Annotated in this window: 49 protein-coding genes and 1 riboswitch (2 of these 50 running past the window's edge); of the genes, 17 read left to right on the plus strand and 32 right to left on the minus strand. The window is 54.7% G+C overall.

The window, feature by feature from the left end; translation table 11 throughout:
• From gntK to F3J38_RS15515, 3 genes are all read right to left on the minus strand, one after another.
• On the minus strand, positions 1–126 hold the start of the coding sequence (gntK, locus tag F3J38_RS15505) for a gluconokinase (RefSeq protein ID WP_167139811.1). The gene continues 411 nt to the left of window position 1, outside the view; the window shows 126 of its 537 coding nt (coding positions 1–126); the start codon lies at positions 124–126; the stop codon falls past the left edge of the window.
• Between the two features lie 140 nt (positions 127–266).
• Positions 267–1,262, minus strand: a complete 996-nt coding sequence (gene gntR / locus F3J38_RS15510; RefSeq protein ID WP_167139813.1) for a gluconate operon transcriptional repressor GntR — start codon at positions 1,260–1,262, stop codon at positions 267–269.
• A gap of 147 nt (positions 1,263–1,409) precedes the next feature.
• Positions 1,410–2,105, minus strand: a complete 696-nt coding sequence (locus F3J38_RS15515; protein ID WP_167139815.1) for a pirin family protein — start codon at positions 2,103–2,105, stop codon at positions 1,410–1,412.
• A gap of 364 nt (positions 2,106–2,469) precedes the next feature.
• Between F3J38_RS15515 and F3J38_RS15520 the strand changes: the two genes are divergently transcribed.
• A complete protein-coding gene (locus tag F3J38_RS15520; RefSeq protein WP_167139817.1) occupies positions 2,470–2,961 on the plus strand; it encodes a GNAT family N-acetyltransferase in 492 nt (163 codons plus the stop codon).
• A gap of 287 nt (positions 2,962–3,248) precedes the next feature.
• On the opposite strand, the gene ggt is transcribed toward F3J38_RS15520, so the two are convergent.
• Positions 3,249–5,000 (minus strand): gamma-glutamyltransferase, encoded by a 1,752-nt coding sequence (ggt, locus tag F3J38_RS15525; protein ID WP_167139819.1) that lies wholly within the window; start codon positions 4,998–5,000, stop codon positions 3,249–3,251.
• Positions 5,001–5,202: 202 nt separating this feature from the next.
• Between ggt and F3J38_RS15530 the strand changes: the two genes are divergently transcribed.
• Complete coding sequence (locus F3J38_RS15530; RefSeq protein WP_167139821.1) at positions 5,203–5,481, plus strand: DUF2756 domain-containing protein; 279 nt, start codon at positions 5,203–5,205, stop codon at positions 5,479–5,481.
• Here the strand turns inward: F3J38_RS15530 and ugpQ are convergent.
• The 10 genes from ugpQ to F3J38_RS15580 form a co-directional block, all read right to left on the minus strand.
• Entirely contained in the window at positions 5,478–6,221 is a 744-nt protein-coding gene (gene ugpQ, locus F3J38_RS15535) for a glycerophosphodiester phosphodiesterase (protein ID WP_167139823.1), read from the minus strand. The two genes, F3J38_RS15530 and ugpQ, sit on opposite strands and share 4 nt — an antisense overlap.
• A complete protein-coding gene (locus F3J38_RS15540; RefSeq protein WP_167139825.1) occupies positions 6,218–7,291 on the minus strand; it encodes a sn-glycerol-3-phosphate import ATP-binding protein UgpC in 1,074 nt (357 codons plus the stop codon). The genes ugpQ and F3J38_RS15540 overlap by 4 nt, the downstream gene beginning before the upstream one ends.
• A complete protein-coding gene (ugpE, locus tag F3J38_RS15545; RefSeq protein ID WP_167139827.1) occupies positions 7,292–8,137 on the minus strand; it encodes a sn-glycerol-3-phosphate ABC transporter permease UgpE in 846 nt (281 codons plus the stop codon).
• Positions 8,134–9,021 (minus strand): sn-glycerol-3-phosphate ABC transporter permease UgpA, encoded by an 888-nt coding sequence (gene ugpA, locus F3J38_RS15550; RefSeq protein WP_034827026.1) that lies wholly within the window; start codon positions 9,019–9,021, stop codon positions 8,134–8,136. The genes ugpE and ugpA overlap by 4 nt, the downstream gene beginning before the upstream one ends.
• Before the next feature lie 61 nt (positions 9,022–9,082).
• A complete protein-coding gene (gene ugpB / locus F3J38_RS15555; protein WP_167139829.1) occupies positions 9,083–10,399 on the minus strand; it encodes a sn-glycerol-3-phosphate ABC transporter substrate-binding protein UgpB in 1,317 nt (438 codons plus the stop codon).
• Between the two features lie 224 nt (positions 10,400–10,623).
• The gene (gene livF, locus F3J38_RS15560; protein WP_167139831.1) at positions 10,624–11,337 is read right to left on the minus strand and encodes a high-affinity branched-chain amino acid ABC transporter ATP-binding protein LivF; all 714 of its coding nucleotides are present in this window, start codon (positions 11,335–11,337) and stop codon (positions 10,624–10,626) included.
• Between the two features lies 1 nt (position 11,338).
• The gene (gene livG, locus F3J38_RS15565) at positions 11,339–12,106 is read right to left on the minus strand and encodes a high-affinity branched-chain amino acid ABC transporter ATP-binding protein LivG (RefSeq protein ID WP_038643684.1); all 768 of its coding nucleotides are present in this window, start codon (positions 12,104–12,106) and stop codon (positions 11,339–11,341) included.
• Positions 12,103–13,374, minus strand: coding sequence for a high-affinity branched-chain amino acid ABC transporter permease LivM (locus tag F3J38_RS15570; RefSeq protein ID WP_167139833.1), 1,272 nt, complete (start codon positions 13,372–13,374; stop codon positions 12,103–12,105). Before F3J38_RS15570 ends, livG begins: the two co-directional genes overlap by 4 nt.
• Positions 13,371–14,297 (minus strand): high-affinity branched-chain amino acid ABC transporter permease LivH, encoded by a 927-nt coding sequence (gene livH, locus F3J38_RS15575; protein WP_167139835.1) that lies wholly within the window; start codon positions 14,295–14,297, stop codon positions 13,371–13,373. Before livH ends, F3J38_RS15570 begins: the two co-directional genes overlap by 4 nt.
• Positions 14,298–14,420: 123 nt before the next feature.
• A complete protein-coding gene (locus F3J38_RS15580; RefSeq protein WP_167139837.1) occupies positions 14,421–15,548 on the minus strand; it encodes a branched-chain amino acid ABC transporter substrate-binding protein in 1,128 nt (375 codons plus the stop codon).
• Positions 15,549–15,951: 403 nt separating this feature from the next.
• Here F3J38_RS15580 and panM point away from each other — a divergent pair, with 403 nt between their 5' ends.
• Complete coding sequence (gene panM / locus F3J38_RS15585; protein WP_167139839.1) at positions 15,952–16,338, plus strand: aspartate 1-decarboxylase autocleavage activator PanM; 387 nt, start codon at positions 15,952–15,954, stop codon at positions 16,336–16,338.
• A gap of 117 nt (positions 16,339–16,455) precedes the next feature.
• Here panM and rpoH read toward each other — a convergent pair whose 3' ends face one another.
• From rpoH to ftsY, 4 genes are all read right to left on the minus strand, one after another.
• On the minus strand, positions 16,456–17,313 hold the full coding sequence (rpoH, locus tag F3J38_RS15590) for an RNA polymerase sigma factor RpoH (protein WP_034827057.1): 858 nt from the start codon (positions 17,311–17,313) through the stop codon (positions 16,456–16,458).
• A 240-nt stretch (positions 17,314–17,553) separates the two neighbouring features.
• Positions 17,554–18,540 carry a permease-like cell division protein FtsX gene (gene ftsX, locus F3J38_RS15595; protein WP_167139955.1) on the minus strand — a complete coding sequence of 329 codons (987 nt, stop codon included), beginning with the start codon at positions 18,538–18,540 and terminating at the stop codon, positions 17,554–17,556.
• Positions 18,530–19,198: a cell division ATP-binding protein FtsE gene (gene ftsE / locus F3J38_RS15600; protein ID WP_039331726.1), complete on the minus strand. Its 669-nt coding sequence runs from the start codon at positions 19,196–19,198 to the stop codon at positions 18,530–18,532. The genes ftsX and ftsE overlap by 11 nt, the downstream gene beginning before the upstream one ends.
• Positions 19,199–19,203: 5 nt before the next feature.
• Positions 19,204–20,721, minus strand: a complete 1,518-nt coding sequence (gene ftsY / locus F3J38_RS15605; RefSeq protein ID WP_167139842.1) for a signal recognition particle-docking protein FtsY — start codon at positions 20,719–20,721, stop codon at positions 19,204–19,206.
• A gap of 230 nt (positions 20,722–20,951) precedes the next feature.
• Between ftsY and rsmD the strand changes: the two genes are divergently transcribed.
• Together rsmD and F3J38_RS15615 are read left to right on the plus strand one after the other, a co-directional pair.
• Positions 20,952–21,551 carry a 16S rRNA (guanine(966)-N(2))-methyltransferase gene (gene rsmD / locus F3J38_RS15610; RefSeq protein WP_167139844.1) on the plus strand — a complete coding sequence of 200 codons (600 nt, stop codon included), beginning with the start codon at positions 20,952–20,954 and terminating at the stop codon, positions 21,549–21,551.
• Positions 21,541–21,810: a DUF1145 family protein gene (locus F3J38_RS15615; protein WP_084938438.1), complete on the plus strand. Its 270-nt coding sequence runs from the start codon at positions 21,541–21,543 to the stop codon at positions 21,808–21,810. The genes rsmD and F3J38_RS15615 overlap by 11 nt, the downstream gene beginning before the upstream one ends.
• A 652-nt stretch (positions 21,811–22,462) precedes the next feature.
• On the opposite strand, the gene F3J38_RS15620 is transcribed toward F3J38_RS15615, so the two are convergent.
• Positions 22,463–22,822 (minus strand): DUF2500 domain-containing protein, encoded by a 360-nt coding sequence (locus tag F3J38_RS15620; RefSeq protein WP_167139846.1) that lies wholly within the window; start codon positions 22,820–22,822, stop codon positions 22,463–22,465.
• A gap of 162 nt (positions 22,823–22,984) precedes the next feature.
• Here F3J38_RS15620 and F3J38_RS15625 point away from each other — a divergent pair, with 162 nt between their 5' ends.
• Complete coding sequence (locus F3J38_RS15625) at positions 22,985–23,614, plus strand: lysoplasmalogenase (protein WP_167139848.1); 630 nt, start codon at positions 22,985–22,987, stop codon at positions 23,612–23,614.
• Between the two features lie 94 nt (positions 23,615–23,708).
• Positions 23,709–25,985 carry a zinc/cadmium/mercury/lead-transporting ATPase gene (locus F3J38_RS15630; RefSeq protein ID WP_167139850.1) on the plus strand — a complete coding sequence of 759 codons (2,277 nt, stop codon included), beginning with the start codon at positions 23,709–23,711 and terminating at the stop codon, positions 25,983–25,985.
• On the opposite strand, the gene tusA is transcribed toward F3J38_RS15630, so the two are convergent.
• Entirely contained in the window at positions 25,982–26,230 is a 249-nt protein-coding gene (gene tusA, locus F3J38_RS15635) for a sulfurtransferase TusA (protein WP_167139852.1), read from the minus strand. The genes F3J38_RS15630 and tusA overlap by 4 nt on opposite strands.
• A gap of 302 nt (positions 26,231–26,532) precedes the next feature.
• Here tusA and F3J38_RS15640 point away from each other — a divergent pair, with 302 nt between their 5' ends.
• Together F3J38_RS15640 and F3J38_RS15645 are read left to right on the plus strand one after the other, a co-directional pair.
• Entirely contained in the window at positions 26,533–27,198 is a 666-nt protein-coding gene (locus F3J38_RS15640) for a 7-cyano-7-deazaguanine/7-aminomethyl-7-deazaguanine transporter (protein ID WP_167139855.1), read from the plus strand.
• Between the two features lie 125 nt (positions 27,199–27,323).
• Positions 27,324–27,881 (plus strand): DcrB family lipoprotein, encoded by a 558-nt coding sequence (locus F3J38_RS15645; protein WP_167139857.1) that lies wholly within the window; start codon positions 27,324–27,326, stop codon positions 27,879–27,881.
• Between the two features lie 159 nt (positions 27,882–28,040).
• On the opposite strand, the gene glgP is transcribed toward F3J38_RS15645, so the two are convergent.
• From glgP to asd, 6 genes are all read right to left on the minus strand, one after another.
• Positions 28,041–30,488: a glycogen phosphorylase gene (gene glgP / locus F3J38_RS15650; protein ID WP_167139859.1), complete on the minus strand. Its 2,448-nt coding sequence runs from the start codon at positions 30,486–30,488 to the stop codon at positions 28,041–28,043.
• A 21-nt stretch (positions 30,489–30,509) separates the two neighbouring features.
• The gene (glgA, locus tag F3J38_RS15655; protein WP_167139860.1) at positions 30,510–31,943 is read right to left on the minus strand and encodes a glycogen synthase GlgA; all 1,434 of its coding nucleotides are present in this window, start codon (positions 31,941–31,943) and stop codon (positions 30,510–30,512) included.
• A 74-nt stretch (positions 31,944–32,017) separates the two neighbouring features.
• On the minus strand, positions 32,018–33,301 hold the full coding sequence (gene glgC / locus F3J38_RS15660) for a glucose-1-phosphate adenylyltransferase (protein ID WP_167139862.1): 1,284 nt from the start codon (positions 33,299–33,301) through the stop codon (positions 32,018–32,020).
• 10 nt (positions 33,302–33,311) lie between these two features.
• The gene (glgX, locus tag F3J38_RS15665; RefSeq protein WP_167139864.1) at positions 33,312–35,291 is read right to left on the minus strand and encodes a glycogen debranching protein GlgX; all 1,980 of its coding nucleotides are present in this window, start codon (positions 35,289–35,291) and stop codon (positions 33,312–33,314) included.
• Positions 35,291–37,477 carry a 1,4-alpha-glucan branching enzyme gene (gene glgB, locus F3J38_RS15670; protein ID WP_167139866.1) on the minus strand — a complete coding sequence of 729 codons (2,187 nt, stop codon included), beginning with the start codon at positions 37,475–37,477 and terminating at the stop codon, positions 35,291–35,293. The genes glgX and glgB overlap by 1 nt, the downstream gene beginning before the upstream one ends.
• Positions 37,478–37,834: 357 nt before the next feature.
• Positions 37,835–38,944 (minus strand): aspartate-semialdehyde dehydrogenase, encoded by a 1,110-nt coding sequence (gene asd, locus F3J38_RS15675; RefSeq protein ID WP_038643710.1) that lies wholly within the window; start codon positions 38,942–38,944, stop codon positions 37,835–37,837.
• A 207-nt stretch (positions 38,945–39,151) separates the two neighbouring features.
• Here asd and F3J38_RS15680 point away from each other — a divergent pair, with 207 nt between their 5' ends.
• Together F3J38_RS15680 and F3J38_RS15685 are read left to right on the plus strand one after the other, a co-directional pair.
• Positions 39,152–39,745 (plus strand): YhgN family NAAT transporter, encoded by a 594-nt coding sequence (locus F3J38_RS15680; RefSeq protein ID WP_167139868.1) that lies wholly within the window; start codon positions 39,152–39,154, stop codon positions 39,743–39,745.
• Positions 39,746–39,760: 15 nt separating this feature from the next.
• The gene (locus F3J38_RS15685) at positions 39,761–40,084 is read left to right on the plus strand and encodes a DUF805 domain-containing protein (protein ID WP_167139870.1); all 324 of its coding nucleotides are present in this window, start codon (positions 39,761–39,763) and stop codon (positions 40,082–40,084) included.
• A gap of 35 nt (positions 40,085–40,119) precedes the next feature.
• Here F3J38_RS15685 and panS read toward each other — a convergent pair whose 3' ends face one another.
• Positions 40,120–41,043: a ketopantoate/pantoate/pantothenate transporter PanS gene (panS, locus tag F3J38_RS15690; RefSeq protein WP_167139871.1), complete on the minus strand. Its 924-nt coding sequence runs from the start codon at positions 41,041–41,043 to the stop codon at positions 40,120–40,122.
• A 284-nt stretch (positions 41,044–41,327) separates the two neighbouring features.
• On the minus strand, positions 41,328–42,683 hold the full coding sequence (lysC, locus tag F3J38_RS15695; protein ID WP_034827106.1) for a lysine-sensitive aspartokinase 3: 1,356 nt from the start codon (positions 42,681–42,683) through the stop codon (positions 41,328–41,330).
• A 109-nt stretch (positions 42,684–42,792) separates the two neighbouring features.
• Positions 42,793–42,987: riboswitch (Lysine riboswitch) on the minus strand.
• A 394-nt stretch (positions 42,988–43,381) separates the two neighbouring features.
• On the opposite strand from lysC, the gene pgi reads away from it, so the two are divergent.
• The 5 genes from pgi (at position 43,382) to F3J38_RS15720 (ending at position 49,340) form a co-directional block, all read left to right on the plus strand.
• Positions 43,382–45,028, plus strand: a complete 1,647-nt coding sequence (gene pgi, locus F3J38_RS15700) for a glucose-6-phosphate isomerase (protein ID WP_167139873.1) — start codon at positions 43,382–43,384, stop codon at positions 45,026–45,028.
• 522 nt (positions 45,029–45,550) lie between these two features.
• The gene (yjbE, locus tag F3J38_RS15705) at positions 45,551–45,799 is read left to right on the plus strand and encodes an exopolysaccharide production protein YjbE (RefSeq protein ID WP_034827112.1); all 249 of its coding nucleotides are present in this window, start codon (positions 45,551–45,553) and stop codon (positions 45,797–45,799) included.
• A 78-nt stretch (positions 45,800–45,877) separates the two neighbouring features.
• Positions 45,878–46,525, plus strand: coding sequence for a YjbF family lipoprotein (locus F3J38_RS15710; protein ID WP_167139875.1), 648 nt, complete (start codon positions 45,878–45,880; stop codon positions 46,523–46,525).
• Positions 46,522–47,250 (plus strand): capsule biosynthesis GfcC family protein, encoded by a 729-nt coding sequence (locus F3J38_RS15715; RefSeq protein ID WP_167139877.1) that lies wholly within the window; start codon positions 46,522–46,524, stop codon positions 47,248–47,250. The genes F3J38_RS15710 and F3J38_RS15715 overlap by 4 nt, the downstream gene beginning before the upstream one ends.
• Entirely contained in the window at positions 47,250–49,340 is a 2,091-nt protein-coding gene (locus tag F3J38_RS15720) for a YjbH domain-containing protein (RefSeq protein ID WP_167139879.1), read from the plus strand. The genes F3J38_RS15715 and F3J38_RS15720 overlap by 1 nt, the downstream gene beginning before the upstream one ends.
• A gap of 83 nt (positions 49,341–49,423) precedes the next feature.
• Here F3J38_RS15720 and metH read toward each other — a convergent pair whose 3' ends face one another.
• Positions 49,424–53,107 (minus strand): methionine synthase, encoded by a 3,684-nt coding sequence (metH, locus tag F3J38_RS15725; RefSeq protein WP_167139881.1) that lies wholly within the window; start codon positions 53,105–53,107, stop codon positions 49,424–49,426.
• Between the two features lie 198 nt (positions 53,108–53,305).
• Here metH and iclR point away from each other — a divergent pair, with 198 nt between their 5' ends.
• A complete protein-coding gene (gene iclR / locus F3J38_RS15730; RefSeq protein ID WP_167139883.1) occupies positions 53,306–54,136 on the plus strand; it encodes a glyoxylate bypass operon transcriptional repressor IclR in 831 nt (276 codons plus the stop codon).
• Here the strand turns inward: iclR and aceK are convergent.
• The 3 genes from aceK to aceB all read right to left on the minus strand — a co-directional run.
• A complete protein-coding gene (gene aceK, locus F3J38_RS15735) occupies positions 54,133–55,866 on the minus strand; it encodes a bifunctional isocitrate dehydrogenase kinase/phosphatase (RefSeq protein ID WP_167139885.1) in 1,734 nt (577 codons plus the stop codon). The genes iclR and aceK overlap by 4 nt on opposite strands.
• A gap of 245 nt (positions 55,867–56,111) precedes the next feature.
• Complete coding sequence (aceA, locus tag F3J38_RS15740; protein WP_167139887.1) at positions 56,112–57,413, minus strand: isocitrate lyase; 1,302 nt, start codon at positions 57,411–57,413, stop codon at positions 56,112–56,114.
• Positions 57,414–57,429: 16 nt separating this feature from the next.
• Positions 57,430–57,671, minus strand: the 3' end of a protein-coding gene (gene aceB, locus F3J38_RS15745; RefSeq protein ID WP_167139889.1) for a malate synthase A. It continues 1,357 nt past the right edge of the window; only the last 242 of its 1,599 coding nucleotides appear in the window; its start codon lies off the right edge, out of view — the gene reads right to left on this strand; the stop codon is at positions 57,430–57,432.

Raw genomic sequence — 57,671 nt, forward strand, 5'->3', positions numbered from 1 at the left:
GAGGAAGTCGCCATCGAGAAAGGCGCTGCTCAACTGATGGGAAACCTGATTAGCGACGGCAGACTTTCCGCTGCCGGATACGCCCATCAGGATAAAGACGTGGTGCGATGGAGATGGCGTTGTCATTGTTTTGCGCTCCGGCAGTTCATCTGCCAATGTTACCGATAACAAATTTGATTGCCATTGTCGGAGCCAGTAAGAAGGCTGGCAACCCTTGTTAGCCGGAAAAGCACGAAAGTGTGAACTGACTCAAAAAATCGCCAAAATCAGATGCTGCCACCTTCGGCAATTTCGAACCCGACATCCAGCGGCTGGGTCACGCTATCATCGCCGCCAATCCGCGCCAGTAGCATTGCCGCCGATTCACGTCCCATGCGCTCACGGGGCGTTAACACCGTGGCCAGACGTGGCGTCACCACTTGGGTAATATCATGGCCATGGAAACCGGCAATCGCCATTTGCTCTGGCACGCTCAGTCCCTGACGCTGACACTCAAACATCGCACCGACCGCCAGGTCATCATTGGTACAGAACAGGCTGTCGGTCTCGGGATAGCGCTTTTGCGCCTCACGCAGCAGCTGTGCACCGGCACTGAATGACGAGGCATCTTCCATCATTACGCTATGCGGTATTAACCCTGCTTCACGCATCGCTTTCTCATACCCCTGCTGTTTTTGCAGAGTACGTTCATCAAGGCGCGCGCCAAGGTAAACGGTGTGACGATGACCCTTTTTCAGAATAGCATGCGTCATCTGACGTGCGGCTTCGACGTTATCGAAGCCCACTGCCATATCAAGGCACGGCGTGACGGAATCCATCATTTCAATCACCGGGATGCCCGCCACTTCCAGCATGCGTAACGTGCCCGGCGTGTGTGTACGTTCAGTAAGGATCACCCCATCGATATTCCAGCCCAACAGCGATCGCAACTGCAGCTCTTCTTTCTGTGCGTTGTAGCCGAAGTGCGCCACCAGCGTTTGATAACCGGCTTCATCGGTTACGGTTTCGATACCGCGTAATACGTCAGCGAAAACCTGGTTGGTGAGCGAGGGAAGCAAGACACCAATCGCGCGACTGGTGGCATTTGAGAGCATATCGGGGGCGCGGTTAGGGATATAGCCGAGTTCATCGAGTGCCACGGCGATTTTGTCGCGCAGCGCCACGGAGACCTGATCGGGATTACGCAGGTAGCGACTGACGGTCATTTTTGTGATGCCGACACGATCGGCAACGTCCTGTAGTACCGGCCTTTTCTTCTTCATCGTATGCGCCTTAGGTCAGAGATACGATGAGTCTATCATTTTTTTGTCATCATCAGGCTGTGCGGCGGTAAGCGCCAAAACTGCGCGATGCATTGCGCCGCAACCGATCGCATGGAATCGGTCGCGGCACCCTTTACAGCACAGAATTTACACCGGCGGCAGATCAAACAGCAGAATCTCTGCATCGCTGTCAGCGGTGATGGTCAGCGCACTCTCATCCCAGATCGCCAGCGCATCGCTGGTGCCAACCTGTTCGCCATTGACGCTCACCAGGCCTTTCACCACCTGAATCCACACACGACGACCCGCTTCAACAGTCACCGCGTCAGATTCGCCTTCGGCAAACACCCAGCGCGACAAAGTCATGTCCTGGAACACTTTCAGCGATCCTTCGCGCTCATCCGGTGACAGCACAAACTGGCGACCTTTCACATCCTCGAAGCGGCGCTGCGCATAGCGCGGCTCAATGCCTTTGCGCTCTGGAATGATCCAAATCTGATACAGATGCAGCGGATCTTTGTCACTGGCGTTGTATTCCGAATGGCGCACACCGGTACCGGCGCTCATGATCTGGAACTCGCCTGCTGGGATCTGCTCTTTGTTGCCCATGCTGTCCTGATGTTCCACGGTGCCAGACAGCACATAGGTCAGGATTTCCATGTCTTTATGCGGATGGGTACCAAAACCCTGGCCGCCATCAATCACATCTTCATTGATAACGCGCAACGCGGAGAAGCCCATAAAATTGGCATCGTAATAATCCGCGAAGGAAAAGGTGTGCCAGCTATCGAGCCAACCGTGATTGGCGTGACCGCGTTCTTCAGCTTTGCGTACGTAGATCATGTTCAATTCTCCTCAATGTTTTTTACAGTGTGGACCTGAGGTAGATCTATTGATAGCTGAAAAACTTCACGCCTCTGTTCAAAAATGCTGAATGTTTTAACGAGGATTGCACAGGAGAGATGAAGGAGGTAAATCGCAGGCAAAAAAAAAGCCAGCACCCGAGCTGGCTAAGAAACACTGGAAGCAATGTGAGCAATGTCGTGCTTACCCGGTATGTCAGGAGACGTTCCCGGTCCGCATGACAATAATAATCATTATCATTCGCGTCTGTAAACCCCTTTTGAGAATTATTTTCCATTGACGACTCGTGAGAATTCCTTGATGTTAAAGGGGATTTTATTCACTTTGCACAAGGAGTCGCTTTATGAGTCAGGTCACTGTTCGTCACGCCACGCCCGAAGATGCCGCTGCTCTCACCTATCTTTACAGCCAGCAAGAAACCCAGGCCGGCACGCTGCAGCTTCCTTATCAGTCTCCGGTTCTATGGCAGGAACGCCTCAAAGAAAACCGTCCAGGCCAATACCGTCTGGTGGCGTGCATTGATGAACAGGTCGTGGGTCAGTTATCGCTGGATGGCATTACGGTGGCACGCCGCCGCCATGCCGCATCGATTGGCATGGGCGTTGATCCCGCCTTTCACCGTCGCGGTGTAGGTTCAGCGCTAATGGCGGCGATGATTGACCTGTGTGACAACTGGCTACAGGTGACGCGCATTGAGCTAACAGTGTTTGCCGATAACCATAAAGCGATTGGCCTGTATCAAAAGTTTGGCTTTGAAATCGAAGGCACCGCGAAGCGTTTTGCGATGCGCGACGGCGAGATGATTGATACGCACTACATGGCGCGCTTGAAATAACCCTTAAGGTAAGGCCGTCCTGTTAAACAACGCACTGAAGCCAATGAGCAGGCTGGGGCCGCTCCGGGGCTGGCATTTCGCAGCGCTGAACAGAATGAGTCTGCCAGGAGAGCCCGCAGGACGCGGGCGAAAGGCGGGGCGGCACACGATGTGCCATCCCCGCCGGTCCGTCAGGCAGATGAATGGCGTGAAGGAACCGCGTCAGCGGCGCGAGGACCGCCTGCCCCGGAGCGGCTCCAGACTGCGTTATCACCAATACAAGCATTGCGCCCCGTTAAGCGCGCTGGTTAATACCCGGCACTCAAATCATCCACCGAACGCGGATCCGAAGCACCGTAGCGCATGCCATCCGGCCCAATCATGATGCTCTGGGTGCTGCCCATCGCGGGCATCACTTTCACATGCTGCCCCTTGGCTTCCAGCAAACGCAACGTATCCGGGCTGAAGCCTTTCTCCACGCGCAGCTGATCCGGCAACCACTGATGGTGGAAACGCGGGGCGTTGGTGGCTTCGGCTACGTTCATGCCAAAATCGATGCTGTTCACCACCATTTGCAGCACGGTGGTGATAATACGGCTGCCGCCTGGGCTGCCTGTCACCAGCCAGGTTTTGCCGTCTTTGGCGATAATGGTCGGAGACATCGATGACAACGGACGCTTGGCCGGCTGCACCGCATTCGCTTCCCCCCCCACTAAACCATACACATTCGGCGTGCCCGGTTTAGCAGAGAAATCATCCATTTCGTTATTCATCAGGATACCGCTCTGCCCAGCCACAATACCGCTACCAAAATAGGTGTTCAGCGTGTAAGTCACCGCTACGGCGTTGCCGTCTTTATCCACCACCGAGAAATGGGTGGTTTGATTACTTTCGTACGGCTCCAGCTTGCCCGGTTTAATCTCGCTGGAAGGACGCGCTTTGTTGACGTCAATCTGCTGCGCCAGGGTTTTGGCGTAGGCTTTGCTGGTCAACGCCTGCTGCGGCACTTTAACGAAATCCGGGTCGCCCAGGTATTCCGAGCGGTCGGCATAGGCGTATTTTTCTGCTTCCGCCATCACCTGCATCGCATCGGCGCTACCAAAGCCCCACTTCGCCAGATCGAAGTTTTCGAGGATATTCAGGATCTGCACGATGTGAATGCCGCCTGAAGACGGAGGTGGCATCGAGAACACCTCATAGCCGCGATAGGTACCGCTCACGGGCTTACGTTCCACGGCACGGTAGGCTGCCAAATCCGGTTTGCCGATCAGGCCGCCGTGCTGTGCCATCTCTCCGGCGATCTCATCCGCGATTTTGCCTTTATAGAACGCATCCGGCCCTTGTTGAGCAATCAACTGCAGACTGTGTGCGAGGTTCTTCTGCACCAGACGATCGCCTTTTTGATATGGCTTGCCATCCGCCTTGTAGAAAATGGCTCGACTGTTGTCGTGATTGATCAACGTCTCTTTGCCATAGGTCGCCAGATCGTCTGCCAGCGCATCGTTAACGATGATGCCGTCATGCGCCAACTTGATCGCTGGAGCCAACAATTTGCTGAGGGGTAAAGTGCCATATTTCTGCGCCGCGAGGGCAAAACCGGCCACGGTGCCCGGCGTGCCCGAAGCCAAATGAGACGTGAGCGACAGCTTAGGATCCGCGTTACCCTGCTTATCAAGGAACATATCGCGCGTGGCGTGTGCCGGGGCCATTTCACGGAAATCGATGGCCGTGGTGCGGCCCGCTGCAGTGCGCAGCATCATAAAACCGCCACCGCCGAGGTTACCGGCCTGCGGATGGGTCACCGCCAGCGCAAAACCCACCGCGACAGCCGCATCCACCGCATTACCGCCCTGCTTGAGAATATCGACGCCAACCTGAGTCGCCATTGCATCCACTGACGCCACCATACCGTGTTGCGCCTTTACTGGGTGGAAAGTGTCGCTATCCACGCCATAAGATACCGGTGGCGCACTGACGGGCGCAGCGAACGCACCCTGCGCCACGGTAAAACTCATCAATAATGCCCAGCCAACCTGGCGCACGCTGCCCTTTAGTCTCATTCGCTTTCATCCTTTGCGGTTATTTACATTTGTTATTTATTGATGCAAGTGTTTGCAAACACGATAAAAAGCGTAGCAGTAAGGCAAATTCGGCGCACTCCTGGTTCAGGACTTTGTGACATCGCATAAACTTATGACAGCAGCCTTTGTTGCCAGATTATCGGCGACAACACACAGCAGGCTGCATTAATGGAGGAAGACCATGAAAAAATGGCTAATTGTGATTGCCGCATTGCTGCCACTGAGCGGCATGGCGAACATGCTCAATAATACGAATGAGCCTTATAAACCCGGCTACAACCCGAGCCAACAGCGTATGCAGACGCAAATGCAGGTCCAGCAGCAACAGCAGCAGCAGAAACTGCGTCAGGATCAGCAGCAGCAGAATCAGGAATTACAGCGGAAAATGCAGGAGCGAAGGGATAGCGCCCAGCAGCGCGTGATTCAGCAACAGCCGGGCCAGCAGCAAAACCAGAATTAGCGGAAGTCGGGACCAATAATGTCGATGCGGTCAGTACAAATCGCATCGACCCCCCAACTCAACAGCTCGCGCGCCCGCGCGGGCTGGTTCACCGTATAAACCAAAATATGCAATCCAGCGGCTTTTAACTGCGCGGTGCGTTCCGCATCCAATAATTTATGGTTCAGATGGATGGAGACGCAACCCAGTGCTTGGGTCAGTGCCTGCCAGTCATCGTGCCACTCATCCAGCAATAATCCGCGTGGCAACTCAGGTGCTGCCTGCATCGCTGCTTCCAATGCTTCATAAGAGAAGGAAGACAAGAGTGGCGCGGTTTGGCCTTGCCACAGTTCACGCGCGGCCAACGCCACATCGCGCCCGGTTTCCACCTCTTTGCCAGTAGTCGGCTTGATCTCAACGTTCGCCATCATCTGATGCTGGCGGCAGCGATCGGCCACATCACGCAACAGCGCCAACGGCTCGCCTTCATACTCACGGCTGTACCAGCTACCCGCATCCAGCTGCGATAACTTACTCCATGAAAGATCGCCCGCCACGCCCCAGCCGTTGCTGGTGCGGTCAAGCGTGTCATCATGCAGCAGGAACACCTGCTTATCATCCGACAGCTTGGCATCAAACTCGATCATGGTATGACCGTACTGCGCGCCAACATCAATCGCCGCCAGGGTATTTTCGGGTGCCAGCTTACCGCCGCCGCGATGGGCAACAATCTGTGGGTATGGCCAATTTTCTACACTCATTCCAGACGCTTTCCATGGGTTGAATCGAAGAAGTGTAACGCATCTGGCGGCAGATGCAGCCACAAGGTGCTACCTGCCTGCGGACGTTCGCTGTGCGGCAGACGCATCACCATACGCGTATTGCCAATGCGGCCGTGCGCAAGGTTATCCGCACCCAGCATCTCCAAGGTATCCACCACCAGTGGAATACCACCGGCCTCTTGGCTACTGAGCACCAGATGTTCCGGACGGATACCCAAGGTCAGCGGTCGGTTAGCCCATTTCGCTTTGCTTTCGCCCAGCGGCAGGCTGTTGAGGGCATCTAGCGTGAAGCGAGTCCCATCACTGTTGATCTGACCTGGCAACAGGTTCATCGCCGGAGCCCCAATAAACGAGGCCACAAACTGGCTGGCGGGACGCTCATACACTTCCACCGGCGTGCCGACTTGCTCGACCACGCCTTTGTTCATCACCATCACGCGCTGTGCCAACGTCATGGCTTCCACCTGATCGTGCGTCACATACAGACTGGTGGTTTTCAGGCGACGGTGCAGCTGTTGCAGCTCAAGACGCATCTGCACACGCAGGCGCGCATCGAGGTTCGATAACGGCTCATCAAACAGGAACACCGCTGGTTCACGCACAATTGCGCGGCCCATTGCCACACGCTGACGCTGTCCACCGGAAAGCTCACGCGGACGACGTGCCAGCAGGTGATCCAGTTCCAGACTGCGCGCGGCTTCCATTACGCGTTGATCGATCTGCTCTTTGCCCATACCGCGAATTTTCAGACCATAAGCCATGTTTTCGCCCACGGTCATGTGCGGATAAAGCGCATAGTTCTGGAACACCATGGCGATGCCACGATCTTTCGGTTCCATATGGGTGACGCGTTTGTCGTCGATATAGATATCGCCCGAGGTCACACGTTCCAGGCCCGCCACCATGCGCAACAACGTCGATTTACCGCAGCCGGAAGGGCCTACCATCACCATAAACTCGCCATCATTGATGGTGATGTTCAGTGGCTGGATAATCTGATTTTTGCCGTCATACGATTTGGTGACGGTCTGAAGGGTTACGCCTGCCATTTATTTATCACTCTCCACCAGGCCACGCACAAACGCACGTTGCATCACGAGTACCACCACTACCGGTGGGATCAGGGTTAATAACATTGCCGCCATCACTTCGTTCCACTGCGTTGGGCCACCGCTGGTATTGATCATACTTTTCACCCCGGCAACCGCCGTGCTCAGACTCGGATCGTTGATGATCAACAGCGGCCACAAATACTGGTTCCAGCCGTAGATAAAGGTGATCACGAACAGTGCGGCAAGGTTGGTTTTTGACAGCGGTAAGACGATATCCCAGAAGAAGCGCATCGGGCTGGCACCATCAATACGTGCCGCTTCAATCAGTTCGTCTGGCAGTGACATAAAGAACTGGCGAAACAGGAAAGTCGCGGTTGCTGAAGCCATCAGCGGCAAGGTTAAGCCACTGTAGCTGTCGAGCATGTGTAGGTTGGAAATCACTTCCACCGTCGGGAAGATACGCACTTCTACCGGCAGCATCAGCGTAATGAAGATCAGCCAGAAGAACAGTGAGCGCAACGGGAAGCGAAACCACACCAGTGCAAACGCGGAGAGCATCGACACCGCGATTTTCCCCACGGTAATGCCCAACGCCATGATGAGGCTGTTCATCATCATCATGCCGAATGCCGGGCCACTGCCGTTAACGCCTTGGGTCCAGATGCGTGAAATGTTGTCCCACAGATGCGAGCCGGGCACTAAGGTCATCGGCACCTGATACACCGCTTCGTTATCCAACGTCGCGGCCACAATCGCCACATACAGCGGGAACAGAATGGTCAGCACGCCAAGCACCAGCAGGGTATGGCTGAAGATATCCAGCCCGCGTCGATTCTCAATCATTGGTATTGCACCTTACGCTCGACAAAGCGGAATTGCAGGATCGTCAGGCCAATCACCAGCAGCATCAGTACCACCGACTGCGCGGCGGAAGACGAGAGATCCAGACCGGTAAAGCCTTCGCGATAAATTTTGTAGATTAGCGTGGTGGTGGCCTGCACCGGTCCACCGCCGGTCGCGGCATCGATCACCGGGAAGGTATCGAAGAAGGCATACACCAGGTTAACCACCAACAGGAAGAAACTCACCGGGGTGATCAGCGGCAGTGACAGGTTGAAAAAACGACGCACCGGACCGGCGCCGTCAATCGCTGCCGCTTCCACCAGCGATTTGGGAATCGACTGCAGCGCGGCGAAGAAAAACAGGAAGTTGTAACTCATCTGCTGCCAGATGGATGCCAGCACGATCAGGAACATCGCCTGACCGCTGTTTTGCGCGTAGTTCCAGTTATAGCCAATCTGGTTCAACAGATGGCTGAACAGACCGAGGCCGGGGTTGAACAGGAACATCCACAACACGGCCGCAACGACCGGCGCAACAGCGTAAGGCAGCAGCAATAGCGTTTGATAGAGCTTTTTCAGCCGCACTACATAGTCGACCAGCGCCGCCAGCAACAGCGAGAAGGTCATACCGCACACGGTAACCAGTGCGCTGAATTCAATGGTGGTCCAGAAAGAGTCGAGATAGTAGCTGTCGCTGAACAGGCGTTTGAAGTTATCCAGTCCAACGAAGGTGCTGGAGATACCAAAGGGATCGATGCTTTGCAGCGAATACCACAGCGCTTCACCGGCTGGCCACAGGAAGAAAATGGCGGTAATCACCAGCTGTGGTGCCACCAGCAAATAAGGCAAAAAACGGGAGCGAAAAACGGGGCGTGATGAGGACATAGCAGACTCGCCAAAAGAGAAATCGGGGCTGACGCCATGCGCCAGCCCCGAGACAACGGAATTACTTCACTTGCTGTTCAAAACGACGCAGCAGTTCGTTTCCGCGCTTCACAGCGTTATCCAGTGCAGCCTGTGGAGCCTGTTTGCCGGTCCACACGCCTTCCAGCTCTTCGTCCACAATGGTACGAATCTGCGGCATGTTGCCCAGACGCATGCCTTTGGTGAACGGCAGTGGATCTTTGTTCAGCATCTGACGCGTGGCGATGTCTGCGCCTGGGTTCTTGTCATAGAAGCCCTGTTGCTTAGTCAGCTCATATGCAGCAGTGGTGATGGGCAGGTAACCGGTCTTCTGGTGCCATTCTGCAGCGATTTCTGGCTGAGCCAGGAATTTCATGAACTCGGCTACGCCCTTGTAGGTGTCGGCATCTTTGCCTTTCATCACCCACAGGCTTGCTCCGCCGATGATGGCGTTCTGCGGTGCGTTAGGCACCGTTGAGTCGTAAGGCATCATACCGACGCCGAAGTTGAATTTCGCGTAATGCTTGATATCCGCCAGTGAACCAGAAGAGGCCGTGGTGATGCCGCAGTCGCCGTTATAGAACTTAGCGGTAGACTCATCTTTACGACCGAAGTAGGTGAAATCACCCTTCTTGTTCATGTCTTCCAGCATCTGGATGTGGCGCACCTGTACGGGTTTGTTGAACTCCAGTACCGCGTCAGTGCCATCGAAGCCGTTGTTTTTGGTCGCCACTGGCAGTGCATGCCAGGCGCTAAAGTTCTCGATCTGGATCCAGCCCTGCCAGCCGCTGGCGTAACCACAGATCATGCCCGCTTTACGCAGTGCGTCGGCGTCTTTCGCCAGTTCCTGCCAGGTTTTTGGCGGCTGGTCTGGGTTCAGGCCAGCTTTCTTAAACGCATCTTTGTTGTAGTACAGCACAGGCGTAGAGCTGTTGAACGGCTGAGAGATCAGCTGGCCATTGCTGTCGCTGTAGTAGCCCGCAACCGCTGGCACGAACTGTTTTGGATCCATCTGCACGCCCGCGTCTTTAAACACGTCATGCACTGGCACGATAGCTTTCGAGGCCATCATGGTCGCCGTACCTACTTCGTAAACCTGCAGAATCGCCGGAGCTTTACCGGTACGTACCGCAGCGATACCCGCTGCCAGGCTCTGCTCGTAGTTACCTTTGTAAGTCGGTACGATTTTGTATTCTGGGTGAGCCTGGTTAAAACGTTGTGCCAGAGAATCGACTTCTTTGCCTAACTCGCCTTCCATTGAGTGCCAGAAAGGAATGTCAGTTGCAGCCAGCGCATTACCGCTGAGCGCCAGACCAAGCAAAACACTCATCAGGCGGGGACGAAGCGTAAAAGCGGACATAAGTTTTTTCCTGTGCTGTTAGGTACGCGCGATATCACGCATTTTTTTGTTCGCGAAGTAACATGACATGCAAATATGATAGAAAAATATCTGAAATATGACAGAGATGTGACACACAAAAAACGCGCCGAATAATCAAGAAATAATTAAGTGTTGGCGAGTTTTTGTATAGAGGTTAATGCGAGGGAATGACGGCCTGACAGGGTCTCAGGCCGTTAATGGGATTAGGCCCCCAGATAAGCGCTACGTACCGCTTCGTTAGAAAGTAGCGCGTCACCACTGTCTTCCAGCACCACGTGACCGTTTTCCAGCACGTAACCCCGGTCGGCTAATTTCAACGCCTGGTTAGCGTTTTGTTCCACCAGGAAGATGGTCATGCCTTCTTTGCGCAACTGCTCAATAGTATCGAAAATCTGCTGAATGATAATCGGGGCCAGGCCCAGTGATGGCTCGTCCAACAGCAGCACGCGAGGCAGGCTCATTAACGCGCGACCAATCGCCAGCATCTGCTGTTCACCGCCCGACATGGTGCCTGCACGCTGCACTTTACGCTCAGCCAGCCGTGGGAACAGCTGGTAAACCCGTTCAATGCGCTCTTGATACTGCTGGCGCGTGGCAAAGAAACCGCCCATCGCCAGGTTCTCTTCCACCGTCATGCGCGAAAACACGCGACGCCCTTCCGGCACAATCGCAATCGCTTCCCGCATGATTTTGGCGGTTTGCCAGTCGGTGATCTCTTTGCCGTCGAACACGATGGTGCCGCTGGTGGCGCGCGGTTCGCCGCACAGGGTGCCGAGCAGCGTGGTTTTGCCTGCACCATTCGCACCAATCAGCGTGACAATTTCACCCTGATTAATGTGCAGATTAATATTGTGCAGCGCCTGAATCGGGCCGTAATGGGCATTCACACCCTGCAGAGTTAAAATCGGGTTTGCCATATTACGCCTCACCTAAATAAGCACGGATCACATCCGGGTTGTTACGCACTTCTTCCGGGGTGCCGTTCGCCAGCGGTGTTCCCTGATTCACCACATAAATGCGGTCAGAAATCCCCATTACCAGCTTCATATCGTGTTCAATCAACAGCACGGAAACCTTGTGCTCACCGCGCAGTTCGGCGATCAGTTCATCCAGCTCGTGGGTCTCACGCGGGTTGAGTCCAGCGGCCGGTTCGTCCAGCATCAGGATTTCTGGACGCGTCACCATGCAACGCGCAATTTCCAGACGACGCTGCTGACCGTAAGCCAGGTTGCCCGCCTGACGGTTTGCCAGCTCCAGCAAGCCGATGCGCTCCAGCCAGGTAGCCGCACGATCCAATGCTTCGCTCTCTCCGCGACGAAACGCCGGGGTTTTGAACAAGCCTGAGAACACACCGCTTTTCAGGTGCTGATGCTGTGCCACCAGCAAGTTCTCAATCACCGTCATTTCACGGAACAAGCGCACATGCTGAAAAGTACGTACGATGCCCATGCGCGCAATCTTCTGGCCCGGTTGGCCTTGCAGCTCTTGGTCACGCAATTTGATGGTGCCGCCGGTCGGCTTGTAGAAGCCGGTCAGGCAGTTGAACACCGTGGTTTTACCGGCACCGTTCGGGCCAATCAGAGAAACGATTTCCTGGGGATGCAGTTCCAGCGCCACATTGTTGACGGCCAACAGGCCGCCAAAGCGCATCATCAAGCCTTCAACGGCTAACAAAGGCTGACTCATGCCTGCTCTCCTTGTTTGCTGCTCTTCAACTTCAGGTGAGGACGCTTCATTGGCAACAGACCTTGTGGACGCCAGATCATCATCAGCACCATTAACCCACCCAGCACCAACATGCTGTACTCATTCAAATCACGCATCAGCTCGCGCGACACCACCAGCAGCACGGCTGCGAGGATCACCGCAAACTGCGAACCCATACCGCCCAGCACGACAATCGCCAGTACAAAAGCGGACTCAACGAAGGTGAAGGATTCCGGGCTAACAAAGCCCTGACGTGCGGCGAACAACGTACCGGCAAAACCGGCGAACACGGCACTGATGGTGAAAGCGGTTAGCTTGATACGCGTTGGGCTCAGGCCCAGCGAGCGGCAGGCGATTTCATCTTCACGCAGCGCTTCCCATGCTCGGCCCAAGGGCATACGTAACAAGCGGTTGATAACGAACAGGGTTAATACTACCAGCAGCAATGCCACCAGATAGAGGAACACCACACGGTCATTCGGATCGTATTGCAGTCCCGTGAGTTCATGGAAAGTGGTCCAGCCGCCTTCACTGACGCGACGTCCAAACTCAATGCCAAACAGGCTGGGTTTAGGAATCTGCGCAATGCCGTTTGGACCGCCAGTGATCGAGGTGCTGTTCAACAGCAGAATACGCACGATCTCACCGAAGCCAAGCGTCACGATCGCCAGGTAGTCACCGCGCAAGCGCAGCACCGGGAAGCCCAGCATCAGACCAAAGGCACCCGCGACAATCCCCGCCAGCGGCAGGCTTTCCCAGAAGCCAAAGCCGTAATAGTGATTGAGCAGCGCGAAGGTATAAGCACCGATGGCATAAAAGCCGCCGTAACCCAGCACCAGCAAACCAGAGAGGCCCACCACCACGTTGAGCCCCAAGCCCAGCATCACATAGATCAACGTCAAGGTGGCGATATCCACGCTGCCGCGCGAGACCAGAAACGGCCAAATCACCGCGGCGGCGATCATCAACGCCATCACGCCTTTCTGCTTTGCTGTCGAGCCATCAAAGCCAGGCAGAACGAAACCTTTGCCGCTGCGTTTGAACTTGCCGTGAAACAGCGGGCGCAGCAATTGGAAGACAAACACCACCGCACAGCCGATGAAAATCCAGTTCCAGCGCGCGGCTCCCGCATTGGCGACCACTAATTTGGTGCCATCAAGATCGAGACGGACGCCCATAAAGAAGGTGGCAAGAATCAGTAACATCACCGTTGAAATAACGGCGTTGACCAGACCGAGGCGTTTCATACTTTCTCTACCTCCGGACGGCCAAGAATACCGGTTGGCATCACCAGCAGCACCACAATCAGCAGCGCGAACGACACCACATCTTTGTATTCCGTCGACAGATAAGCAGACGTCAGTGCTTCAGCAATACCCAGCACTAAACCACCAATCATCGCCCCTGGAATACTGCCGATACCGCCCAGTACCGCAGCGGTGAACGCTTTCATCCCAGCCATAAAGCCGATGAACGGGTTGATTGAGCCGTAGAATTGCCCCAGCAACACACCCGCTACCGCCGCCATCGCCGCACCAATAATGAAGGTCAGTGAGATCACGCGGTCGGTGTTGATGCCCAGCAGGCTAGCCATTTTCAGGTCTTCAGCACAGGCACGACAGGCGCGGCCCATGCGTGAATAACGGATGAACAGCGTGAGCGCCAGCATCGACAGGAAGGTCACAATCCAAATCACCAGCTGCATGGTGGAGAGCGTGGCGGCAAAACCATTGCTCTCGCCCAATGTCCACTGGCCAGTGATCAAACTTGGCAGTGCCAGATCGCGTGAACCCTGCGTCAGGCTGACGTAGTTCTGCAAGAAGATCGACATCCCGATAGCGGAGATCAGCGCGATCAAACGCTTCGAGGATCGCACGGGTTTATACGCCACGCGCTCAATGCTCCAGCCATAGGCGCTGGAGATAATCACCGCCATCACGAAACCCGCAGCAATCATCAGCCACGTGGTATCAATGCCCATCATCATCAGGGCGGCGATCACAATAAAGGAGACATAACTGCCGATCATATACACCTCGCCGTGGGCGAAGTTGATCATGCCGATAATGCCGTAGACCATGGTGTAACCAATGGCGATCAGCGCGTAGGTGCTCCCGAGTGTAACCCCGTTGAACATCTGCTGAATGAAATAGAGAAACTGCTCGGACATAACGATTACCTTAAAAACACGTCCGTGATCGGTTAACGCAAGATGCGATAAAAGGACCGGATTTGATCAAGGGCGGCCACAAGGCCGCCCCTACATGCGTGTTAAATGCTGTTCTGGGCGGAATTACTTAACTGCAGTAGAAGAACCGTCTTTGTGCCATTTGAAGACACCAAATTCGAAGCCCTTCAGGTCGCCTTTCTGATCCCAGTTCAGGTTGCCCATCACCGTTGGAACCGCTGCGCCCTCTTTCAGGTTTTTAGCAATCGCATCTGGCTCAGCGCTCTTGCTACGTTCGATACCGGCAACCAGTGACTGAATGGCCGCATAGGTGGTCCAAACGAACGGTCCGGTTGGATCTTTACGGTTAGACGCGGTATTGGCTTTGATGGCTTCAACAATCGCCTTGTTCTCTGGCAACTGGTCATAACGCTTCGGCAAGGTCACATACAGGCCTTCTGAAGCATCACCAGCAATGTTAGACAGTGAAGCGTTGCCCACACCTTCTGGCCCCATGAAGCCCGCATTCAGACCGGCTGCTTTTGCCTGACGCAGAATCTGGCCCAGCTCTGGGTAGTAACCGCCGTAGTAAACGAAATCGACGTTCTCTTTCTTCAGACGTGCAATCAGGGTTGAGAAATCTTTATCGCCCGCGGTGATACCTTCGAACAGCACCACGTTGCCGCCTTTGGCTTTCAGGGTTTTCTGCACAGACTCGGCCAGGCCCTGACCATACTGCTGCTTGTCATGTACCACAGCGATACGTTTTGGCTTGATCTCATCGAGGATGTAGTTAGCCGCGGTTGGGCCCTGATCGGAATCCAGACCGGTGGTGCGCAGCACATCCGCATAACCACGTGCAGTCAGCTCTGGTGCGGTCGCCGCTGGGGTGATCATCAGAATGCCTTCGTCGTTATAGATGTCGGAAGCAGGCTGAGTAGAAGAGGAGCAGAGGTGGCCGATAACATATTTGATGCCGTCGTTAACCACTTTGTTGGCCACTGCAACCGCTTGTTTCGGGTCACAGGCGTCGTCATATTCCACGCCAACCAGTTTGTCACCGTTAACGCCGCCTTTGGCATTAATGTCCTTAATCGCCTGCGCTGCACCGGTGAACTGCATGTCACCGTATTGTGCAACCGGGCCGGTTGCTGCGCCAACGATGGCAATTTTGATGTCTTTTGCCAGTGCGGCATGGCTTAACGCCAACGCAACGCAACCCGCCAATAATGCGCGTCCTTTACTCATTTTCATGCGAACTTCCCCATCTGTTGTGTCGTGTGTCTGTTGTGATTGGTTTTATCTAGCCAGTCAAAGAGGAAAACTTATTTTAAATAATGAGTTAGCACCCTTTTCTGGCATTTTTTGTTAAGAAGGCTTTATTTTTCAGGTTATTAAACAGGAACTTTCTTCTGTAAATCAACTGACATATTCAGTATTAGTCGCGTTGAACAGCAGAATCATCTGGTTGTTATGGCCATCTTTTAGTCAAGTTTCCAGGGCATTATGCTGGCTTTTTCAACGATCATTGATGGCTTCATCCACAATTCTGGCAAACCGGCTGGCATTTGACCTATTTTCATTGCAAAAAAGTGACAGCACGCTGACTGTCTAAATTCGCTACACTATGGCCTTTCTGCCAGTACAGGTAAGGGTTATGAAGCTCACTATTCAGCGGATCACCACGCTGACGCCGCAAGATCGATTGGATTTAGCTAAAGTCTGGCCGCAGATCGATATTTCGCAACTAGAAGCTGCGTTAAGCGAGACGCAGCGCCTGTACGCGGCACGCTTTAACGATCGTCTGTTGGCGGCATTACGGCTGGAGATTCGCGGTACGTTGGGGAAGGTTTCGCACCTGAATGTGCGTGAAGTGACGCGCCGCCGTGGCGTAGGGCAATACCTGTTAGAAGACACCCTTGCCCAGAACAGTGCGCTGACGGACTGGTGGATAGCGGATGACGGCGAGGACGATCAGAACGTGCGCGCCGCTTTTATGCAGGCCTGCGGTTTTCATGCCCAGGCAGATGGCTGGGTGCGTTAATTTTTCGGATAGGTCGCGGCGTGGTTTAACGCGCAGACCTGAAGCTGCATTTTGGCTGGCAGATGCGCAATAAAAAGGGCGACTGTAAAAGTCGCCCCGTTTTGCACCTGATGGTTATCAGGCTTCAATCGCCATACGCAGTTTCTTCATGGCGTTCTTTTCCAACTGACGCACACGCTCTGCCGAGACGCCGTATTTGTCGGCCAACTCCTGCAACGTGGTTTTGTTCTCATCATCCAGCCAACGGGCGCGGATGATGTGCTGACTGCGTTCATCGAGGCTCAACATGGCATCGCTCAGTTTATCCGCGGCATGTGCATCCCAGTTGTCCTCTTCAATGCCATCGGCAAAGTCAGAGGTTTTATCCTGCAGATACAGTACGGGTGCCATCGGCTTACCTTCGCCGGCTTCGTCATCCGAAGACATGTCAAAGGTCATATCCTGCGCGGCCATACGAGATTCCATCTCGAGGACATCTTTGCTGCTCACGCCCAACTCGCGCGCAACCATCTCCACTTCATCCTGGTTGAACCAACCCAGACGCTGTTTGCTTTTACGCAGATTAAAGAACAGTTTACGCTGTGCTTTCGTGGTCGCGACCTTCACGATACGCCAGTTACGCAGCACGTATTCGTGAATTTCTGCTTTGATCCAGTGCACGGCAAATGACACCAGACGCACGCCGACTTCAGGGTTGAAGCGACGCACCGCCTTCATCAGGCCGATGTTACCTTCCTGAATCAGGTCCGCCTGTGGCAGGCCGTAACCGGAGTAGTTACGAGCAATATGAACAACAAAGCGCAGGTGAGACAGGATCAGCGTCTTAGCTGCATCCAGATCGCCCTGGTAATGCAGTTTCTCCGCTAATGCCTTCTCCTCTTCTGCCGTTAATACCGGCCAGTTATTGGCAGCCCGGACGTAAGATTCCAGGTTACCCAGAGGCGCAATCGCTAAAGTTTGCATTTCTTTGGTCATTCAAACCCTCACAAATTCAATGGACTTGCTGCACAGTTTCCTGGCGCAGACGTTACATTATGTCAACGTCACCAAAAAACCAAAAGCAATCTGTGCTACTTGGACGACAAAGTTATCCACAAGTTCAATATTAGCAGTGAATATTTTACACACAGATGACGGCGGGGAAAATAGGAAGATTCCTCTGCTCCCAAGTCGTCGGCAGCAGAGGAAGAGTATATCAAAAAACGTTGCTGTTGGTTACTGCGGCGTAAATCGGCGTAAATGTTGTACAGTCGCTAACCACGCGGCAATCCAGCCGATAATGGCGGCGACCAGCAGCAGAAGCAGCCCTTCGTCCCAGGAAAAACCTTCCAGCGCAAAGGTAGTACCAAATACGCTGGCGACTTGCGCCACCACGGATTGCAGACGCAGGACCAAGACTTCAGAAAGGATTAGCGACAGCACTGCACCACTGAAGCCCAGCAATGCGCCGCCATACAGGAACGGACGCAGGATAAAGCCATCCGTCGCACCAATCAGCTTCTGCACGTTGATGGTATCGCGACGAGCAAAAATGCTCAGGCGCACGCTGTTACCAATCACCAGGAACACGGCCACAACCATCAACAAGCCAATCATGGAGGCGACTTGCCCCACCAGCCCGGTCAGCGCCGCTAAGCGGGCAAACCAGCTGTCATCCATACGCACTTCATCAACACCCTGCACTTTCGCTACGCGATCGCGCAAATTGGCCATGGTGTCAGAATTCTGGAAATTCAGCTTCGGCGTGATGATGGCCACCGCAGGCAATGGATTCTGCTCTAGCATGTCCATTGAGCCACCAAAGCCAGACCAGTTACGGAACTCATTCAGCGCTTCTTCACGCGTCAGGTAATTGACGTTATCCACACCGTCCAACTTCTTCAGCTCAGCGGTCACATTCTCAGCGGCGGTATCATCCAGCGCTTTATCGAGATAGACCGTTAACTGCGGCGCGGGATACCACTGGGTGGCCGCCTGACTGACGTTTTTCCACACCATATAGCAGACACTGGGAAGCGTCAGCGAGATAGCGATCACCATTACGGTGAGCAGCGTTGCCAGCGGCTGGCGATACATGTCTGATAACGTGCCACGCCATGCATAACGCCACTGCTCCTGCCAGCCGCCTTTTAGCGCTTTGCTCTTCGAAGGCTGTTTCGTCGCTTTCGGCGCAGCGGGGCGCTTATTGCGTTTATTGACCATCATGGCCTCCGTGCAGGCGTCCCTGATTGAGCGTCATTAAGCGGTAATTACGGCGAGCAATCAGCCCTGTGTCATGCGTTGCCATCAGCACCGTGACACCCACGCGGTTAAACTCTTCGAACAAGCGCAGAATATCTTCCGACAGCGCATTATCGAGGTTACCGGTCGGTTCATCTGCCAGCAGCACCGCTGGCTTATTCACCACCGCACGCGCGATGCCGACACGCTGTTGTTCACCGCCGGAAAGCTGGATCGGATAACTTTTCGCTTTGTCGAGCAGGCCGACTTTGTCCAACGCGGCGGATACACGACGGCGAATATCTTCACCGCTGGCCCCGGAGATAATCAGCGGGATCGCCACGTTGTCATAGACCGAACGATCCATCAGCAAATGGTGATCCTGAAAAATCATCCCGATCTGACGTCGCAGGAAAGGCACTTCACTGTGACGCAGACGCGAAATATCGTGACCACTAAACCAGATCTGCCCTGCACTCGGGCGCTCAATGCCACAAATCAGCTTCAGTAAGGTACTTTTCCCCGCACCGGAATGGCCGGTCAGGAACGCCATTTCACCGGGACGCAGATGGAAATCCACTCCCTGTAGCGCCTGACGTCCCCCCAGGTAAGCTTTACTGACCTCTTCAAAGCGAATCATCCCAATCATTCCTCTCGGGCAAACAGTGCCTCAATAAAGTCTCCGGCCTTAAACGGCCGTAAATCCTCGATGCCTTCCCCAACACCGATATAACGAATCGGAATGCCAAACTGGTCGGCAACCGAGAAGATCACACCACCTTTGGCGGTACCGTCGAGTTTGGTCAAGGTGATGCCGGTTAAGCCTACGGCCTCATGGAACAGTTTGGCCTGGCTCACGGCATTTTGCCCAGTGCTGGCGTCAAGCGTCAGCATCACTTCATGCGGCGCATCGTCATCCAGTTTCTTCATCACGCGCGTGATTTTCTTCAGCTCTTCCATCAGGTGCGCTTTGTTTTGCAGGCGACCCGCGGTATCAGCGATCAGAACATCGACGTTGCGGGATTTGGCGGCTTGAATCGCGTCGAAGATCACCGAGGCGGAATCCGCCCCTGTATGCTGCGCCACGACAGGAATGTTGTTGCGCTGACCCCACACCTGCAACTGTTCAACAGCCGCGGCACGGAAGGTATCACCCGCAGCCAACATCACTGATTTACCCTGCGCCTGATATTGGCGCGCCATTTTGCCGATGGTGGTGGTTTTACCGACACCATTGACGCCAACCATCAGGATGACAAACGGGGTTTTACCCTCAACGTTGAGCGGCGCATCGACTTTTTCCAGAATGCCGGCCATTTCAGCTTTTAACAGGCCGTACAGCGCTTCCGCATCGCGCAACTGTTTACGATTAGCCTGCTGCGTCAGATTGGCAATGATTCGACGCGTGGTTTCCACCCCGACATCGGCGATCAGCAGCTGTTCTTCCAGCTCTTCAAACAGGTCATCATCGATTTTCTTGCCACGGAAAAGGCTGATAAAGCCTGAACCCAGGTTTTCACGCGTTTTGACCAAGCTGCGTTTTAAGCGGGCAAAGAAGCCCTCTTTCGTAGGACGCTCTTGCTCTTGCGCAATGATCGGTGCAGCGGCCAACGGCAAATCACTGACGGTATCCTGCGCTTCTGCTTCCGCGTCTTCCGCATAGGTTTCCGCTAATGCCAGCGCTTCCAGTTCCTCGTCGCTGAGCACGTCGTCTTCTGGCTCGATCTCGGATTCAACCGGTGCTTCGATAGCGGGCTGCGGCGACTCGATGGCAGGTTCAACCGGTGCTTCGATAACGGGCTGCTGTGGCTCGATAGCAGGTTCAACAGGCGCGTCGATAACCAGCTCTTCCGCCTGCGGTTCTTCTTCAATGGGTGCCACTTCAGGGTGCGTATTCTCTTCCGGCAGCACCTCTTCTTCGATTGCTGTAACCGGCTCGGCAACACGCTCTTCAACATGCGCCTGTTGTGCTTCGGCAACCTGCTCAGTGACGGAAACGGTCTCTTCGGCCTGCGCTTCGGCGCTTGCTAATGCGCTCTCTTCAGCGATGGGCTCTTGCGCCACGTCGGTGGATTGCTGCTGCTCTTCCGCAGGCTGCTGCGTCTCTTCTTCTTTGCCAAAGCCTAGCCAGGAAAAAAAGCCGCGTTTTTTCTCATTTGCCATTGTGTAACCACACTCCTCGATGGCTTATTCCCGGTTGCACGCTGTTCCCAGGGGATAAAAAATTCAATTTTTGACGCGCGAGCGGCGTAAAAATCAGGCAATTACGCGCGCCATATCAACTCAGTAGTCTAACACTTTCCAGCCAGCGCACCACAGCACCCTTTTTTACGTTTCTTCTACCTGCTGCGCCCGTTAAACTACGCAACAAATTATGACGAGTTGTGAGCAAAATGAGTAAATCCCCCCGCAACAGCGGCGCTGCTGGCCAGATCCGCATTATTGGCGGACAGTGGCGCGGCCGCAAATTACCGGTGCCAGACAGCGCGGGCCTACGCCCGACCACCGATCGCGTGCGCGAAACCTTGTTCAACTGGCTAGCGCCTGACATTCAGGAGGCTCGCTGCCTTGATTGCTTCGCTGGCAGTGGCGCACTCGGGTTGGAAGCGCTGTCACGTTATGCTGCATCCGCCACCTTGCTGGAAATGGAGCGCTCCGTTGCTCAGCAGCTGTCGCAGAATCTGCAAACGTTGCGCACTACACAGGGCACCGTAGTGCAGACCAATACGCTACAGTGGTTGAATCAGCCGGGTGAAGCCTTTGACGTGGTATTCGTTGATCCCCCCTTCCGTAAAGGGCTGCTGCTGGAAACGCTCACGCTGCTGGAAAGTAACGGCTGGCTGGCAGAGAACGCGCTAATTTACGTCGAAAGTGAAGTAGAGCACGGCACGCCTGTAGCGCCGGCTAACTGGGATTTATACCGAGAAAAGATTGCAGGTCAGGTGGCCTATCGCCTTTACCAACGCCAACAGGAGACACACGATGTGGCTTAATCTGGGTCGTTTATTGATGATTTGCGTGTGGGCATTCCTGCTGTTGAATCTGGTGCATCCCTTCCCTACGCCGTTGCGTTACTTTGTTCACGTGGCGTTGTTCTTCATGGTGATCATGCACGGTTTGCAGTTGGTATTACTTCGCGCGACCCAACCAAAAGACGCCCCTAAACTCAGTGGTGCAACACAGGCAAAAATTTTCTTCTTCGGCGTGTTTGAACTGCTGGCCTGGCAGAAGAAACATTATCCGAAAATGTAATCGAAGGGGCCGCATGAGCGGTAATGCCTGTCAGTTGAGGTCCTGTTCGGCTAAGGCCGCTATTTTGTTAAAATGGCGGCCTTTTCTTATACGCGGGTGGGCATGTTGGTGAGGGCCACAGTACCTCTGCTGCTGCCGGGCCGTCCTCGCGCCGCTTCGCGGTGCCCTCGGCTGCAACGTCGTGCCGGCCGGAACGTTCGGGTACGGCCGTCCTGGCCTACCCGAACTGCCTGTCGCATCCCTGCGCCTGGCTCCTGGCACAACGTCTCCGCCTCAGCGCTGCGAATAGCCCTTGCAGCATCAGAGGCGCTGTGGCCTCAGACACGGTGCCCTTTGTGGCAGTAAAAACGCTAAAGTCTTCACCATCGAGCCCTCTCCAACAGCGTAAACGGAAGTTAGCAAGCAGGCTGGTGCCGCTCTGGGGATGGCATTTCGCAGCGCTGAACGGAATGAGGAAGCCAGGAGAGCCAGCATGGATGCTGGCGAAAGGTGCAGCCGGGACAGGGAAAGCCCCGTCTGCGCCGGTCCGTCAGGCTGACGAGTGAAGTGAAGGTACCGCGTCAGCGGCGCGAGGACCGCCAGCCCCAGAGCGGCACCAGACTGCGTTATCACCTAATGCTTAACTGACAGGCATTACGCATGAGCGGCCTCTTTATTGTTGCGCTGGCGTGAAGCTGACAAAGCGACTGCCCTTCATCTTCAACTCCCCTTTCACGCCTTTATCAATTTGATGATAATCATTGGCGCTCACCACCACTTTGATATCGCTCGCGCCATTAAGCGGATGGAACATCGCTTCATAGGTCATATCTTCAGCCACAATCTCTTCGCGCTGACGTGAACGACGATTGGGCGAGGGGAATTCGCGTTTGGTTTTGACTTCAACGGTAAGGGAACGAACGGGTGACGCATCATTTACCGCCGTTTCGCGGCGCTGCTTAATAAACTGACGGGTCGCCAAAACGGCAATAATCGCCAGAACGATGAAAAAGATTAGCGGTGGTTTGCTCATGTTTTCTCTCGCACTTTGCGTGGTAACTGGAGTAAGGAAAGACCACAAAGCATACAACCAGAGTTGACCGATTGTCACATTTGCCACCCGTAACTTACACTGGGATCGCGATTTTGGGAAAATTCAATAGTCTGGGCTGCGCGTCCAGAAAAGGGAGAAAACATGCTTTGGTCTTTTCTTGCCGTACTTTTTTCCGGTTGGCTCTACGTCGATGCGTCATACCGTGGCCCGCAATGGCAACGCTGGCTGTTTAAGCCCGTCACTCTGCTCTTGCTGGTTGCATGGGCATGGCAGGCCCCGACTCTGAATACCACCGACTATTTAATTCTGGCTGGTCTGGTTGCCACGTTGGTCGGTGATGCCCTGACGTTACTGCCTCGCCAGCAAATGCTCTATGCGCTGGGTGCATTCTTCCTGTCGCATCTGCTGTATACCATCAGCTTTGCCGCACACATGACCATGAGCTTCTTCTGGCCAATCCCCGTGACGCTGCTGGTGATTGGTGCCGTGGTGATTGGCGTGATCTGGTCGAAGTTAGAGGATTTGCGCTGGCCGGTGTGTACATTGATTGGTATGACGCTGGTGATGAACTGGATGGCAGCCGAAAACTACTTCTTCCGTCCGACTGACTTTAGCTTCTCACTGCTGGTCGGGGCAGGATTGTTGCTGTTAGCCAATATTGTCTGGTTTATTACGCATTATCGCCGTCGTTTCAGAGCGGATAGCGCCATTGTTGCCGCCTGTTACTTCGCCGGCCACTTTATGATTGTGCGTTCTCTGTGGCTGTATTGAAGAAAAGATGACCTCGTCACTTGACTCTGGAGTGGACTCCAGAGTGTAGCATTCGGATTGCGGGCAGTGGCCCGCATCTGATTCTGGAGGTCATATGCACTCACATTCTCATCCTTGCCGCTGTGGGAAATCTCACAGCAAACCTCAGCCGTTGTGTGCCATTCGTAGCGTTTCGCCCACTGCGTTAAAAATTTCTGTCGCGATGCCCGCGACACCTGAAAACGGCTGTGGCTGCTGTGATAACGACAGCGGCAGCCCTGGCGGCGAAAGCGACGACGGAAGCGACAGGCCCGCCTTATCCTCACACCAATTTCGCTGGCAAATTACCGGGATGGATTGCCCCAGTTGTGCACGAAAAATCGAAAACGCGGTGCAACAACTCCCGCAGGTCCGCAGCGCCCAAGTGATTTTTGCCAGTGAAAAACTGGTGGTGGATGCGCACCAGGATATCCGCTCTGCCATCGAAACCGCGGTCAAAAAAGTCGGCTTTACCCTAACCTCAAACGATCTCCCTTCTCAGCCTGCGATCCCAAACCGCTGGCGCGAGAATGCCAGCTTGCTGGTGCTGACGGTAATGATGCTGGCAAGCGTGTTGCTCAGCCAGGTTGCGCCAGCGTGGGGCGATCGCCTGTTCGTGGTGACGACACTGATAGGTTTAGCGCCCATTGCCCTCAGCGCAGGAAAACTGCTGCGTGGCGGCTCTCCTTTTAGCATCGAAACCTTGATGACCATTGCCGCTGCCGGGGCATTGGTGATCGGTGCACACGCCGAAGCCGCCATGGTGCTACTGCTGTTCCAACTGGGTGAGCGTTTGGAATCCTATGCTGCTGCGCGTGCTCGCCGTGGCGTCACGGCATTGATGGCGCTGCGCCCTGATAGGGCCACGCGTCTCACTGGCCACCAACGAGAGCAAATCGCGCTGGCTGACTTACGTCTTGGTGATGTGATTGAAGTCGCTGCAGGCGGGCGTTTGCCAGCCGATGGCGAGCTACTGAATCTGAATGCCAGCTTTGACGAAAGTGCCCTCACCGGTGAATCGGTGCCGGTTGTGCGCCAGCCGGGCGAAGCAGTCATGGCCGGTGCCACCAGTGTTGACCGCTTAGTGACACTGAAAGTCATCTCACAGCCCGGCCAAAGTGCCATTGACCGTATTCTGCAATTGATTGAAGAAGCCGAAAGCCATCGTGCACCGGTTGAACGTTTTATCGATCGCTTCAGCCGCCTCTATACCCCGGCGATTATGCTGCTGGCGCTGTTGGTGATGGTAATGCCGCCGCTAATAGCCGGTGCCGCATGGCTTCCTTGGATCTACAAAGGTCTGACGCTGCTGCTGATCGGTTGCCCCTGCGCCCTGGTGATTTCAACGCCGGCGGCCATCACTTCCGGTTTAGCGGCGGCAGCACGCCAGGGTGCCTTAATTAAGGGCGGCGCGGCGCTGGAGCGGCTCAGTCGCATCCAGACCATGGCATTTGATAAAACCGGTACGCTGACGGTTGGCAAACCGCAGGTGACGCAGGTTGAAGCCTTTAGCGCACGGGAAGAGAACGCGCTGCTCCGCATTGCGGCAGCGGTAGAACAAGGCTCAAGCCATCCCCTGGCGTTAGCGATATTGCAAGAAGCCGAACGTCGCCAGCTAAGATTGCCGCAAGCACAATATCAGCAAACGCTAGCCGGTAGCGGTATTCGTGCGCAAATTGAAGGCATCACCTATCAGTTATTAGCACCGCGTGACGTCAGCGAACTCACTGAAGATCAGCAGCAGGCGATAGCGCAGCGGGAAGCACAAGGACAAACCGTTGTGGTGCTGTTGCAACAACAGACGGTGCTCGGCACGCTGGCGTTGCAAGATCAACTGCGCGAAGAAGCAGTGAGCGCATTAGCGCAACTGAAAGCGCTGGGTATTAACAGTCTGATGCTGACGGGTGATAACCCGCGCGCGGCAGCGGCCATTGCCACTGAGCTGAATATCGAGTACCGCGCCGGATTGCTCCCCGCCGATAAAGTCGAAGCCGTACGCAAACTGGGGCAGCAGCAATCGCTGGCGATGGTGGGTGATGGTATTAACGATGCGCCCGCCATGAAAGCCGCAAGCATGGGCATTGCCATGAGCAGCGGTACCGATGTGGCACTGGAAGCCGCCGATGCCGCATTAACCCAAAACCGCCTGACGCTATTACCGCGCACCGTTGTACTGGCACGTCGCACGCGCGCCATCATTCGTCAGAACATTGCGATTGCGTTAGGGCTGAAGGGGATTTTCCTGGTCACCACGCTGCTTGGGGTTACCGGCTTGTGGCTGGCGGTGTTAGCCGATTCCGGTGCCACCGCACTGGTCACCGCCAACGCGCTGCGCCTGCTGCGTCAGCGTTAACCTTGACCTTTCTGAATCAGATACTGGTACGGCAGTGTTTCCGTCTGCTGTGCCAGCAACTGATGTTCCATAAAGCGACAGAATCCTGGGATATCACGCGTTGTCGCTGGATCGTCAGCAATGATCAGCAGGGTTTCACCCGCCCGCATGGTGCGGACGGTTTTGCGTACCATCATCACCGGTTCCGGGCAGCGTAAGCCCAGTGCATCAAGTGTATGGTCAGGCGTGGAAAAGGGATCGCTCATGATTCTCTGTCTTCATTCGAGGTGGGCGCTCATTCTAGCGCGCTAAATTCACAGCGCAAGGCGATAACGATTGCGTTAAAATTAACCGTTGCATTAATTGCGCAACGCGCTAAGATGCCGCCGTTTTTTTAACAGATACGACGCTATCCCCTAAATAATTCGTGTTTTAGCAAGGCGGCAAGTGCGTGTATCTCCAGGAGCTTACACAAGTAAGTGAATGGGGTACGCGAACGCAGCTACAACGCGAAGTATGACGGAGATGGCAATGGGTTCCCTCACCCCACTTTTCAAAAAGGTCAGAAATGATTAATTTTTCCGCTCGTCAGCGCATGCATGCGCTGTTTTGGCTATCGCTATTCCATTTGCTGGTGATCACCTCCAGTAACTATCTGGTGCAGCTGCCGGTTTCGATTTTCGGCTTCCACACCACATGGGGTGCGTTTAGTTTTCCGTTTATCTTCCTCGCTACCGATCTCACCGTGCGTATTTTTGGCGCGCCGTTAGCCCGTCGCATTATCCTGGCGGTGATGATTCCAGCACTCTTCATCTCTTACACCGTCTCTTGCTTGTTCTACCAAGGCGAGTGGCAGGGCTGGGCAGCACTGGAACAGGTGAACCTGTTTGTCGCGCGTATCGCCAGCGCCAGTTTTATGGCTTATGCGTTGGGTCAGATTTTAGATGTCCACGTTTTTAACCGTTTGCGTCGTCTGCCGCAGTGGTGGATTGCCCCTGCTTCCGCAATGTTCCTCGGCAATATTAGCGATACGCTGGCCTTCTTTTTCATCGCTTTCTACAAGAGCCCAGACCCGTTTATGGCCGCCCATTGGGTGGAAATCGCCTTGGTGGATTACAGCTTCAAAGTGCTGATTTGCATGATTTTCTTCCTGCCTGCTTACGGTGTACTGCTCAATGCCATGCTGAAACGCTTGGCCGAGCGTTCTTCACAGCGTCAGATGAATTTCGGCTAATTGCACATAGACGAAACGCCGCAGCACGCTAAGATTTCCTGACAAAGCGGCGGTTGCTTTTGACCGTCGATTCCGTTTCTATACCGGATAGAAAGCGTCAGACTGGAATCATAAAAGGGAAAAGAATGCGTAACTTAGTGAAATATGCGGGTATTGGTCTGTTGGTATTGGGCCTCGCGGCCTGCGACCAGAAGAAAGATGATGCGGCTGCAGGTAGCAACGGTGCCAGCGCCAGCCAGTCGGCTCAGACCGTCAACTTGATGGACGGCAAATTGAGCTTTAGTTTGCCCGCGGGGATGTCGGATAAGAGCGGCAAACTCGGTTCAGAATCCACCAATATGCACGTCTACGCCGATGAAACCGGCCAGCGCGCTATTATCGTGATTGCAGGCGATCCGACCAATGAAGCGCTTGATGCGTTGTCACAGCGTCTGGAACAGCAGCAACGCAGCCGTGACCCGCAGCTGCAAGTCGTGTCAAACAAAGCCGTGACGCTGAAAGATCAGCCCGCTCAGCAGCTGGCTACCGTGATTTCGGCCAATAACCAGACTTCATGGTCTTCGGTGATCCTGGCAAAAGTGGACGGCAAGCTGCTAACCCTGCAAATTACCCTGCCAGCCGACAACCAGCAGCAGGCACAGAGCGATGCAGATGCTATTGTGAAGAGCATTACACTCAAGTAATCCCCTTCATCCTTCGAACGGCAGATGCGTTGGCTGCGTTCTCTCACCCCGGTCACTTACTTAAGTAAGCTCCCGGGGATTCGATTACTTGCCGCCTTCCTGCCGTTCAAATGATTTTGGGAATCGTAATTTAGTCGCTATTGGCGGCCAATTTACGGTTTACAATCTCACCGGCGAAATATGCCAGATCTCATCCGCGTACTCCTGAATCGTTCTGTCCGCTGAGAAGTAGCCCATATTGGCGATGTTCAACACCGCACGCCGCTGCCACTCATCCGGTTGACGATAGAGCTTGTCCACCTTGTCTTGAGTGTCCACATAGCTGCGGTAATCTGCCAGTAGTTGATAGTGATCGCCGAAGTTCACCAGCGCATCAAACAGATTGCGATAGCGACCCGGTTCAGTAGGACTGAACGCGCCGCTGGCGATTTGCGTCAGTGCCTGATTCAACTCCGCATCTTCCTCATAGTATTTACGCGGGTTGTAGCCATCCTTGCGCAACTGTTCGACCTGCGGCGTGGTGTTGCCAAAGATAAAGATATTCTCTGGCCCAACATGCTCACGCATCTCGACGTTGGCGCCATCCAGCGTACCGATGGTCAATGCACCATTAAGGGCAAATTTCATATTGCTGGTGCCCGACGCTTCCGTGCCCGCCGTAGAGATCTGCTCAGAGAGATCCGCCGCCGGAATAATGACCTGCGCCAGGCTCACGCTGTAGTTAGGAATGAACACCACTTTCAGCTTGTTCTTCACCTGAGGATCATTGTTGATCACATTCGCGACATCGTTGATCAAGTGAATGATGTGCTTCGCCACGTAATAGGCCGAGGCCGCTTTGCCGGCAAAGATATTTACGCGCGGCACCCAGTCCGCAGTGGGGTCGGCCTTGATACGGTTGTAGCGCGTAATCACGTGCAGCACGTTCAGAAGCTGACGCTTGTACTCGTGGATACGTTTGATCTGCACATCGAACAGTGCATGCGGATCCAACACGATATCCATGTTCTTCGCCACCCAATCCGCTAAACGCTTCTTGTTGGCAAATTTGGCATCGGCGATCTGCTCAATGAAGGCTGGATAATCGATGTGTGGTGTCAGATCGCTCAACTGACCAAGATCGGTACGCCAGGTGCGGCCAATGGTCTCATCCAATACTTCTGACAGCGCGGGGTTCGCCAACGCCAGCCAGCGGCGCGGTGTCACGCCATTGGTTTTATTACAGAAGCGACCTGGGAACAGCCGTGCAAAATCAGCAAACAGCGACTGCACCATCAAATTCGAGTGCAGTTCAGATACGCCATTCACCTTGTGACTGACTACCACCGCCAACCACGCCATACGCACTTTGCGGCCGTTGTTTTCATCGATGATGGAAATGCGCGACATCAGATCCCAGTCATCCGGGTAGTACTCCTGAATGGTTTTCAGGAAGTAGTCATTAATTTCAAACACGATGCTGAGGTGACGCGGCAGAATCTTGCCGAACATGTCCACCGGCCAGGTTTCCAGCGCTTCGCTCATCAACGTGTGGTTGGTGTAGGAGAACACCTGGCAGGTCACTTCAAAGGCATCATCCCAGCTGAATTTGTGCTCGTCGATCAACAGACGCATCAATTCGGGGATGGCCAGCACCGGATGGGTGTCATTAAGATGGATGGCGATTTTATCCGCCAGATTGTCCCATGTTTCATGCATCTGCCAGTGACGATTGAGAATATCCTGCACCGTGGCCGACACGAGGAAATACTCCTGACGCAGACGCAATTCACGGCCCGAATCCGTTGAGTCATCAGGATAGAGCACACGTGAAACGTTCTCAGAGTGGTTTTTATCTTCCACCGCCGCGAAGTAATCACCTTGGTTAAACTTACCCAGATTGATCTCGTTGCTGGCCTGCGCGCTCCACAAACGCAGCGTGTTGGTGGCATCGGTATCAAAACCTGGGATGATCTGGTCGTAGGCCGCCGCGATAATCTCTTCGGTTTCTAGCCAGCGTACGCGCGCACCTTCATGCTGCAAACGCCCGCCAAAACGGACTTTGTAACGTGTGTTAAAGCGCTGGAATTCCCAAGGATTGCCGTATTCCAGCCAGTAGTCAGGCGATTCACGCTGTTGACCATCAACAATGTTCTGTTTAAACATGCCGTAGTCATAGCGAATACCGTACCCACGTCCTGGCAAGCCCAGTGTCGCGAGTGAATCGAGGAAACAGGCCGCCAAACGTCCTAAACCGCCGTTACCCAGCCCCGGATCGTTCTCCTCGTTCATCAGCTCACTGAGGTCGAGTCCCATCTCGTCGAGCGCCTGATTGAGATCGTCATAAATGCCCATCGCCAGCAGTGCATTGCCCAGCGTGCGCCCCATCAGGAACTCCATCGACAGGTAATAGACCTGACGTACATCCTGCGACAGTTGCGCGCGGCTGGATCGCAGCCAGCGTTCCACCATACGATCGCGCACTGCCAACAACGAGGCATTGAGCCACTCGTGTTGATTGGCTATCGAAGGGTCTTTACCAATGGTAAACATCAGCTTATAGGCGATTGAGTGCTTCAGTGCATCAACCGTCAGCGTGGGTGAGGCATAGGTGAAAGGTGCATTCATATCCAGTATCCCAATCTCTGATTACAGCAAACGTTGATAAAGATCGCGGTAGGCTTGTGCTGCCACCTGCCAACTAAAATCCATCCCCATCGCCTGCCGCTGAACGTAACGCCAGAGTGAAGGACGGGACCACAGTACAAAAGCGCGTCGGATCGCCCGCAGCAGCGACCAGGCATTACTGTCTTCAAAGCTGAAACCGCTTGCGACCCCGTCAGCGAGGTTCTCCAGCGAACTGTCTTGTACCGTATCCGCCAGCCCACCGGTGCGGCGCACCAGCGGCAGAGTGCCGTACTTCAAACCATATAGCTGGGTCAGGCCGCACGGCTCAAAGCGGCTCGGTACCATAATCACATCGGCGCCACCAACAATGCGGTGCGAAAAGGCTTCGTGATAGCCAATCTGGACGCCCACGCTGCCGGGGTGCTCGGCGGCAGCGGCGAGAAAACCTTGTTGCAACTCGGCATCGCCCTGGCCCAGCAACACCAGTTGGCCACCCTGCGCCAGCAATCCCGGTAAGGCTTCCAGCACCAAATCCAGACCTTTTTGCTTGGTCAGACGGCTGATCACACAGAACACCGGAGCTTTCTCGTCAATCTTTAGCCCCATCGCAATCTGCAATTGGCGCTTGTTCTCCGCTTTACTCTCCAACGTGTCACGGTCGTAACGCGCAGTGAGCAGCAGGTCATGGGCCGGGTCCCAAATCCCCGGATCAACCCCGTTGAGAATGCCGCTTAAGCGCCCTTCTTTCAGGCGCTGTTCCAGCAGCGACTCCATGCCGTAGCCAAACTCAGGCCGGGTTATCTCTAAAGCATAGGTCGGGCTGACTGCGGTTATATGATCGGCAAAAAACAATCCCGCCTTGAGATAGGAAATTTGTCCATAAAACTCCAGCCCATGCATATCGAAAAAGGCGCGCGGGATCTGAATCTCATCCAGATGACGCGCATTGAATAAGCCTTGATACGCCAGATTGTGTACGGTAAATACCGTTTTCGCCGGACGCCCACGTGCCGCAATATAGGCACAGGTGAGGCCAGCATGCCAGTCATGGGCGTGTACCACATCGGGTTGCCAGTACGTATCCAGCCCACTGGCAAGCTCAGCACCGATCCAGCCCAGTAGCGCAAAGCGCAGATAGTTGTCCACATAGGCAAATTGCGATGTATCGTGATACGGGCTGCCGGGACGTTCATACAATCCCGGCGCATCAATTAAATAAATGCCAACACCGTTGAATTGTCCAAATAATAAACGGACCGGCCCGGCAAAAGTTTGCAGCTCCGCCACGATTTCGGTATCAGGAATCCCTTTACGCAGATCGGGATACGCGGGAATCAGCACCCGCGCATCCGTTCCACCGGCAATTTGAGCCTGAGGCAATGCGCCGACAACATCAGCCAACCCGCCGGTTTTCAACAGCGGGAAAAGTTCTGAACAGACATGTAAAACCTGCATCCTGGACCCCTATTATGTTATCGCGCGCGTTCCCCGCGGCGATTGCCTGTGTGTCTTGCTCGTTGCTTTCGTGGTCAGCCAGCCAACTTGGCTAGCATGGCGCGCGTGACCAGCACGATGCCTTCTTCTGAACGGTAAAAACGGCGGCTGTCTTCATCAGGGTTTTCACCAATCACCATGCCTTCCGGAATCACGCAGGCGCGATCGATCACGCAACGGCGCAGACGGCAGGATCGGTTGATCACCACATCAGGTAACAGCACCGATGAGTCGATATTGCAAAATGAGTTAATGCGCACGCGCGGGAACAGCACCGAATTCACCACCACCGAACCGGAGATGATGCAGCCGCCGGAAACCAGTGAATTCATCGTCATGCCGTGGCTACCTGAGCGGTCCTGCACAAATTTGGCGGGCGGCAAGGGTTCCATATGCGTACGGATTGGCCAGTCATGGTCGTACATGTCCAGCTCGGGTGTGACGGAGGCCAGATCGAGATTAGCGCGCCAGTAAGCTTCCAGCGTCCCGACGTCACGCCAGTAAGGCTCCGCGTTTTCATCGTTCTGCACGCACGACAAGGTAAAGGAGTGCGCGTAGGCCTCACCGCTCGCGACAATTTTCGGCAGCAAGTCTTTACCGAAATCATGACTGGATTCGGGGATCTGCAAATCCTCCTCCAGCAACTGGTAGAGATAATCCGCGTTAAACACATAGATGCCCATACTGGCCAGTGCTTTGGTGTCATCACCCGGCATTGAAGGGGGTTTCGGCGGTTTTTCCACAAAATCCACCACGTTATTGTCTGCATCGACGGCCATCACACCAAATGCCGTGGCTTCAGCGAGTGGCACCGGTAAGCAGGCGATAGTGCACTTCGCGCCACGTTCAGCGTGATCGAGCAACATCCGCGAGTAATCCATTTTGTAAATATGATCCCCGGCGAGGATCACGATGTACTGCGCTCGATAGCGGCGAATGATGTCGAGGTTCTGCGAAACCGCATCGGCGGTACCGCGATACCAATGCTCGGTAGAAGCACGCTGCTGCGCTGGCAGCAAATCGACAAATTCATTCATCTCTTCGTTGAATAACGACCAGCCGCGCTGGATGTGCTGCGTCAAGGTATGCGACTGATATTGGGTGATCACGCCAATGCGCCGAATACCCGAATTGATACAATTCGACAGCGCAAAGTCGATGATGCGGAACTTGCCGCCGAAATGAACGGCAGGTTTGGCGCGTTTCGCGGTGAGATCTTTCAGACGCGTACCGCGCCCGCCAGCAAGGATCAACGCCACCGTTTGTGTAGGGAGCTGGCGCGCCAGCATCAGTGGATCTGTTCTATCTAACTTAACCATGTCTGACTCCTTATGATTGCTTTAGGAACACACACACGCCGTGTGCGGGCCCGTGCCAGACAGTTGTCAGGATGGGGTTATCTTCCCCGGCGAAAGGAGGAATGGCACGCCACTCTCCGTCTGGTAAGGCAAGGTCACTCACCGATTCCGTGGCGTTGATTGTTATTAACCAGCGGCTGGAGAGCAGGATCTGCATTCTGTGCGCCCCCTGTTCCCACTCCTCATTTCCCAGTGGTTTGCCGCTGGCATTGAACCACTGCACATTGCCATCGCCTTCCTGCCACCAGCGATCTGCCGTCAACGCGGGAATGCGCTGACGCAGCCGGATTAATGCGGCAGTGAAGTCGACCAGTCCAAAATCATCCTGATGCCAGTTCAACCAAGTGAGCGGGTTGTCCTGACAGTAAGCGTTATTGTTACCGTGCTGGCTGTGACCCCGTTCGTCACCGGCCAGCAGCATCGGTGTGCCTTGCGCCAACAGCAGCGTGGTCAGCAGAGCATGCACGCTACGCCGACGACGTTCGACAATATCGAAATTGACCTGTAGCCCCTCTTTGCCATGGTTGTGGCTGAAGTTGCTGCTACTGCCGTCACGATTGTCTTCGCCGTTAGCCTGATTGTGTTTATTGTTGAAGCTCACCACGTCGCGCAGCGTAAAACCGTCATGCGCGGTGATCAGATTGATACTGGCGTGCGGCAAGCGCCCTTCACGCTGGAATACGTCACTGGAAGCCGCAAAGCGCCGGGCAAACTCGCCGTTGTTGAGCTGACCATGCAGCCAAAAGCGCCGAGCGGCATCGCGGAAATGGTCGTTCCACTCAGCGAATCCTTCGGGAAAATTGCCCACCTGATAACCACCGGGGCCGACATCCCACGGCTCAGCTATCAATTTGACCTGTGACAGCACTGGACAGGCTTTGATGGCCGCGAACAGCGGCGCATCCTGACGATAATCAGGGGTGCGCCCCAGCACGCTGGCGAGATCAAAACGGAAGCCATCGATATGGCAGTCCCGCACCCAGTAACGCAGCGCTTCTAAGGCCCACTCCATCACCTGCGGATCGCTGAGATTGAGCGTATTGCCGCAGCCGGTCCAGTTTTGGTATTCACCCTGCGCGTCGAGCCAGTAATAGCTGGCGTTATCCACGCCGCGCAGCGATATGTTGGGGCCAAACTCTTCCAGTTCGGCGGTGTGGTTGAACACCACATCGAGGATCACCTCAATCCCCGCCGCATGCAGCGCTTTAACCGCCTGCTGAAACTCCTGCAACGGCGTGAGGCCGTGCTCGCCGGACGCGTAGCGGGGATCTACCGCCCACAGCGCAAACGGGTTATATCCCCAGTAATTGCTCAGCCCGAGCCGCAGCAGACGCGGCTCGCTGGCGAAGTGCGCAATCGGCAGCAACTCCAGCGCGGTAATGCCAAGATGGTGTAAGTACTTCACCATAGCAGGATGGCCCAGTGCCGCATAAGTCCCGCGCAGCCTTTCCGGAATTTCCGGATGTTGCTGAGTTAAGCCGCGCACGTGGGCTTCATAAATCACGGTTTTGCCCCAGGGCGTGCGCAGCGGCTTATCCGTCTCCCAATCGAAGTCTTCACTGATGACCAAGGATTTTGGCGCGATCGCGGCGTTATCCTGACTGTCTGGATGCTGATCGCCACTGTTGAAACGCGGATCGTCCGGCACATCCCCCACCACTGCTTTGGCGCAGGGATCCACCAGCAGTTTGGCGGGGTTAAAGCGGTGCCCTTGCTGAGGTGACCAAGGACCATACACACGATAGCCATAACGCTGGCCAGGTTTTAATGCCGGAAAATAGCCATGCCAGATATCGCCACTACGCGTGGGCAGCACAAAGCGGCGTTCAACACCGTGCGCATCAAACAGGCACAGCTCCACCTGCTCAGCGTGACGAGAAAACAGCGTGAAGTTAACGCCGCGCCCGTCGTAATGGGCGCCCAACGGCGTCGGCTGCCCGGTCTCCAGCATCAGTCGCCCTCCCGCACCAGCCAAATGGTGGCCAGCGGCGGTAACGTGAGGCTAAGTGATTGCGCACGACCGTGGCTTTCAATCGCGTCCGTATGCACCACACCGTGATTGCGCACATCACTGCCGTGATAATCCTGTTGGTCGGTGTTCAACACCTCACGCCAGCCACCTTGCTGATTGACGCCAAAACGGTAGTCGTGGCGCGTCACCGGTGTGAAGTTACTGGCGACAATGATTTCATTGCCCTCACGGTCGCGGCGTGCAAACACAAACACCGAGTTTTCGTGGTCATCAACCACCAGCCACTCAAAGCCCTGCGCATCGAAATCCAGTTGGTGTAACGGCGTAAAGTGTTTGTAACTGTGGTTGAGATCGCGCACCAGACGCTGTACGCCGTTGTGCCAGTTATCCTCACCCTCCAGCAAATGCCAGTCGAGGCTCGAATCGTGATTCCACTCGCGGCCTTGAGCAAATTCGTTGCCCATAAACTGCAGCTTTTTACCGGGGAAGCCCCACATCCAGCCGTAATAGGCGCGCAGGTTGGCAAATTTTTGCCAGGCATCGCCCGGCATGCGATCGAGGATTGAACGCTTGCCATGCACCACTTCGTCATGCGACAGCGGCAGCACAAAGTTTTCGGTGTAGTTGTACAGCATGCCGAAGGTCATCAGGTTGTGATGGTAACGACGATGCACGGGATCGAGCTTCATGTAGTCGAGCGTGTCGTGCATCCAGCCCAGATTCCATTTGAACCAGAAGCCAAGACCGCCATCTTCAGAAGGACGTGTCACGCCAGGATAATCGGTGGACTCTTCCGCCACGCTGATGGTGCCCGGTGCCGCACGGCCTAGCGTGCGGTTGGTATGGCGCAGAAAGGAAATAGCTTCAAGATTTTCACGCCCACCAAAGTGGTTAGGGATCCACTCGCCCTCTTTACGGCTGTAATCGCGATAGATCATTGAGGCCACGGCATCCACACGTAAACCGTCAATGCCGAATCGCTCCATCCAATAAAGTGCATTACCGGAGAGATAATTACTGACTTCACGGCGACCAAAGTTATAAATCAGCGTGTTCCAGTCCTGATGGTAACCCTCGCGCGGATCGCTGTGTTCATACAGTTCTGTGCCATCAAATTTCGCCAACCCGAAGTCATCACTCGGGAAATGGCCTGGCACCCAGTCGAGCAGCACGTTGATACCCGCATCATGCGCCGCCGCGATAAAGTGGCGAAACTCATCGCGCGTGCCGAAGCGGCGCGTCGGCGCGTACATGCCAAGAGGCTGATAGCCCCAACTGCCGTCAAACGGGTGTTCGTTGATCGGCAACAGCTCAATGTGAGTGAAACCCATTTCTTTCACATAGGGAATAAGTTGTTCCGCCAGCTCTTTGTAGCTCAGCCAGAAATTGTTGTCGGTGTGGCGACGCCAGGACCCCAGATGCACTTCGTAAATCGAGATCGGCTGATCAAAGGCGTTGGCAGCTTTACGCTGCGGCTGCATCTCCACTTTCGGCGGCAGACCGCAGATCATTGAGGCGGTTTGCGGGCGCATCTGTGCTTCAAAGGCAAACGGGTCGGCTTTGATGCGCATCTGCCCTGACGCATCAATAATTTCATATTTGTACAGCTGGCCATTCACCGCGCCGGGCACGAATAACTCCCAGATACCCAGTTCACGGCGGAAGCGCATCGGGTGACGACGACCGTCCCAGAAGTTGAATTCTCCCACCACGGAGACGCGACGTGCGTTCGGTGCCCACACCGAGAAACGGGTGCCGCTGACGCCATCAATGGTCGCGTTATGTGCACCCAGCGTTTCATACGGGCGCAGATGTGTACCTTCGCCGAGCAGCCATGCATCCATATCGGCCAATAACGGACCGAAGCGATAGGCATCGTCGATCAGGTTTTGCTGGCCGTGCCAAGTCACTGCCAGTTGATAGCGAAACAGGTTTTTACGACGGGGGATCACGCCGCAGAAGAAGCCGCGCGAATCGAGGCATTTAAGCTGTGCGCATTTGCGTCCGGTGTTGGTTTCAATCACCCAGACTTCGGAGGCATCAGGCAGCAGTGCGCGCACTTCGAGGCCTTCGACAGTTTGGTGCATCCCCAGAAACGAGAAGGGATCGGCATAATTCCCGGCAAAAAGGGCATTGATCGCATGGCGATCGGGAAGCTCTGACATGACTTTCTTCCTATGATTTCGCGCAGGCGACCGGAGTGGACAACAATGCCGCCTCTGGTGCGCTGCTTTTCATTGAGCCATACATACACCAGCAAGAGAGGACACCGTCCATGGGAAAAGATCTTTGCCGTGTACAACAACCATTCAGTTCGGAAAGCAAAAACAGTTAACAACCGGCACATCACTGTTAAATCATAGCTTGGGGCTGGCAGAAGCCAGGGGGGAAAGCAAAAAAATCTTGTTAGACGAGCAAAAAGGGGAAGCGGATCACTTGTCAGGCGCAATTTGCGTTAAGTTTTGCAGCCTGGATTACAAAAAAGGCCGGGAAACCCCGGCCTGTCTGATTTGTCGCTGCGCTTAGTCGATCAGCAAACGCAACATGCGGCGCAGCGGTTCAGCCGCGCCCCACAGCAACTGGTCACCCACGGTGAAGGCGGAAAGGTATTCCGGCCCCATGTTCAGCTTGCGCAGACGGCCAACTGGCGTGGTCAGCGTGCCGGTGACGGCCGCAGGCGTCAGCTCACGCATAGTGATTTCGCGGTCGTTTGGCACCACTTTCACCCACTCGTTGTGAGAAGCCAGCAGCTGTTCGATTTCGTTCAGCGGAATATCTTTTTTCAGCTTCAGGGTGAACGCCTGGCTGTGGCAGCGCAGTGCGCCGACACGTACGCACAGGCCATCAACCGGGATCGGGCTGCTGGTACGCAGGATTTTGTTGGTTTCTGCCTGGCCTTTCCACTCTTCGCGAGTCTGGCCATTATCCAACTGCTTGTCGATCCACGGTATCAGGCTGCCGGCTAACGGCACGCCGAAATTGTCGGTCGGCAAGGTGCCAGAACGGGTGAAATCGGTGACGCTGCGTTCAATTTCCAGAATCGCCGAGGCCGGATCTTGCAGCGATTTGGCCACGTGGTTGTGCAGCATGCCCATTTGCGTCAGCAGTTCACGCATATGGCGTGCGCCGCCGCCGGATGCCGCCTGATAGGTGGCGACAGAGGCCCACTCAACCAGATCGTTAGCGAACAGGCCGCCGAGTGACATCAACATCAGGCTAACGGTGCAGTTACCGCCGACGAAGGTTTTGATACCGTTGTCGAGGCCCTGGCGAATAACGTTGTGGTTAACCGGATCGAGAATGATGATGGCGTCATCTTTCATGCGCAGCGTTGAAGCCGCATCAATCCAGTAACCCTGCCAGCCGCTTTCACGCAGCTTAGGGTAGACTTCACTGGTGTAGTCACCGCCCTGGCAGGTGATAATAATATCCAGCGCCTTCAGCGCCTCGATATCAAAAGCATCCTGCAGCGCACCGGTCGACTTACCGCCGAATGTCGGTGCCGCCTGACCAAGCTGAGACGTGGAGAAGAAGACCGGATTGATCACATCAAAATCACGTTCTTCACTCATGCGTGACATCAGCACAGAGCCGACCATGCCACGCCAACCAATAAAGCCTACATTCTTCATTTTCTGTCCGTCCGGGGCGTTTTCACTGTGCCCTTCGTGGTGCGAGGAAAAGACCAAGCGGAATATCCAGTTGATCTGCGTAATAATCAGGTTTACCTGCGACCTCCAACTCTACAAAATGCAGGCTTTCTGGCAAGTGAATTAATTCGATAGCGCCAACTTTTTCAGCAGTACAACTAATAACAACGAAGGAAAGGTTTCTCCGCCATGACTGAAATGATCTCTGCGACCATATTGCTGCTGTTAATTATGGACCCGCTCGGCAACCTGCCGATTTTCATGTCGGTGCTCAAGCATCTCGAACCCAAGCGCCGGCGTGCGGTGCTGATACGTGAAATGCTGATCGCGCTGATCATCATGCTGCTGTTCCTGTTTACCGGGGAGCGCATTCTGGCGTTCCTCAATCTGCGCACCGAAACCGTCTCGATCTCCGGCGGTATTATCCTGTTCCTTATCGCCATCCGCATGATTTTCCCTTCTGGCGAAAACAGCACCAGCGGATTACCGGCAGGTGAAGAGCCGTTTCTGGTGCCGCTGGCGATTCCGCTGGTCGCAGGTCCCTCGCTGTTAGCCACGCTAATGCTGCTGTCACATCAATATCCTAATCAGATGTCACATTTGGTTGGCGCATTGCTGATTGCCTGGGGCGTTACCGTGGTCATTCTGCTGATGTCAGGACTGTTTTTACGCTTGTTAGGTGACAAAGGCGTTAACGCGCTGGAGCGGTTAATGGGATTGATTTTGATTATGCTGGCAACACAGATGTTTCTGGATGGGATTCGCGCTTATCTGAAGCTGTAGCCACAAGGAGGGAAGATGCTGATAACCCGATTGTTTAAGATTATCCAAGATGGCTTTCTTAAGACGTTTAACTTTAGCGGGCTGGAAAGACGTGCAGGCTACGTAGTGTTCGTTATGTTTCAGGTGGTCTGGTTTTGCCTCTACTTGCAGCTGTTTGCCATGAAAAGTGGCGAAATTGCTTTCGTGCCGCTGCTGCTGTTTATCCTGCCGTTGCTGGCCTGTGGCAGCCGAAGAATCAACGATGCGGGTTATTCACGTGGCGTCTTTATTCTGTTGCTGATTGCGCCTTATCTGCTGTTTCCTTTCCTGGCATTTCCCGCCTCAGTGAAACGCCCATAGAAAGCGGGCGACCTGTTGGTCGCCCGCTCGCATCATCACTTCTGCTTCTTCTCAATCGGTTTGCCCGACCAGTAACCCGCCAGCAGTGAACCTGACAGATTGTGCCACACCGAGAACAGTGCACCTGGCAACGCGGCCAGCGGCGAGAAGTAAAGTTTGCCCAGTGTGGCTGCCAGACCGGAGTTCTGCATACCCACTTCCAGCGCCAGCGTGCGGCAGGTGGACTCGTCAAAGCCAAACAGCTTGCCGCCCCAGTAGCCGCCCAACAGGCCAATAGCGTTATGCAGGATCACTGCCGCAATCACCACCAGACCGACGGAACCGATAAAGCCCTGACTGCCCGCCACCACTGCGCTGATAATCAGCAAAATACAGATCATGGAAAACGCAGGCAGATAGGGCTCAACGCGGCGTACTACGCTGTTCATTGTGTGGTGGATGATCAGACCCAGGCCAATTGGAACCACCACGATTTTAACGATGCTGAGCAGCATACCCATCACATCCACCTGAATATGGGTATCGACGTAGAAGCGCGTCAGCAGCGGCGTCGCGAAAACACCCACCAGCGCAGAAACAGATGAGATGGTCACGGACAGGGCCACATCGCCCTTCGCCAGATAGATCATCACGTTGGACGCGGTACCGCTGGCCACGCTGCCCACCAGGATCATCCCGGCCGAAAGATCCGGCGGCATGTGGAACAGTTTTGCCAGGCCCCATGCGGCTAGAGGCATCACCAGATAGTGCAAAAAGGTGCCAGCGATAACCGGTGCCGGACGTGTCAGTACACGTTTGAAATCATCAATATTCAGGGTGACGCCCATGCCGAACATGATCAGCATCAGCAGATAAGTCACCCACGGCCCAATGCCGAGGAACGTAGAGGGCGAGTAATACGCCGCGACCGACAGCAGCACGGCCCAGAGCGGGAACAGGCGGGTTAATTTGGCGAGCATGGAGAGACTTCCTTAGATATTTTTTAATTTATTTCATATGCCACAGATGAAGTGCCGCGCGGGGAACGACCACAGCGGCGGACGCGAGATCATAACATTTCATTATCGTGACGTAAGGCGAGAAGTCGTTAGCAGGATAAAATGCGGATCGTCTGCGGCAAAGCAGGGAAATCGGCAAAGATATCCGCTGCTTTTGAGGCGGTGGACGAGATATCGCACGCCTTTAGCCTGTTACAGAAATAAAAAAGCCGGACAATGTCCGGCTCGTTTTCAGCATGTCTGGATTAACTGCCAAACAAGTTCTTATGCAGCGCGCGCACCACTTCTTCCGCATCTGGCGTTGGCACCAGGAAGCACAGGTTATAGCTGCTGGCTCCGTAACAAATCATGCGCAGGTTAAACGGCTCAAGGGCACCAAACACCTCTTTGCCGACGCCGCAGGCTTTCGACAGGTTGTTGCCGATAATCGCTACCAGCGCCAGGTTCTCTTCTACTTCCACGCGGCACAGCGAAGAGAGTTCAGTCAGCAATGCTTGCGTCAACAGGCTTTCACCCGTGGTCGAAGAACCGGTGGTATCCAGCGTCAGCGCCACGCTCACTTCTGAAGTGGTGACCAAATCGACGGAGATGTTATGGCGCGCCAGAATCGCAAACACTTCGGCCAGGAAGCCGTGCGCATGCAGCATGTTCAGACTGTGCAACGTCATCAGCGTCTGTTTACGACGCAATGCCAGCGCGCGGAACAGCGGTGGATTTTGGGTTTCATTGCACACGCGCGTACCGCCCGCAGCCGGATCTTTGCTCGAACCCACGAACACCGGAATGTCACTGCGTACCGCTGGCAGCAAGGTGGCTGGGTGCAGGACCTTCGCACCAAAGATGGCCATTTCAGCGGCTTCTTCAAAGGTGATCTCTTCGATGCGTTTCGCGGTGGGCACCACACGTGGATCGGTGGTGTAGATACCGGCCACGTCGGTCCAGATATCCACACGCGACGCCTGCAGGGCTTCTCCCAACAGTGCTGCGGTATAGTCGCTGCCGCCACGTCCCAGCGTGGTGGTGCGGCCTTTGCCTTCACTACCAATAAAGCCCTGAGTAACGACCAGTGCTTCTGCAACACGTGGAGCCAGTTGCGCGGTGGACAGCTCTTTCAGCGTGGCAACATCAGGCTCAGCACGACCAAAACGGTCGCTGGTGCGCATCACTTTACGCACGTCAAACCATTCAGCATTGACCTGACGCTCACGTAAGACTTCCACAAACAGCAGGGTCGACATCAGCTCACCGTGGCTCACCAGCTCATCGGTCAGCGCATGTGAGGTCGCCAGCGCAGTCGCTTCCGCCAGCATCAGGATGTTTTCCAGCATGCGATCAATCTCCTGGCGAATCACTTCAGGGGATTGCAGGCGATCAATGATGGCGTATTGAATGTTACGGATCTCATCCAGCAGATGCGCGCGCTGCTCCAGTTCCCGGCCTTCAGCCAGAGAAACCAGCAGATTAGTCACGCCAGCAGACGCAGAGAGCACCACTAAACGGGTATTGGCATCAGAGAGCACAACATCCGCACTGCGGTTCATGGCATCAAAATCGGCAACGCTGGTGCCGCCAAATTTTGCCACGATCAGGTTTTGAGACATGTTACGAACCTCGTGTCAGATTAGCTTTCTCCCGTGGTTAAACGGAAGAGGTGATTTCAGCCTTGGCACAAGAGAAGAGCAGAATTGGACAGACAAGATCAGGAGATGAGTCACCAAAAGCACTTCACCTTGCGAAACGTCCGACTGCGGACGCTTCTGGTGACAACCCAGAGGATTCAGCCCCTGCAGCCGACAGGACAACACTCCGCGTGTTGTTCCATCTCGGCGTCGCACCCCATGATGTGTTGTCGTTGGATACGGATCCTCAAACACACTGCCTGGGCGACGCGCCTCTTCTGGCTTGCACCCAAAGGTGCAAGTCGCGGGCACAAAATACTGATTAATTCTTCTGCTGTCCAGCCTTGCAACGCCTGGACAATTCATTTTTAGAATTACGCCAGCGCATCGTAGAACAAACGCTGGCGGTCACACCCGCCTAAAGTAGTCAACGGCGCCAGAAAACGCGGCCTTTTGCTGATGCGACTCAGGGAAATTTTTCGTGGCGGCAGCGACAATCTTCGCCGGATTAACCTGAAACGATGAGGCCACAGTCACAAATTTTTTCCCTTCGTTTGCAACTGTGGTCATACTGAAACCCGTTCGCGGTAGCGTATTAGCCACAAAAAATGCTTAGCACGCCGGGCCAGCAGGACGCGCCCGGATGGAATGACGGTTCTTATTTCAACAAGAGTGTTGCCATGAAAAATATCAATCCGAAACAAACCGCAGCCTGGAAAGCGCTGCAGCAGCATTTTGACCAGATGAAATCGGTGCAGATCGCCGATCTGTTTAAAGATGATGCCGATCGTTTTGCGAAATTCTCTGCCACCTTCGACGATCAGATGCTGGTGGATTTCTCAAAAAACCGCATCACCCAAGACACCTTAGATAAATTACAAGCGCTGGCAAAAGAGACCGATCTGGCGGGCGCAATTAAATCCATGTTCTCCGGTGAGAAAATCAACCGCACTGAAGATCGCGCGGTACTGCATGTTGCGCTGCGTAACCGCAGCAACACGCCCATCATTGTTGATGGCAAAGATGTGATGCCAGAAGTGAATGCGGTGCTGGCGAAGATGAAAGGCTTCTCTGAGCGCATCATCAGCGGCGAATGGAAAGGCTATACTGGCAAAGCGATTACCGACGTGGTCAACATCGGTATCGGCGGTTCGGACCTCGGTCCATTCATGGTGACTGAGGCGCTACGCCCGTATAAAAACCACCTGAACATGCACTTTGTTTCTAACGTTGATGGCACGCACATTGCCGAAACGCTGAAAGATCTCAGCCCGGAAACCACCCTGTTCCTCGTGGCGTCTAAAACTTTCACCACGCAGGAAACCATGACCAACGCCCACAGCGCGCGCGACTGGTTCCTGAAAGCCGCTGGCGATCAGCAGCATGTGGCGAAACACTTCGCGGCGCTCTCGACTAACGGTAAAGCGGTTGGCGAGTTCGGCATTGATACCAACAACATGTTTGAGTTCTGGGACTGGGTTGGTGGACGCTATTCACTGTGGTCAGCGATTGGTTTGTCGATCATCCTCTCTATCGGCTTCGAGAACTTCGAACAGCTGCTGAGCGGCGCACATGCGATGGACAACCACTTCGCCAACACGCCAGCCGAGCAGAACCTGCCGGTGCTGCTGGCGCTGATCGGTATCTGGTACAACAACTTCTTTGGTGCCGAAACAGAAGCCATTCTGCCTTACGACCAGTACATGCACCGCTTCGCGGCGTACTTCCAGCAGGGCAACATGGAATCCAACGGTAAGTATGTGGATCGTGAAGGCAACGCGGTGGATTACCAGACCGGCCCAATCATCTGGGGCGAGCCGGGCACCAATGGTCAGCATGCGTTTTACCAGCTGATTCATCAGGGCACCAAACTGATTCCATGCGACTTTATTGCGCCTGCCCAGAGCCATAATGTCCTTACCGATCACCATCCTAAACTGCTGTCGAACTTCTTCGCGCAGACTGAGGCACTGGCGTTCGGTAAATCCCGCGATGTGGTCGAGAAAGAGTTTACCGATGCCGGTAAATCTGCTGAATCCGTTGCGCACATTGTGCCGTTTAAGGTCTTTGAAGGTAACCGCCCTACCAACTCCATCCTGCTGCGTGAAATCACGCCGTTCAGCCTGGGGTCACTGATTGCGCTGTATGAGCACAAGATCTTCACCCAAGGCGCCATTCTCAACATCTTCACGTTTGACCAATGGGGTGTAGAGCTGGGTAAACAGCTGGCAAACCGCATTCTGCCCGAGCTGGAAAACGACGCTGAAATTAGCAGTCACGATAGCTCCACAAATGGCTTAATTAACCGCTATAAATCCTGGCGTTAATTTCCCTGCCAATCTGACTAAGGCGGCTTTAATGCCGCCTTTTTTCTGTCCAATATGCCACTTCACGCGCATTTTTGTTATTTACCGGTCTCGCTACGGTTAGATAATTCTTAAAATGACCTAAGGAAAATCGGAACTTTGCAAATTCCGCAGAGAACACATTGGATAAAAAATGGATCTAATTGAGATTAGATTTTAACTATCTGATTGATTGATTTATTTTTTCTGTTTAACTGTAGTCAGGAAAATCTGATTATTCCTATTCCGTTCCAATTTATAATGCAAAAGTTGAAAATCCTGCTGCAATGCGCACAACCCTACAATTATTCCATTCTCGTGAAAAACTTCATTTAAAAAAAGCAACTATCGCCAATTCGCCTTATTTATCACCAGAAATACCCGTACTTTCCGCCCTCTTTTTCTGACACTGAACTCTGTTAATTTGTTGCCCTATACTGAACGCGCCCGAAATTAGGGTACATCCTCCATTCATTTTTTCTAAAAAATGCAGGAAACGTCGTTATGAAAAAACTGATGGTTGCGGGTGCAGCCTTACTTTACGTTGCCGTGTCTTCTGCTGCGATCGCTGCACCAGAAGAAGCCGGTGCCGCAGCGGGTGCACAGGCGGGAGCGATCTCGACCGGTGCCACGACTGCTGTCGGTATTGGCGCGCTAGGCGCGTTAGTCGGTCTCGGCATCGCTGCTGCTGGCGGCGGTGACGGTGCAAACACCGGTACAACGACCACCACAACAACAAGCACCACACGTTGATGTAGCACCTTTAAACATAACCACACAGCCGTGTGGTTATTTTTTGCCTGGTTTTATTTTTGAACAGGGATATACACAGTGCGTCGACTCTCTTTGCTATTCCTCTGCCTGCTGCTGCAGGCCTGTACACAAACCCAAAAAGGCCTTGAACAGACGGTGATGCTGGCCGTCAGCGGGCCAGATGACGTGACCGTGACCGACCAGCAGGTTGCCAGTCTGCCTTATGCCAGCCTGTATGCCCGCATCAACGAAGGGCCACGTATTTTCGTGGTGCTGGGTTATGACGAGCAGGGCCAGCAGAAATGGGTCACGCAGGATAAAGCCATGCTGGTGATGCAGCATGGCCGTCTGGTGAAAACCTTAGGTCTGGTCGATAACCTCGATGAGGTCAGTAACCTGGCTCAGGATCCGCTCGCTAACCCGCTGCAGCTGCAAAACAACGCCAGTTGGACGCGTGTAGTGCAATGGCGTGAGAAAGAAAACGTGCGCGCCGCTACCGCCATCTCGACCTTCCAGCGCGGCGATGACCAGGTGCTCAATATTGCCGGTGAACGGGTGCCATGCCGAGTCTGGATCGAGACCGTGCGCATGGAGAGCTTAGGCGCAGAGTGGCAGAACACCTTCTGGATCGATAACCGTGATGGCGCGGTGTTGCAGGCACACCAAGCGCTAGCGGCAGACGCCTTCCCTGTTGAAACCACCATTCTGAAGCCGGCGAAATCATGAAAATAATCACTCCCCTCTTCGCCGTCGCGGCCATGCTCACGGCAGGCAATGCGCTGGCTGATAGCCAAGTCACCGTGCACGGCCAGAACGGCTTACAGATTGACCATGCGCAGAATCTGGCCCAACTGGTGACGCATCCTGCACTACACACGTGGTGGCCCGGCACCGTTATTGCTGAACGTGGCGCAACGGCGGTAGTTCAGCAACAGCAGAAGCAACTGCTGGAAGATATGCGTATCTGGCAGGCTGACAGTGGCGAATCGCTGGTGGCAACGATTGGTGCCGTGATCCACCAGCTGAGTGCTGTGCAGGTGACGGGTCGCCAGTTCACCCCGCTCGATCCCGACTGGGTACGCTTGCGTCCTGAGGCCAACCGGACGCTGCAAGGCAGCTATGACCTCTACACGCTGTCGCAACCGACGCAGGTTCTGGTGCTGGGTGCGCTTGAACATCCCGGCAAAGAGAGCTGGCAGCCAGGCCGTACCGTGCGCGACTACCTTGCCACGCACGATCATCTGTCTGGTGCCGAACGCAGCTTCGCCACGGTGATTGCACCGTCCGGCCAGACACAGCAAATCCCCATCGCCTACTGGAATCAGCGCCACGTTGAAGTGCAGCCTGGCAGCATCATCTGGCTGGGCTTTACCTCGTGGAGCCTGCCTTGGGGCAAGGCGGATTTAAACACGCGCATGCTTTCTGTTCTGACACACCGGATTCCAGACTGATGAAAAAACAAATACTTCTCAGCCTGTTGGCTGTTTCTGTCTCCGCTGCCTGCCAGGTGCATGCGGAAACCTGGCCAGAACCAATTGGGCCATCGCAATCTGATTTCGGCGGTGTTGGCTTGATGCAGACGCCCACGGCCCGCATGGCGAAAGAGGGCGAATTCAGCCTGAACTTCCGCGATAACGATCAATATCGCTACTACTCTGCTTCGCTGCAGCTGTTCCCGTGGCTGGAGACAACGGTACGTTACACCGATGTGCGTACGCGCCGTTACAGTGCGGTAGAAGGCTTCAGTGGAAACCAGAGCTATAAAGATAAAGCCTTCGATGTGAAGCTACGCCTTTGGCAAGAGAGCTATTGGTTGCCTGAAGTCGCAGTGGGCTCGCGCGATTTGGGCGGCACCGGGCTATTCGACAGCGAATATCTGGTCGCGACCAAAGCCTGGGGGCCGTTTGATTTTACGATGGGTATTGGCTGGGGCTATCTGGGCAACAGCGGCAGTATTAAAAATCCGTTCTGCTCTTACAGTGACAGCTTCTGTACCCGTACAGGCGGGGGTGAAGCCGGTGCAATTAACGGCTCACAGATGTTCCATGGTCCAGCAGCATTGTTCGGCGGCGTTGAGTATCAGACCCCTTGGCAACCCCTGCGCCTGAAACTGGAGTACGAAGGCAACGACTATCAAGATGACTTTGCCGGACGCCTTGAGCAGCGCAGCAAAGTTAACGTGGGGGCGATTTACCGCCTGACCGATTGGGCTGATATCAACGCCAGCTATGAACGTGGTAACACCTTTATGTTCGGCGTCACGGTGCGTACCAACTTTAACGACCTGCACCAGTCGCACATTGACAGCGCCAAGCCAGCCTACACTCCGCATCCGCAGGGCGAGTTATTACAACCCACAGTGGTCGCAGACCAGCTGACCGACCTGAAATATAACGCGGGATTAAACGGACCACGTATCCAGACCAAAGGCAGCACGCTGTACGTTTCGGGTGAGCAAACCAAGTATCGTGACACGCGCGAAGGGGTCGACCGGGCAAATCGCATCATCATGAATAACCTGCCTGCGGGTATCGATACCATTGATGTCACCGAATCTCGCTTCAACATGCCGCAGGTCACCACCCGTACCGACGTTGCCAGCTTGCACAACGAACTGAGCGGCTATCCGCTGGGCCACGAGCAACCGCTGCAGCAAACGCGGGAAAATCCAGTGGACCCTGGCAATACCGAGCAAGGCTTCTTTATCCGTAAAGATCGCCTGAACTACAGCCTGGCGCCGGTGCTCAACCAGTCAGTGGGTGGGCCCGAAAGCTTCTATATGTACCAGCTTGGCGTGATGGGGAGTGTCGATTATGCCCTCACCGACCATCTGTTGGTGAGCGGCAGCCTGTTTGGCAACCTCGCCAACAACTACAACAAATTCAACTATAACGGCGCGCCAGCGGATTCCACCCTGCCGCGTGTGCGTACCCATATTCGTGACTACGTCGAGAACAATGTTTATGTGAACGACCTGCAAGCGAACTACATGGGCTACTTTGGCAATGGTTTCTACGGCCAGGTGTACGGCGGTTATCTGGAAACCATGTACGGCGGTGTCGGTGGTGAAGTGCTCTATCGTCCGGTGGACAGCAACTGGGCATTTGGGGTTGATGCCAACTACGTGAAGCAGCGTGATTGGGACAACATGATGCAGTTCACCGACTACACCGCGCCAACCGGACATTTCACTGCTTACTGGCGTCCGTGGTTTATGCAAGATGTGTTGGTGAAAGCCAGCGTGGGTGAGTATCTGGCGAAAGACAAGGGCGTGACGCTGGATGTCTCAAAACGCTTCGACAGCGGCGTGATGGTCGGCTTCTACGCCACCAAAACCAACGTATCGGCTGCTGAATATGGCGAAGGCGATTTCACCAAAGGTTTCTATATTTCGATTCCAATGGACCTGTTTACCGTCACGCCAACCCGTGGCCGTGCGCAGGTGAACTGGGTGCCGTTGACACGTGATGGTGGCCAGATGCTGGGCCGGAAATATCAGCTGTATGATATGACGTCAGATCGTGATGCACGTTTTAATTAATCAGGTTTAACCCGCGCGTGAAATCGCGCCGCTACAGATTGCATTGCATCGGTAGCGGCGCAATTCATTGCACAATCAGCGGCTTAATCCGCGTCATAACCCAGATTTGGCGCTAACCAGCGTTCAACTTCGCTCACGCTCATCCCTTTACGCGCCGCATAATCCTCCACCTGGTCACGTTGAATCTGCGCCACGGCGAAATATTTGCTGTCTGGATGGCTGAAGTACCAACCCGAAACAGCTGCACCCGGCCACATAGCAAAGGACTCAGTGAGCTTCATGCCAGTGTGCGTTTCCACATCCAGCAGCTGCCAAATCTGCGCTTTCTCGGTGTGTTCGGGGCAAGCGGGATAACCCGGCGCTGGGCGAATCCCCTGATAATTTTCACGAATCAGCTCTTCATTACTGAGGTTTTCATGGGCAGCAAAGCCCCAAATCACCTTACGCACGCGCTCATGCAGATATTCAGCAAAGGCTTCTGCCAGACGATCTGACACCGCTTTCACCATGATTTTATTGTAATCATCGTGCTGCTGGTCGTAAGCCTCCGCCAGTGCGTCCTCTTCTAATCCGCCCGTGACCGCGAAAGCGCCAAGATAGTCGGCTTTGCCGCTGGATTTGGGTGCCACAAAATCGGCTAGACAGTAATTGGCGAAGTCGGATTTCTCGGTTTGCTGGCGTAAGTGACGGCTCACACACAACACATGATCGCGGCTCTCGTCTCGATACACTTCGATATCATCACCGACTCGGTTGGCCGGGAAAATCCCCACCACGCCGCGCGGATTCAACATCCCTTGATCGCCAAGCCTATCCAGCATCGCATTGGCATCGGCAAACAGGCGTTTAGCCTCTTCCCCCACCACTTCATCTTCCAGAATGCGTGGATATTTACCCGCCAACGACCAGGTCATAAAGAACGGCGTCCAGTCGATGTAGTTACGCAGGGTGTCGATACTGGCTTCCACCGCGCTGACGCCCAGCCGGTGCGCAACAGGTGGCGTGTAGCTTTCCCAATCAATGGAATAATCGTTATCACGAGCGGTTTGCAGGCTGACAGGTGGCGTGCGTGGCTTCTTACGCGCGTGCTGAATGCGCACCGTGTCGTACTCTTTGCGCGTACGCGCCACGAACTCTTCTTTTAAGGTGTCGGATAACAGTGATGAGACTACCCCAACGGTGCGCGAGGCGTTCTGCACATACACGGTAGGGCCGCTGTAGTTCTGCTCGATTTTCACAGCCGTATGCGCTTTCGAAGTCGTAGCCCCGCCAATCAGCAGCGGGATAGTGAAGCCCTGACGCTCCATCTCCTTCGCCACGTTGACCATCTCATCAAGTGACGGCGTGATCAGGCCTGATAGCCCGATGATATCGGCGTTCTCGGCAATGGCAGTTTTGAGGATCTTGTCACTCGGCACCATCACGCCCAGGTCGATAATTTCGTAGTTATTACACTGCAGCACCACACCGACGATGTTTTTGCCGATGTCATGCACATCCCCCTTCACCGTCGCCAGCACGATTTTGCCGTTGCTGCGTCCAGCCTCTTTGCTGGCCTCAATGTAGGGTTCGAGATAGGCCACCGCCTGCTTCATCACGCGCGCCGATTTCACCACCTGCGGAAGGAACATTTTGCCTTCACCGAACAAGTCTCCGACCACGTTCATGCCGGACATCAGCGGCCCTTCAATCACTTCAATCGGACGCGCTGCGGCCTGGCGTGCTTCTTCGGTATCCTGCTCAATAAACTCGGTGATGCCTTTCACCAAAGAGTATTCCAGACGTTTTACCACGTCCCAGCTACGCCATTCGGCTTGCTGCTTCTCCTGCTCAGCGTCGCCTTTGCTCGCGCGGTATTTTTCCGCCAGCGCCAGCAAACGCTCGGTGCCATCATCGCGGCGGTTAAGGATCACATCTTCAACGGCATCGCGCAGCTCTGCCGGTAAGTCATCATAAATCGCCAATTGCCCGGCGTTGACGATGCCCATATCCATGCCATTGCGAATCGCGTAGTAAAGGAACACCGCGTGGATGGCTTCACGTACCGGATCGTTACCGCGGAACGAGAACGAGACGTTGGAGACGCCGCCGGAAATCATCGCATGCGGCAGTTCACGTTTGATGTCTTCACAAGCGCCGATGAAGTCCATCGCGTAATTGTTATGTTCTTCAATACCGGTGGCCACGGCAAAGATGTTAGGGTCGAAAATGATGTCTTCCGGCGGGAAACCCACGTCCTCGGTCAGGATCTTATAGGCACGGCGACAGATTTCGATTTTGCGCGCACGCGTATCCGCCTGACCGACTTCATCAAACGCCATCACCACCATGGCGGCGCCATAGCGCCTGACTTTACGTGCATGCTCGATGAACGGCTCAATGCCCTCTTTCATCGAAATCGAGTTCACAATGCCCTTGCCCTGAATACACTGCAGACCTTTCTCGATCACTTCCCACTTGGAGGAGTCGATCATGATCGGCACACGGGCAATATCAGGCTCACCGGCAATCAGGTTGAGGAAGCGCACCATCGCCGCTTCGGCATCCAACATGCCTTCATCCATGTTGATATCGATAATCTGCGCGCCGCTTTCTACCTGCTGACGCGCCACATCCAGCGCTTCGTTGTACTTCTCTTCTTTGATCAGTCGCTTGAATTTAGCCGAGCCGGTAACGTTGGTGCGTTCGCCGACGTTCACAAACAGCGAGTCGGCGTGAATATTCAGCGGCTCAAGGCCGGATAAACGGCAGGCTACTGGGATGTCTGGCAGCGCGCGCGGCGCTACGCCTTCTACCGCCGCCGCCATCGCCGCGATATGTTCCGGCGTGGTACCGCAGCAGCCGCCGATGATATTGAGGAAACCGGCTCGCGCCCATTCGCCAATCTGATCGGCCATGGTCGCGGCATCTAAGTCATATTCACCAAACGCATTGGGCAAACCGGCGTTGGGGTGGGCGGTCACGTAGCCTTCCGCGATACGTGACAGCTCTTGCACATATTGACGTAATTCGTCCGGGCCGAGCGCACAGTTAAGGCCGAACGACAGAGGTTCGGCGTGGCGCAGCGAGTTGTAGAAACCTTCGGTGGTCTGGCCGGAGAGTGTACGACCGGATGCATCGGTAATGGTGCCGGAGATCATCAGCGGCAGCTGCACCCCCATCGCTTCCATCTCCACCTGCACCGCGTAAATAGCGGCTTTGGCGTTCAGGGTATCGAACACCGTTTCAATCATGATGAGATCAGAACCGCCCGCGATAAGCGCATGTGTCGATTCGCGATAGGCTTCCACCAGCTGATTAAACGTGATGTTACGGAACGCGGGGTCATTCACATCTGGCGAAATCGAGCAGGTGCGATTAGTTGGCCCCAGCACGCCGGCCACGTAGCGCGGGCGATCGGGCGTTTTTGCCGTCCATGCATCCGCACTGGCACGGGCCAGTTTAGCCGCCTCAAAGTTGATTTCCGCCGAGAGGGCTTCCATCGCGTAATCAGCCATGGCAATGGTGGTGGAGTTGAAGGTGTTGGTTTCCAGAATATCCGCGCCCGCTGCCAGGTACGCATCATGGATTTCGCGGATCACCTCGGGCTTGGTCAGCACCAAGAGATCGTTATTACCTTTCAAATCGGAGGGCCAGTCAGCAAAGCGGCTGCCACGAAAATCGGCTTCGCTGAGTTTATAACTCTGGATCATGGTGCCCATACCACCATCCAGAATCATGATGCGTTGTGCCAGTTGCTGATGCAGCATGTCTATTTTGTTGCTCACTCTCGCCCCGTCCACGTCATTGCATTGGCTAATATGCCAGCCAAACATACTGGCACAACTTTCCGATCAGCAAAAGGCAGGGCTGCTGAGACATTTTCAGGCGAAAAGCCATACAGATCCGACCAGTAAGCCAGTGTTTGCATTCATCAGGTTAAAAACGAAAATGGTTTCCAGCATTGATGCGATTGTGGAGACGTTATGGCAACCCCAGTACCGGCGAAACGTGGTAAGAAACCGCGTAGCGCCACGGCCACCAGCGCCCCAGCCGGTGGGCAAGTCCAATCCCTGACGCGCGGTTTGCGTTTACTTGAATTGATTGCCGAATCTCATGGTAGCGTTGCCCTGACCGAGCTTGCCCAACAGGCTGGACTCCCTAACTCCACAACACACCGCCTGCTGACCACCATGCAGCAGCAAGGATTTGTGCATCAAGTGGGAGATTTGGGATTCTGGACCATTGGCTCGCATGCCTTTGTGGTGGGGAGCAGTTTTCTGCAGAGCCGCAACCTGCTGGCCATTGTGCATCCGATATTGCGTAAGCTGATGGAAGACGCCGGAGAAACGGTGAATCTGGCAGTGCTGGACCTCAGTGATTACCAGGCCGTGATTATAGACCAAGTGCAGTGTACTCAGCTGATGCGTATGTCAGCACCGATTGGCGGCAAGCTACCGATGCATGCCTCAGGAGCAGGCAAAGCCTTTCTGGCCCATCTTAATGATGAGCAAGTCACTGCCTTGTTGCATCAGAAAGGGCTGCATTACTACACGCCGAAAACCCTGATGTCTCCTCACAGCCTAAAAGAGAATCTGGCGCTGATTCGCAAGATGGGCTTCTCACATGATGATGAAGAACATGCTCTGGGCCTGCGCTGTGTAGCGGCACCGATTTATGACGAGCACGGCGAGCCGTTCGCTGCAATCTCCATCTCCGGCCCGATTGCGCGTATGACTGACGACCGTATCACCGAATTGGGGGCGCTAGTGATCCGCGCCGCCAAAGGGGTCACTCAGACCTACTCTGGCCGCTAAGCGGCCACCGTGGCATAGCGCGCGCAGAAACGTTGTGCCGTTCGCCATGCAATCACTTCCTCAATGTGACCAGCTCGAATCCGCGCTTGCAGGGCGCGCCACCAGTCAGGATCAAACAGCTGCGGGTGCAGCGCTTGCAGCAATTTTCCGGTGCTTGGCTCGCTACAGAGTGCATAGCGGAAGGTCTCTGGGAATACATCATCAGGCCCGACGCTGTACCACGGCTCGGCCTGCAGTTCATCTTCTTCATAGCGCGCCTGCGGCACATCACGAAAGTGCAGATCAGTCATGGGACGGATTTCGTCGTAGTCGTAAAACACCACGCGCCCGTGGCGCGTCATGCCGAAGTTTTTGTACAGCATATCGCCAGGGAAAATATTCGCCGCCGCCAGCTGACGAATGGCATCACCATATTCACCAATCGCGTGCTGACGCTGTTCGGGTGTCGCCTGCGCCAGCCACAGGTTAAGTGGCTCCATACGACGCTCCAGCCACAGATGGCGGATGATCAGCACGTCGCCGCGCCGCTCTATTTTTTCTGAGATCTCGCGCTCAAACTCCGCCATTAACGCGGCCGGAATTCGGGTCAACGGAATGGCAAAGTGCTCAAACTCTTGTGTATCCGCCATGCGTCCAACACGGTCATGCTCTTTAACCATGCGATAGCACTCCCGCACCTGTGTATCCGTCACCTCTTTTTGCGGCGCGAAGCGGTCTTTGATCACCTTGAACACACGGTCAAAACCAGGCAGCGTAAACACCAGCATCACCATGCCGCGAATACCGGGTGCGATGGTGAAGTCCTCCTGACTGTGCGCCAGATAGTGTAGATACTCGCGATAACATTCCGTTTTTCCATGCTTCTGGCAACCGATCGCCATATAACGCTCCGCGATGGTTTTGCTGGGCAAAATCGGTTGTAGCCAGGCAACCAGCGCGGCAGGCACCGGTGCATACACCATAAAATAGGCACGAGCGAAGCCAAACACGATGCTGGCATCGTCACTGTCGGTTAAACAGGTATCGATCCAGAGACGTCCCGCCGCATCACGCTGAATCGGTAGCAAACAGGGCACCATGCCATCGCTTAACTGCAAGCGCGCCACAATCCAGGCAGTTTTATTGCGATAGAACAACTCACTGGCCACATCCAGCGTGGCGCTTGCCAGTTGGGCATGGCTGAACTGCTCGTGCAGATGCCGGACGATCCAACCAATATCACGGGTGATATCCTGCCAGGCTAAGCGCAAAGGAATATCGTTGAGTACCTGCCGTAATACCTCATGCCAGCTACCTTGTGGCCGGTACAGCCGTGACAGTGGGCGCTGTGCCACCGGTACAGCGGCATAGGGCTGCGACGGAAAGATAAACAGCCGATTGGGATCGAGATGGCTATGCCCCTGTAAGCGACAATAGACTGAATTAAAGAAGCTTTCGGCAATTTCATGACGAGGATAACCAGGCAACAGCGTCTCATAATGACTTTTTACCCGCAGCCAAAACGCCTCATCCCAGTTCGACACATCATTGAGGATGCGCAGTTGGTTGGTCACCAATCCAACATGATGATCGTACAGATGGATACGCGCTTTCATCGCCTGTTGCACCGCGTGCCAGTCGGCCTGTTCGAAGCGCTGCTGAGCGCCTGCGGTAATATCCAGAAAGCGGCCATACTGTGCGTCAAAGCCTTGCAGGATGGTGTGGGCGATCAGAGATTCTCTCGGGGTCATCGGCAACGCTCCTACAAACGGGGTCCATCCGTGGGCCAAAAGATGGGGCGTGATGAGAGCCCGCGAAGCGCATTTTGGTCGCCACCAATGGCGCCCCTACGATGGTTTAGTGCGATGTTCGTAGGGGTGCGCATTTATGCGTACCGGGTTAAATACACCCATCGGCTTAAGTGAGCGGCATTACGCCATCTATGGCACCCTACGACTGGTCAGTGTGATTTTCGTAGGGTACGCACTCAGACTGCTTAGAACTGCGCGGCTTCAGTGGAACCGGTCAGCGCAGTGACTGAAGACTGGCCGCCCTGAATAACGTTGGTGACGCGGTCAAAATAGCCGGTGCCCACTTCCTGCTGATGTGAAGAGAAGGTGTAGCCTTTCTCACGCGCAGCAAACTCCGGTTGCTGCACTTTCTCGACGTAGTGGCGCATACCTTCGCCCTGTGCATAAGCGTGCGCCAGGTCGAACATGTTGAACCACATGCTGTGAATGCCAGCAAGCGTGATGAACTGGAAGCGGTAGCCCATATCGCTTAACGCCTGCTGGAAACGTGCGATGGTGCGATCGTCGAGATTCTTCTTCCAGTTGAACGATGGCGAGCAGTTATATGCCAGCAGCTTGCCTGGATACTGCGCATGAATCGCATCGGCGAACCGCTGTGCCAGCTCAAGGTCCGGCGTGGACGTTTCGCACCACAACACATCAGCATAAGGTGCATAAGACAAACCGCGGCTGATGGCCTGTTCAATCCCGGCACGGGTGCGGAAGAACCCCTCTGAGGTACGCTGTCCGGTAATAAAGGGGGCATCGCGCTCATCACAATCAGAAGTAATCAAGTCAGCCGCATCCGCATCGGTACGCGCCAGCAGAACGGTGGGAACGCCCATCACATCAGCCGCCAGTCGCGCAGCCACCAGTTTTTGAATCGCCTCTTGGGTAGGGACCAACACTTTTCCGCCCATATGGCCGCACTTCTTTACCGAGGCCAGCTGATCTTCAAAATGCACCGCGCCTGCGCCTGCTTGTATCATCGACTTCATCAGCTCGAAGGCGTTGAGCACGCCACCAAAGCCTGCTTCCGCATCCGCCACAATCGGCAGGAAGTAGTCAATAAATTCGTCATCTTCCGGCGACACACCGCTTGCCCATTGGATCTGATCGGCGCGCTGGAAGCTTTGGTTGATGCGCTCAACAACATTAGGCACCGAATTAGCTGGGTAGAGTGACTGATCGGGATACATCTGCCCGGCCATATTGGCATCTGCCGCCACTTGCCAGCCCGAGAGATAAATGGCCTCAATTCCCGCTTTGGCTTGTTGTATTGCCTGACCACCGGTTAGGGCCCCCAAACTATTGATGTACCCTTTTGTGGATTCGCCGTTCAGCAGTGACCACAATTTGTTGGCACCGCGTTCCGCCAGCGTGCAAGCTGGATTCACCGAACCCCGCAGGCTGATAACCTCCTCTGCGCTGTACGGGCGGGTAATCCCCTCCCAGCGCGCGTCGTTCCAGCTCGATTCCAGTTGTTTGATCTGTTGGTGACGATTCATCGCGTTATCTCCAGGTTCAAGGCAGCAGGCGGTAGCCCGGCAGGGTAAGGAAAGAAACCAGTTCGTTATCCGTGGTGATTTGCGCCATCAGCGCGGCCGCATCGGCAAAGCGCCCGCTACAGAAGCGATCCTCACCCAGCGTTTGTTGCAAGACCTGCATCTCTTCATCGAGTAACCGCTCAAACAGTTCGGCGGTCACCAGTTGGCCATCACTGAGGATCTGTTTGTGGTGAATCCACTGCCAGATGGAGGTGCGGG

The organism is Candidatus Pantoea formicae (assembly GCF_011752625.1).
In the GTDB taxonomy this organism is placed as follows: domain Bacteria; phylum Pseudomonadota; class Gammaproteobacteria; order Enterobacterales; family Enterobacteriaceae; genus Pantoea; species Pantoea formicae.

Bases quoted from the DNA above. Each gene is read 5' to 3' on its own strand.
- gntR (WP_167139813.1), bottom strand. From the start codon at position 1,262: ATGAAGAAGAAAAGGCCGGTACTACAGGACGTTGCCGATCGTGTCGGC.
- F3J38_RS15515 (WP_167139815.1), bottom strand. From the start codon at position 2,105: ATGATCTACGTACGCAAAGCTGAAGAACGCGGTCACGCCAATCACGGT.
- F3J38_RS15520 (WP_167139817.1), top strand. From the start codon at position 2,470: ATGAGTCAGGTCACTGTTCGTCACGCCACGCCCGAAGATGCCGCTGCT.
- ggt (WP_167139819.1), bottom strand. From the start codon at position 5,000: ATGAGACTAAAGGGCAGCGTGCGCCAGGTTGGCTGGGCATTATTGATG.
- F3J38_RS15530 (WP_167139821.1), top strand. From the start codon at position 5,203: ATGAAAAAATGGCTAATTGTGATTGCCGCATTGCTGCCACTGAGCGGC.
- ugpQ (WP_167139823.1), bottom strand. From the start codon at position 6,221: ATGAGTGTAGAAAATTGGCCATACCCACAGATTGTTGCCCATCGCGGC.
- F3J38_RS15540 (WP_167139825.1), bottom strand. From the start codon at position 7,291: ATGGCAGGCGTAACCCTTCAGACCGTCACCAAATCGTATGACGGCAAA.
- ugpE (WP_167139827.1), bottom strand. From the start codon at position 8,137: ATGATTGAGAATCGACGCGGGCTGGATATCTTCAGCCATACCCTGCTG.
- ugpA (WP_034827026.1), bottom strand. From the start codon at position 9,021: ATGTCCTCATCACGCCCCGTTTTTCGCTCCCGTTTTTTGCCTTATTTG.
- ugpB (WP_167139829.1), bottom strand. From the start codon at position 10,399: ATGTCCGCTTTTACGCTTCGTCCCCGCCTGATGAGTGTTTTGCTTGGT.
- livF (WP_167139831.1), bottom strand. From the start codon at position 11,337: ATGGCAAACCCGATTTTAACTCTGCAGGGTGTGAATGCCCATTACGGC.
- livG (WP_038643684.1), bottom strand. From the start codon at position 12,106: ATGAGTCAGCCTTTGTTAGCCGTTGAAGGCTTGATGATGCGCTTTGGC.
- F3J38_RS15570 (WP_167139833.1), bottom strand. From the start codon at position 13,374: ATGAAACGCCTCGGTCTGGTCAACGCCGTTATTTCAACGGTGATGTTA.
- livH (WP_167139835.1), bottom strand. From the start codon at position 14,297: ATGTCCGAGCAGTTTCTCTATTTCATTCAGCAGATGTTCAACGGGGTT.
- F3J38_RS15580 (WP_167139837.1), bottom strand. From the start codon at position 15,548: ATGAAAATGAGTAAAGGACGCGCATTATTGGCGGGTTGCGTTGCGTTG.
- panM (WP_167139839.1), top strand. From the start codon at position 15,952: ATGAAGCTCACTATTCAGCGGATCACCACGCTGACGCCGCAAGATCGA.
- rpoH (WP_034827057.1), bottom strand. From the start codon at position 17,313: ATGACCAAAGAAATGCAAACTTTAGCGATTGCGCCTCTGGGTAACCTG.
- ftsX (WP_167139955.1), bottom strand. From the start codon at position 18,540: ATGGTCAATAAACGCAATAAGCGCCCCGCTGCGCCGAAAGCGACGAAA.
- ftsE (WP_039331726.1), bottom strand. From the start codon at position 19,198: ATGATTCGCTTTGAAGAGGTCAGTAAAGCTTACCTGGGGGGACGTCAG.
- ftsY (WP_167139842.1), bottom strand. From the start codon at position 20,721: ATGGCAAATGAGAAAAAACGCGGCTTTTTTTCCTGGCTAGGCTTTGGC.
- rsmD (WP_167139844.1), top strand. From the start codon at position 20,952: ATGAGTAAATCCCCCCGCAACAGCGGCGCTGCTGGCCAGATCCGCATT.
- F3J38_RS15615 (WP_084938438.1), top strand. From the start codon at position 21,541: ATGTGGCTTAATCTGGGTCGTTTATTGATGATTTGCGTGTGGGCATTC.
- F3J38_RS15620 (WP_167139846.1), bottom strand. From the start codon at position 22,822: ATGAGCAAACCACCGCTAATCTTTTTCATCGTTCTGGCGATTATTGCC.
- F3J38_RS15625 (WP_167139848.1), top strand. From the start codon at position 22,985: ATGCTTTGGTCTTTTCTTGCCGTACTTTTTTCCGGTTGGCTCTACGTC.
- F3J38_RS15630 (WP_167139850.1), top strand. From the start codon at position 23,709: ATGCACTCACATTCTCATCCTTGCCGCTGTGGGAAATCTCACAGCAAA.
- tusA (WP_167139852.1), bottom strand. From the start codon at position 26,230: ATGAGCGATCCCTTTTCCACGCCTGACCATACACTTGATGCACTGGGC.
- F3J38_RS15640 (WP_167139855.1), top strand. From the start codon at position 26,533: ATGATTAATTTTTCCGCTCGTCAGCGCATGCATGCGCTGTTTTGGCTA.
- F3J38_RS15645 (WP_167139857.1), top strand. From the start codon at position 27,324: ATGCGTAACTTAGTGAAATATGCGGGTATTGGTCTGTTGGTATTGGGC.
- glgP (WP_167139859.1), bottom strand. From the start codon at position 30,488: ATGAATGCACCTTTCACCTATGCCTCACCCACGCTGACGGTTGATGCA.
- glgA (WP_167139860.1), bottom strand. From the start codon at position 31,943: ATGCAGGTTTTACATGTCTGTTCAGAACTTTTCCCGCTGTTGAAAACC.
- glgC (WP_167139862.1), bottom strand. From the start codon at position 33,301: ATGGTTAAGTTAGATAGAACAGATCCACTGATGCTGGCGCGCCAGCTC.
- glgX (WP_167139864.1), bottom strand. From the start codon at position 35,291: ATGCTGGAGACCGGGCAGCCGACGCCGTTGGGCGCCCATTACGACGGG.
- glgB (WP_167139866.1), bottom strand. From the start codon at position 37,477: ATGTCAGAGCTTCCCGATCGCCATGCGATCAATGCCCTTTTTGCCGGG.
- asd (WP_038643710.1), bottom strand. From the start codon at position 38,944: ATGAAGAATGTAGGCTTTATTGGTTGGCGTGGCATGGTCGGCTCTGTG.
- F3J38_RS15680 (WP_167139868.1), top strand. From the start codon at position 39,152: ATGACTGAAATGATCTCTGCGACCATATTGCTGCTGTTAATTATGGAC.
- F3J38_RS15685 (WP_167139870.1), top strand. From the start codon at position 39,761: ATGCTGATAACCCGATTGTTTAAGATTATCCAAGATGGCTTTCTTAAG.
- panS (WP_167139871.1), bottom strand. From the start codon at position 41,043: ATGCTCGCCAAATTAACCCGCCTGTTCCCGCTCTGGGCCGTGCTGCTG.
- lysC (WP_034827106.1), bottom strand. From the start codon at position 42,683: ATGTCTCAAAACCTGATCGTGGCAAAATTTGGCGGCACCAGCGTTGCC.
- pgi (WP_167139873.1), top strand. From the start codon at position 43,382: ATGAAAAATATCAATCCGAAACAAACCGCAGCCTGGAAAGCGCTGCAG.
- yjbE (WP_034827112.1), top strand. From the start codon at position 45,551: ATGAAAAAACTGATGGTTGCGGGTGCAGCCTTACTTTACGTTGCCGTG.
- F3J38_RS15715 (WP_167139877.1), top strand. From the start codon at position 46,522: ATGAAAATAATCACTCCCCTCTTCGCCGTCGCGGCCATGCTCACGGCA.
- F3J38_RS15720 (WP_167139879.1), top strand. From the start codon at position 47,250: ATGAAAAAACAAATACTTCTCAGCCTGTTGGCTGTTTCTGTCTCCGCT.
- iclR (WP_167139883.1), top strand. From the start codon at position 53,306: ATGGCAACCCCAGTACCGGCGAAACGTGGTAAGAAACCGCGTAGCGCC.
- aceK (WP_167139885.1), bottom strand. From the start codon at position 55,866: ATGACCCCGAGAGAATCTCTGATCGCCCACACCATCCTGCAAGGCTTT.
- aceA (WP_167139887.1), bottom strand. From the start codon at position 57,413: ATGAATCGTCACCAACAGATCAAACAACTGGAATCGAGCTGGAACGAC.